This is a genomic window from Acinetobacter sp. YH01025 (assembly GCF_013420185.1).
Lineage (GTDB): Bacteria > Pseudomonadota > Gammaproteobacteria > Pseudomonadales > Moraxellaceae > Acinetobacter > Acinetobacter indicus.
In genome coordinates, this window is sequence record NZ_VOYR01000011.1 from 57672 (window position 1) to 113154 (window position 55483).

At 46.5% G+C, this 55483-nt stretch carries 49 protein-coding genes (1 of these 49 running past the window's edge); 21 read left to right on the forward strand and 28 right to left on the reverse strand.

Annotated elements, in window-relative coordinates; all coding sequences use genetic code 11:
- The 5 genes from FTT89_RS11570 to FTT89_RS11590 all read right to left on the reverse strand — a co-directional run.
- On the reverse strand, window positions 1-354 hold the 5' portion of the coding sequence (locus FTT89_RS11570) for a DUF3426 domain-containing protein (RefSeq protein ID WP_104491618.1). Its footprint begins 516 nt before the window's first position; the window shows 354 of its 870 coding nt (coding positions 1-354); the start codon lies at window positions 352-354; the stop codon falls past the left edge of the window.
- Window positions 355-372: 18 nt separating this feature from the next.
- Complete coding sequence (prmA, locus tag FTT89_RS11575; RefSeq protein ID WP_180006363.1) at window positions 373-1275, reverse strand: 50S ribosomal protein L11 methyltransferase; 903 nt, start codon at window positions 1273-1275, stop codon at window positions 373-375.
- 117 nt (window positions 1276-1392) lie between these two features.
- The gene (locus FTT89_RS11580; RefSeq protein WP_016659105.1) at window positions 1393-2280 is read right to left on the reverse strand and encodes a bile acid:sodium symporter family protein; all 888 of its coding nucleotides are present in this window, start codon (window positions 2278-2280) and stop codon (window positions 1393-1395) included.
- 77 nt (window positions 2281-2357) lie between these two features.
- Window positions 2358-3242, reverse strand: coding sequence for a bile acid:sodium symporter family protein (locus FTT89_RS11585; RefSeq protein WP_168398731.1), 885 nt, complete (start codon window positions 3240-3242; stop codon window positions 2358-2360).
- A 162-nt stretch (window positions 3243-3404) separates the two neighbouring features.
- Entirely contained in the window at window positions 3405-3764 is a 360-nt protein-coding gene (locus tag FTT89_RS11590; RefSeq protein ID WP_045794918.1) for a hypothetical protein, read from the reverse strand.
- 261 nt (window positions 3765-4025) lie between these two features.
- Here FTT89_RS11590 and mnmG point away from each other — a divergent pair, with 261 nt between their 5' ends.
- The gene (gene mnmG / locus FTT89_RS11595) at window positions 4026-5906 is read left to right on the forward strand and encodes a tRNA uridine-5-carboxymethylaminomethyl(34) synthesis enzyme MnmG (protein ID WP_016659103.1); all 1881 of its coding nucleotides are present in this window, start codon (window positions 4026-4028) and stop codon (window positions 5904-5906) included.
- Window positions 5907-6231: 325 nt separating this feature from the next.
- On the opposite strand, the gene FTT89_RS11600 is transcribed toward mnmG, so the two are convergent.
- Window positions 6232-7230 carry a YafY family protein gene (locus FTT89_RS11600; protein ID WP_016659102.1) on the reverse strand — a complete coding sequence of 333 codons (999 nt, stop codon included), beginning with the start codon at window positions 7228-7230 and terminating at the stop codon, window positions 6232-6234.
- Window positions 7231-7475: 245 nt separating this feature from the next.
- On the opposite strand from FTT89_RS11600, the gene FTT89_RS11605 reads away from it, so the two are divergent.
- The 5 genes from FTT89_RS11605 (at window position 7476) to FTT89_RS11625 (ending at window position 11721) form a co-directional block, all read left to right on the forward strand.
- Window positions 7476-9026, forward strand: coding sequence for a circularly permuted type 2 ATP-grasp protein (locus FTT89_RS11605; RefSeq protein WP_016659101.1), 1551 nt, complete (start codon window positions 7476-7478; stop codon window positions 9024-9026).
- A gap of 20 nt (window positions 9027-9046) precedes the next feature.
- Window positions 9047-9649: an alpha-E domain-containing protein gene (locus tag FTT89_RS11610; protein ID WP_045794921.1), complete on the forward strand. Its 603-nt coding sequence runs from the start codon at window positions 9047-9049 to the stop codon at window positions 9647-9649.
- A complete protein-coding gene (locus tag FTT89_RS11615; RefSeq protein ID WP_005178754.1) occupies window positions 9646-10425 on the forward strand; it encodes a transglutaminase family protein in 780 nt (259 codons plus the stop codon). Before FTT89_RS11610 ends, FTT89_RS11615 begins: the two co-directional genes overlap by 4 nt.
- Window positions 10426-10455: 30 nt before the next feature.
- A complete protein-coding gene (locus tag FTT89_RS11620; protein WP_005178750.1) occupies window positions 10456-11190 on the forward strand; it encodes a proteasome-type protease in 735 nt (244 codons plus the stop codon).
- A gap of 96 nt (window positions 11191-11286) precedes the next feature.
- The gene (locus FTT89_RS11625; protein WP_016659098.1) at window positions 11287-11721 is read left to right on the forward strand and encodes a BLUF domain-containing protein; all 435 of its coding nucleotides are present in this window, start codon (window positions 11287-11289) and stop codon (window positions 11719-11721) included.
- A 68-nt stretch (window positions 11722-11789) separates the two neighbouring features.
- Here FTT89_RS11625 and alr read toward each other — a convergent pair whose 3' ends face one another.
- The 12 genes from alr to ppsA form a co-directional block, all read right to left on the reverse strand.
- Window positions 11790-12860, reverse strand: coding sequence for an alanine racemase (gene alr, locus FTT89_RS11630; protein WP_180061418.1), 1071 nt, complete (start codon window positions 12858-12860; stop codon window positions 11790-11792).
- 45 nt (window positions 12861-12905) lie between these two features.
- Complete coding sequence (gene dnaB, locus FTT89_RS11635; RefSeq protein ID WP_180061419.1) at window positions 12906-14351, reverse strand: replicative DNA helicase; 1446 nt, start codon at window positions 14349-14351, stop codon at window positions 12906-12908.
- Between the two features lie 209 nt (window positions 14352-14560).
- Entirely contained in the window at window positions 14561-15007 is a 447-nt protein-coding gene (gene rplI, locus FTT89_RS11640; RefSeq protein ID WP_005178742.1) for a 50S ribosomal protein L9, read from the reverse strand.
- Window positions 15008-15016: 9 nt separating this feature from the next.
- The gene (gene rpsR, locus FTT89_RS11645) at window positions 15017-15244 is read right to left on the reverse strand and encodes a 30S ribosomal protein S18 (protein ID WP_004719336.1); all 228 of its coding nucleotides are present in this window, start codon (window positions 15242-15244) and stop codon (window positions 15017-15019) included.
- 11 nt (window positions 15245-15255) lie between these two features.
- Window positions 15256-15645, reverse strand: coding sequence for a 30S ribosomal protein S6 (rpsF, locus tag FTT89_RS11650; RefSeq protein WP_005178734.1), 390 nt, complete (start codon window positions 15643-15645; stop codon window positions 15256-15258).
- 296 nt (window positions 15646-15941) lie between these two features.
- The gene (gene cyoE, locus FTT89_RS11655) at window positions 15942-16820 is read right to left on the reverse strand and encodes a heme o synthase (protein WP_180061420.1); all 879 of its coding nucleotides are present in this window, start codon (window positions 16818-16820) and stop codon (window positions 15942-15944) included.
- A 10-nt stretch (window positions 16821-16830) separates the two neighbouring features.
- Complete coding sequence (locus FTT89_RS11660) at window positions 16831-17160, reverse strand: cytochrome o ubiquinol oxidase subunit IV (protein ID WP_171065104.1); 330 nt, start codon at window positions 17158-17160, stop codon at window positions 16831-16833.
- Window positions 17157-17777 (reverse strand): cytochrome o ubiquinol oxidase subunit III, encoded by a 621-nt coding sequence (cyoC, locus tag FTT89_RS11665; RefSeq protein ID WP_005178726.1) that lies wholly within the window; start codon window positions 17775-17777, stop codon window positions 17157-17159. The genes FTT89_RS11660 and cyoC overlap by 4 nt, the downstream gene beginning before the upstream one ends.
- Before the next feature lie 4 nt (window positions 17778-17781).
- Window positions 17782-19764 (reverse strand): cytochrome o ubiquinol oxidase subunit I, encoded by a 1983-nt coding sequence (gene cyoB / locus FTT89_RS11670; RefSeq protein WP_180172861.1) that lies wholly within the window; start codon window positions 19762-19764, stop codon window positions 17782-17784.
- A gap of 3 nt (window positions 19765-19767) precedes the next feature.
- Complete coding sequence (cyoA, locus tag FTT89_RS11675) at window positions 19768-20844, reverse strand: ubiquinol oxidase subunit II (RefSeq protein ID WP_005178724.1); 1077 nt, start codon at window positions 20842-20844, stop codon at window positions 19768-19770.
- A 297-nt stretch (window positions 20845-21141) separates the two neighbouring features.
- Window positions 21142-21936 (reverse strand): RDD family protein, encoded by a 795-nt coding sequence (locus FTT89_RS11680; protein WP_075166879.1) that lies wholly within the window; start codon window positions 21934-21936, stop codon window positions 21142-21144.
- 66 nt (window positions 21937-22002) lie between these two features.
- The gene (ppsA, locus tag FTT89_RS11685; protein ID WP_005178721.1) at window positions 22003-24381 is read right to left on the reverse strand and encodes a phosphoenolpyruvate synthase; all 2379 of its coding nucleotides are present in this window, start codon (window positions 24379-24381) and stop codon (window positions 22003-22005) included.
- Between the two features lie 155 nt (window positions 24382-24536).
- Here ppsA and FTT89_RS11690 point away from each other — a divergent pair, with 155 nt between their 5' ends.
- Window positions 24537-25373: a pyruvate, water dikinase regulatory protein gene (locus tag FTT89_RS11690; RefSeq protein WP_180061421.1), complete on the forward strand. Its 837-nt coding sequence runs from the start codon at window positions 24537-24539 to the stop codon at window positions 25371-25373.
- Window positions 25374-25556: 183 nt separating this feature from the next.
- Here FTT89_RS11690 and FTT89_RS11695 read toward each other — a convergent pair whose 3' ends face one another.
- The 4 genes from FTT89_RS11695 to FTT89_RS11710 form a co-directional block, all read right to left on the reverse strand.
- Window positions 25557-26126 carry a flavoprotein gene (locus FTT89_RS11695; protein ID WP_180061422.1) on the reverse strand — a complete coding sequence of 190 codons (570 nt, stop codon included), beginning with the start codon at window positions 26124-26126 and terminating at the stop codon, window positions 25557-25559.
- 220 nt (window positions 26127-26346) lie between these two features.
- Window positions 26347-27342, reverse strand: a complete 996-nt coding sequence (locus FTT89_RS11700) for an LLM class flavin-dependent oxidoreductase (RefSeq protein WP_005178716.1) — start codon at window positions 27340-27342, stop codon at window positions 26347-26349.
- 150 nt (window positions 27343-27492) lie between these two features.
- The gene (locus tag FTT89_RS11705; protein WP_005178715.1) at window positions 27493-27996 is read right to left on the reverse strand and encodes a glycine zipper domain-containing protein; all 504 of its coding nucleotides are present in this window, start codon (window positions 27994-27996) and stop codon (window positions 27493-27495) included.
- 223 nt (window positions 27997-28219) lie between these two features.
- Window positions 28220-28642 carry a glycine zipper domain-containing protein gene (locus tag FTT89_RS11710; RefSeq protein ID WP_005178713.1) on the reverse strand — a complete coding sequence of 141 codons (423 nt, stop codon included), beginning with the start codon at window positions 28640-28642 and terminating at the stop codon, window positions 28220-28222.
- A gap of 358 nt (window positions 28643-29000) precedes the next feature.
- On the opposite strand from FTT89_RS11710, the gene prfA reads away from it, so the two are divergent.
- Window positions 29001-30089, forward strand: coding sequence for a peptide chain release factor 1 (gene prfA / locus FTT89_RS11715; RefSeq protein WP_005178710.1), 1089 nt, complete (start codon window positions 29001-29003; stop codon window positions 30087-30089).
- On the forward strand, window positions 30089-30916 hold the full coding sequence (prmC, locus tag FTT89_RS11720; protein ID WP_180061423.1) for a peptide chain release factor N(5)-glutamine methyltransferase: 828 nt from the start codon (window positions 30089-30091) through the stop codon (window positions 30914-30916). Before prfA ends, prmC begins: the two co-directional genes overlap by 1 nt.
- Here prmC and FTT89_RS11725 read toward each other — a convergent pair.
- The 3 genes from FTT89_RS11725 to FTT89_RS11735 all read right to left on the reverse strand — a co-directional run bounded on the left by FTT89_RS11725 (window position 30913) and on the right by FTT89_RS11735 (window position 33567).
- A complete protein-coding gene (locus tag FTT89_RS11725) occupies window positions 30913-31824 on the reverse strand; it encodes a bestrophin family protein (protein ID WP_005178708.1) in 912 nt (303 codons plus the stop codon). The genes prmC and FTT89_RS11725 overlap by 4 nt on opposite strands.
- A gap of 149 nt (window positions 31825-31973) precedes the next feature.
- The gene (locus FTT89_RS11730) at window positions 31974-32324 is read right to left on the reverse strand and encodes a hypothetical protein (protein WP_005178707.1); all 351 of its coding nucleotides are present in this window, start codon (window positions 32322-32324) and stop codon (window positions 31974-31976) included.
- Window positions 32325-32547: 223 nt separating this feature from the next.
- Window positions 32548-33567 carry an AraC family transcriptional regulator gene (locus tag FTT89_RS11735; protein ID WP_016659091.1) on the reverse strand — a complete coding sequence of 340 codons (1020 nt, stop codon included), beginning with the start codon at window positions 33565-33567 and terminating at the stop codon, window positions 32548-32550.
- Window positions 33568-33726: 159 nt separating this feature from the next.
- On the opposite strand from FTT89_RS11735, the gene FTT89_RS11740 reads away from it, so the two are divergent.
- From FTT89_RS11740 to FTT89_RS11750, 3 genes are all read left to right on the forward strand, one after another.
- Complete coding sequence (locus tag FTT89_RS11740) at window positions 33727-34497, forward strand: 3-hydroxyacyl-CoA dehydrogenase (RefSeq protein ID WP_005178702.1); 771 nt, start codon at window positions 33727-33729, stop codon at window positions 34495-34497.
- Between the two features lie 178 nt (window positions 34498-34675).
- Window positions 34676-35812, forward strand: coding sequence for an acyl-CoA dehydrogenase family protein (locus FTT89_RS11745; RefSeq protein WP_005178699.1), 1137 nt, complete (start codon window positions 34676-34678; stop codon window positions 35810-35812).
- 298 nt (window positions 35813-36110) lie between these two features.
- Complete coding sequence (locus FTT89_RS11750) at window positions 36111-37751, forward strand: AMP-binding protein (RefSeq protein WP_180061424.1); 1641 nt, start codon at window positions 36111-36113, stop codon at window positions 37749-37751.
- Window positions 37752-37932: 181 nt separating this feature from the next.
- Here FTT89_RS11750 and FTT89_RS11755 read toward each other — a convergent pair whose 3' ends face one another.
- Window positions 37933-38433 carry a pyridoxamine 5'-phosphate oxidase family protein gene (locus FTT89_RS11755; RefSeq protein ID WP_005178694.1) on the reverse strand — a complete coding sequence of 167 codons (501 nt, stop codon included), beginning with the start codon at window positions 38431-38433 and terminating at the stop codon, window positions 37933-37935.
- Between the two features lie 294 nt (window positions 38434-38727).
- On the opposite strand from FTT89_RS11755, the gene FTT89_RS11760 reads away from it, so the two are divergent.
- The 4 genes from FTT89_RS11760 to FTT89_RS11775 all read left to right on the forward strand — a co-directional run bounded on the left by FTT89_RS11760 (window position 38728) and on the right by FTT89_RS11775 (window position 41752).
- Window positions 38728-39501: a HesA/MoeB/ThiF family protein gene (locus FTT89_RS11760; RefSeq protein ID WP_180061425.1), complete on the forward strand. Its 774-nt coding sequence runs from the start codon at window positions 38728-38730 to the stop codon at window positions 39499-39501.
- Window positions 39502-39560: 59 nt separating this feature from the next.
- Entirely contained in the window at window positions 39561-40859 is a 1299-nt protein-coding gene (locus FTT89_RS11765; RefSeq protein ID WP_180061426.1) for an AarF/ABC1/UbiB kinase family protein, read from the forward strand.
- 118 nt (window positions 40860-40977) lie between these two features.
- Window positions 40978-41358, forward strand: a complete 381-nt coding sequence (gene folB, locus FTT89_RS11770; protein WP_016659086.1) for a dihydroneopterin aldolase — start codon at window positions 40978-40980, stop codon at window positions 41356-41358.
- The gene (locus FTT89_RS11775) at window positions 41315-41752 is read left to right on the forward strand and encodes a 2-amino-4-hydroxy-6-hydroxymethyldihydropteridine diphosphokinase (RefSeq protein WP_005178682.1); all 438 of its coding nucleotides are present in this window, start codon (window positions 41315-41317) and stop codon (window positions 41750-41752) included. Before folB ends, FTT89_RS11775 begins: the two co-directional genes overlap by 44 nt.
- 168 nt (window positions 41753-41920) lie before the next feature.
- Here the strand turns inward: FTT89_RS11775 and coq7 are convergent, their stop codons facing one another.
- Both coq7 and FTT89_RS11785 read right to left on the reverse strand, forming a co-directional pair.
- Window positions 41921-42556, reverse strand: coding sequence for a 2-polyprenyl-3-methyl-6-methoxy-1,4-benzoquinone monooxygenase (coq7, locus tag FTT89_RS11780; protein WP_005178679.1), 636 nt, complete (start codon window positions 42554-42556; stop codon window positions 41921-41923).
- Between the two features lie 4 nt (window positions 42557-42560).
- Window positions 42561-43880 carry an MFS transporter gene (locus tag FTT89_RS11785; protein ID WP_016659084.1) on the reverse strand — a complete coding sequence of 440 codons (1320 nt, stop codon included), beginning with the start codon at window positions 43878-43880 and terminating at the stop codon, window positions 42561-42563.
- A 177-nt stretch (window positions 43881-44057) separates the two neighbouring features.
- Between FTT89_RS11785 and FTT89_RS11790 the strand changes: the two genes are divergently transcribed.
- From FTT89_RS11790 to FTT89_RS11810, 5 genes are all read left to right on the forward strand, one after another.
- The gene (locus tag FTT89_RS11790) at window positions 44058-46808 is read left to right on the forward strand and encodes an autotransporter assembly complex family protein (RefSeq protein WP_104491595.1); all 2751 of its coding nucleotides are present in this window, start codon (window positions 44058-44060) and stop codon (window positions 46806-46808) included.
- A 21-nt stretch (window positions 46809-46829) separates the two neighbouring features.
- The gene (locus tag FTT89_RS11795) at window positions 46830-51341 is read left to right on the forward strand and encodes a translocation/assembly module TamB domain-containing protein (RefSeq protein ID WP_180061427.1); all 4512 of its coding nucleotides are present in this window, start codon (window positions 46830-46832) and stop codon (window positions 51339-51341) included.
- Window positions 51342-51448: 107 nt separating this feature from the next.
- A complete protein-coding gene (locus FTT89_RS11800) occupies window positions 51449-51808 on the forward strand; it encodes a hypothetical protein (RefSeq protein ID WP_005178666.1) in 360 nt (119 codons plus the stop codon).
- A gap of 271 nt (window positions 51809-52079) precedes the next feature.
- Window positions 52080-52349 carry a hypothetical protein gene (locus FTT89_RS11805; RefSeq protein ID WP_168383471.1) on the forward strand — a complete coding sequence of 90 codons (270 nt, stop codon included), beginning with the start codon at window positions 52080-52082 and terminating at the stop codon, window positions 52347-52349.
- A gap of 295 nt (window positions 52350-52644) precedes the next feature.
- A complete protein-coding gene (locus FTT89_RS11810) occupies window positions 52645-55284 on the forward strand; it encodes a bifunctional aconitate hydratase 2/2-methylisocitrate dehydratase (protein ID WP_005178661.1) in 2640 nt (879 codons plus the stop codon).
- The last annotated feature ends 199 nt before the right edge of the window (window positions 55285-55483 follow it).

Sequence of the window (55483 nt, forward strand, 5' to 3'; positions counted from 1 at the left end):
GGGAATACTGGCAATCGGTTCGGTGCTGAAATAATTCAGATTGTTTAAGTAGGTCTTTAAATCAATATTGGAATGTTCAACCTTACGGTCAAAAATATCCAGCAGATGGGTTTCATGTGTGTCGTCAAAAGCCAGACCATGATCGGCCAGAACCGGCGAACTGACCTGTCCACCAGTAAAACCGTTGTATTCGAGCTGGGTTGGCGCAGGCTTTGGCTGCACCAGATGCGAGAGTGCATTAAAGGTAGAGGCACATTTGGGACAGCAAACCATGCCCTGAGCCACTGTAAGCTGTGCAACAGAAACTTTATAGGTGGTTAAACACTCGGGGCACTTGGTCTGCTTTTCACTCATAAGATCTATAGAGGTTGATTAATGCGGCTGGCGCTTCCCGGAAATTCGGCACCAGTTTTCTTCACGTTTTTCGACCTCTAATATATCAAAAAATTCAGAATAAACACTAGAAACTTCAGCAACTTGCTCTTCGATTACACCTGCAAGTGCGAACTCTCCCTCAGATTTGGTTAAAGTTGCGAATTCAGGCGCAAGCATCATTAACGGGCCAGCCAGAATGTTGGCAACCAGTACATCGGCTTTCTGATCTTTTAAGGTTTCATTAAACTCTTCAGGCAGACCGACAAACAGACGATCCAGTACGCCATTCAATTCAGCATTTTGCTGGGTGGCTAAAACCGCTTGTGGGTCAATATCAGTGGCATAGACTTTTTTCGCACCTAAAAGTAGGGCAGCAACACCTAAAATGCCAGAACCGCAACCATAGTCGATGACGATTTTATCTTTAACATCGGTTTTACCTAACCATTGCAGGCACAGGAACGTTGAGGCATGGTTACCGGTACCAAAGGCCAGACCCGGATCCAGTTTAATATTCACCGCATCTGCTTCAGGGGGCTCTAGCCATTCCGGTACAATCCAGAATTTTTCAGCAATCTGGATTGGCTCGTAATAATCCATCCATGAGCGTTCCCAGACCTGATCTTCCAGGAATTCGCTACGCATTGGTGCATCTGGCAGTTGAGTGCGAATGAAAGTTTCCAGCGCAGCCACATCAATTTCTTCGTTTTCGTCCTGTGCATAAATACCGGTCACAATCACCTTGTTCCACAGCGGTGTTTCGCCTGGAAGTGGTTCAAGCAAGTCCTGATTTTCAGCATCATCCAGCGTTACACTCACGGAGCCAAGTGAGCTGAGTAATGTTTCAGTAAAGTCGACTTGAGCTTGATCAACAGTAATATGTATTTGTAACCACTTCACAGGAATAACCTAATTTGTTTTTTCAAAAGGATATTGTAGCGGAAGGCAATCGGTTTCGCCTACCAATGTACAAAATAAAAAGGATGCCAGCGCGACATCCTTGGGTGAAAAAAGTGCTTAACTGTTTGCCACCACAGGCTTGGGTTCAGCAATCGGTACAAAGCGGTTTAATAACATGCCGAAGATGGCAGCGAAGATATACATGAAAATAGAATAGACTGCCGCCGGCATGGCCACGGTTGAACTGGCCATAACGGTTAAGGCAATGGTCATGGCAAGCGTGCTGTTATGAATCCCGATTTCAAAGGCACTGGCGCGGGCCTGGGCGCTATTAATCCCAAACAGGCGTGGGACGAAGTAACCAATCACCAGACTGGAAATACAGAACAGTGCGGTAGCCAGGCCAATATCACCAATATAATTCAGGATATTGTGTCGCTCCTGCACAATGGCCCCAATGATAATTAAAATCAGAAAGATCACTGCAAAAATCCGTAAGGGCTTGTTCAGTTTCTCGGTCAGTCGCGGGGCATAATGACGAATTAGCATACCAATAATCACCGGCACAATAATAATCCCGAATACCTGCAAGATTTTACTGAATTGCAGGCCAATGCTTTGGTCAGCCTGTAAAAAGTGGGCAATTGCGAAATTGACGATAATGGGTAAGGTCAGTGCTGCAATCACCGAGTTAATTGCGGTTAAGGTAATGTTGAGCGCCAGATCACCCTTAAATAAATAACTGAACAGGTTGGCGGTACTGCCACCCGGCGAAGCAGCCAGTAGCATCATGCCGACGGCCAGTAACGGCGGTAGTGCCAGAATTTTACATAATAAAAAGGCTATCCCGACCAGCAGTACCAGCTGGCAAAATAGTGCGACCAGGACTGCTTTGGGGTGTTTGGTAACGCGTGCGAAATCTTTGGGCGTGAGTTCCAGCCCCAGCCCAACCATAATAATGGCCAGCGCCAAGGGCAGCATAACGGTAATAATGCCTGAATCCATATGACCTTCCTGTCAAATTTATCCTTGTGAGAAAAGACAGTTGCTTCATGCAAAATATCTTTTACTGTTTATTCAAATTACTCTATGACTTTCTGTTTTACCGAATTTAACGGCATTCGTCTAGCCAGTAAATGTCCAAAGATCAAGGCAAACATATACATGAAGATGGTGTAAATGGCGGCAGGAATGGCAATCTGGGTGCTTTGTAGTACCGACAGTGCCAGGGTTAAAGACAGCGCGGTGTTATGAATACTCATAAAGAAACCGCAGGAGCGCGCCTGCTGTTCGGAAATGTCCATCAGCTGTGGCAGCACATAACCGGCCACCAGACTGACAAAAGCATACAGGGCGGTGGCCAGTCCAACCTGTTCCATATACTGCGCCAGCTGATAGCGCTCCTGAAAGAGCGCGAAAAAGAACAGGGCAAAAATAAAATATACCGACATGCGCCGAATCGGTTTACTCAGCCGTTTGGCCAGCTCTGGAAAAGACGAGCGAATGGCCATTCCCAGACAGACTGGTACTAAAATTAGCAGGAAGGTATAGGCAATCCGTTCAATTGGCATGTTGATTTCGGTCTGATCGGCCATGAAATAGCGCATGGCAATGCTAATGATAAAAGGCAGGGTGAAAATGGCCATCACCGAATTGATGGCGACCACGACAATATTCAGGGCTACATCGCCTTTATAGACATAACTGAACAGGGCAGAGGTGGAACCACTAGGGGTAGCTGACAGCAGCATCAGGCCCACCGCCAGCAAAGGAGGCAGTTCTAAAAACAGGCAGAGAATAAATGCCAGTCCAACCAGCAAGACCTGCCGGGTAAACAAGGCAATAAAAATGACTTTCGGTTGCTGATTGACCCGAATAAAATCTTTAGGGCTGAGTAGCAAGCCCAAACCCATCATTAATACCGCCAAGGTTAGCGGTAGAAAGAAGGTAAAAATGCCGCTTTGCATGGCATCATCCTATTTAATTCTTATTTTCCCCAGTTTCAGTGTAATTGAGTTGAGTTTTAAATCAACCATAAAAATAATAAAAACAGCCATTTACTTGGTAATAAATGGCTGTTTTCTTGATAGAGTTCACATATTTTGGCTAGATGTGAATCGGGTTGGAGTTTACATTTGAGCAGGACGCGGCGGGGTAAATCCAAGGGCACATTTACCACGAACTTCTGCACCGGAAATGGTTGCCGTGGTTGCATTCATGTCTTGGCCACAGGTGGTATACAGTGCAGCTTCATCACCCTGAATATCGAGTTTTCTGTCTGCCGGGAAGAACTGTGGCTGGCAGGTACCGTTCCAGATAATGCCACGATAGGCAAAGCTGACCGCAGCACCTTGAGATTTGCCTTTACAGACATTCTGATAGCGCTGTGAATCGTACACTTTTTCAACTTTGTCATTTGCCTGTACAGCTGCAAATGGAGATAAACATAAACCGCAGAGGATGGATGAGAGGAGTATCTTCTTATTCATAATTCGTACCTGTGCTTGTTTGTAATGAGTACATGATTTAGGATAAAAAATAATCAAAATAAAACAACCTATATCTGGTTAATTTTTAATATGAAATGTTTTTATTTGCAGTATATCTGCAACGTTCATTTACATTGCCAGCCAATCAATCAGGTGAAAAACCACGAGAAAATCCAAATAAAATTGACTTAATCTGTCAACTTATACGCCGGCTTTTGCTATAATATTCTGTCATTTCTTTTTATCTCTCAATTTACCACTATGCATTATCCTAAAGTTTACGATGTCATTGTTATCGGCGGCGGTCACGCGGGTACGGAAGCGGCTTTGGCTGCGGCGCGGATGGGTCGACAAACCTTGCTCTTAACTCATAACATTGAGACTTTGGGGCAGATGAGCTGTAACCCGGCCATTGGTGGTATTGGTAAATCGCATCTGGTGCGTGAAATTGATGCCTTGGGCGGTGCGATGGCGCTGGCTGCCGATAAAGGCGGGATTCAATTCCGTATTCTGAACTCGCGTAAAGGTGCTGCAGTGCGTGCCACACGTGCGCAGGCTGATCGGGTTCGTTATAAAGCCGCGATTCGTGAAACGCTTGAGAACCAAGCAAACTTGGATATTTTCCAGCAAGCGGCGGATGACCTGATTGTAGAAGGCGATACCGTTAAAGGTGTGGTCACCCAAATGGGCATTCGCTTTGATGCCAAAACGGTAGTATTGACTGCCGGGACCTTCCTGGGTGGTGTGATTCACGTCGGTCTGGAAAAATCCAGCGGTGGTCGTGCCGGTGATCCACCCTCTATTTCTCTGGCACACCGTTTACGTGAATTGCAGCTGCCGGTGGGCCGTTTAAAAACCGGGACTCCACCGCGTATTGATGCACGTTCAGTCGATTTCTCGGTGATGACCCCGCAGCCGGGTGATTTCCCATCTCCAGTGATGTCATTTATGGGCGATGCCTCGATGCATCCTGAACAGGTCAACTGTTATATCACCCATACCAATGAAAAAACCCATGACATTATCCGTGGTGGTTTGGATCGTTCGCCAATGTATACCGGCGTGATTGAAGGGGTAGGTCCACGTTACTGTCCTTCGATTGAAGATAAAATTCACCGTTTTGCCGACAAGGATTCGCATCAAGTGTTCTTGGAGCCTGAAGGTTTAGATACCCATGAGTTGTATCCAAACGGGATTTCAACGTCACTGCCATTCGACGTGCAGTTTGAACTGGTGCGCTCAATCCGCGGTATGGAAAATGCGCATATTCTGCGTCCGGGTTATGCGATTGAATACGATTATTTCAACCCGCAAGCGTTGAAATTCACTTTGGAAACCAAAGCGATTAATAACCTGTACTTTGCCGGTCAAATCAACGGTACCACCGGTTATGAAGAAGCTGGTGCGCAAGGTCTGCTTGCAGGTTTGAACGCTGCACGCCGTGCCTGGGATCAGGAACAGTGGACGCCAAAACGTGATGAAGCGTATATGGGCGTACTGGTTGACGACCTGATTACCTTGGGAACCAAAGAACCGTACCGGATGTTCACCTCACGTGCCGAATACCGTTTAATGCTGCGTGAAGATAACGCAGATCAGCGTTTAACCGCGATTGGCCGTGAACTGGGTCTGGTGGATGATGCACGCTGGAATGCTTACTGTGAAAAAATGGATGCAGTTGAGCGTGAGAAAGGCCGTTTACAGCACTTGTGGGCTGCGCCAAATAACCCGATGGGTAAAAAATTCGTTGAAATGACGGGTGCAGACCTTTCTAAAGAGTGTTCTGCAATTGACCTGCTAAAACGTCCAAACATCACTTTTGCGCAAATTGCCGAACTGACTGGTTCAGAAGTATCGCAGCAAGTCGGTGACCAGATTGAAATTGCGGTGAAATACGAAGGGTATATCAACCGTCAGCATGAAGATGTAGCACAGATGAAACGTCTGGAAGAAACCAAAATCCCGGCTGATTTTGATTATGACGGCGTATCCGGTCTGTCGCGTGAAATCACCATGAAGCTGAAACAGGTATTGCCGGAAACTCTAGCGCAGGCCAGCCGTATTCCGGGCGTGACCCCTGCGGCGGTACAGCTGGTGATGATCACCATCCGTAAAAATGCCCAAGCCCGTAAATCTGCTTAAAAGATCCTAATTTGTGAGAAAGCCCGCGGTTGAGATCGCGGGCTTTTTTATGTGCTGAATAAATAAAGTGGAAATTGAGTTTAAGAAAAAAACAGATTTAAGCTGCAGATCTTATGATTTCACAGATGATGTTGGAAGCGTTACAGTCATCTTATCCAAACAGAGAGGAGTACACGATGACCTTAAAAACCATTCGTTATAATACGGCTGAATTGGCATGCTAACAGTAATCGCATCCTGTTCAACTTCCCTAAAAATCAGCAGCGATAACAAAAAAATTGAAAAAATGATAAGCAAATGTTAGGTCCCGGACTTGGGACCTTTTTTATTCATTGACTTGATGCACAGCGTCAGACACTTCTGCCGGTTCAATCTGTACCAGTTTTTTGCCAAAACTGCGCAGCCACCACACCAGTTGCGAGGTAAATGGTACATTGGAAATGACCTGATACAAGCCATTGTCCAGCTGGATAATCTGCTGGTCTTTGCTTAAACGGGTTTCTTCAAAATAATGCGCATCGGCTTCTGACATGGTCAGTTTCAACTCGATATTTTCAGTCGGCTTGCTGTAATCGACTCTAAAGCCCAGCGCGCCGGATTCAATATAGGCATCAATATCAAAATTAACCGGATGCAGGGCGCGGGAATTTAATACCTCCGCCGATTTAAAGCGATGCAGGGCAAAGGTCTGAATATCGGTTTTGTCGTGTCGGGTGCAAATCAGATAAATCACTGCACCTTTTTGTACCAGCGCCAGCGGATTCAGAATATAGGTCTTTTCTTCCGAAGCGGTGGTACGTGGATGGTAAACACATTCCAGCTGTTTATCCTGCAATAAGCCTTCATAAATGGCCTGTTGTGCGCTTTTATCGACCACTGGCGGAATCAGCGGCTGAATGGCCGGCACAATCCGCACCCGGTTAATCCACTGGCGGACATTGTTCTGGGTCGACAGGCTGCGCCGTGCCAGATCAAACCACGGAGTCATTTCCTCAATCAGGCTAGGTGGTAACAGATGTTTGAGATGTTCTTCCACCATCATAAAGGTGACTGCCTGTGAGCTGGTCATGTGCGGCAGGCTTTGTAGCGGTGCATCGGAGCGCCAGCGCCAGCCTTGCGGGACGGTGCCATTATTTTCAATCGGGAAGCGCTGCGAAATCTGGTTTAAATCACGCTGGATGGTACGTAGGCTGATATCAATGCCTTCACGTTGCAGAATTTCCTGTAATTCACGGGTGCCCATCCATTTTCCGGTAGAAAGGCGGGACAGGATTTGCCACTGGCGATAGAGGCTATTGGACGTTTCTTTTTCTTGTGTCGACATATTGGAATCAGCGCTGAGATAAATATTGGAGAGTACATGGCTATAGTCCACACAATAAGAAATGTCATGCTTTTTGGCAAGTGGCAGGCACGAGGTCTGGCGATAAATTGATACAAGATGAAGCAAAATAAGATTTGTTTTATCTGTACAGATCGGCGATAAAGAAAGAGTGAATGCTAAGTCACAATTATTGGCACTGGAATTGCTTATATAAAATTAGAAAGGATAACAATGATGAGGTTTGTATGCTGAAAGAAAATCAAGATACAAATTCAATAGATACAATAACATCAGACCATCTTTTAGAGCGGGTGCAGGTCTCGGTGACCGATATTTCGCTGCCGCAGCAAAAATCATCTGTATTATTCGAACAATTGAAATCTGAATTTTTTAATGAATTGTCGGGCGAACAGAGCCTTGCCGATAGTGCCGCGCAGAAAATCGAACAATGGCTGACCCAGCACAGTTTAGAAGAACTGACAGCACTGAATGATGCCGCCAAAGCACATTTTCTGTATCAGGGAATTACCTTTACCGTGTATGGCGATCAGGAAGGCACCGAGCGCACCATTCCTTTTGATATTATTCCGCGAGTTATGGCCCGGCAGCAATGGAATACAGTGGCCTTGGGCTGTGCCCAGCGTACCCGGGCGCTAAATCTGTTTTTACATGATATTTATCATCAACAGGATATTCTAAAAGCCGGTATCGTACCGGAACTGCAGGTGCTGACCCACGAAGCCTATCAGCCACATATGCTTGGTCATGGTCTGAAGGGTAAGGTCTATAGTCAGATTAGTGGCATTGACATTATTCGTGATCAGCACGGTGAATTTTTTGTGCTGGAAGACAATTTAAGAACGCCATCGGGTGTGTCTTATATGCTGGAAAGCCGTAAGATTAGCCAGAAACTGATTCCCCAGCTGTATCAGCAGAATAATATTCAGGGCATCGAGCATTATCCGCAGCTTTTAAAAGAAATTCTGGCCGAAAATGCCTATGTCGATCAGCCTTTTATTGTGGTGCTGACACCGGGGCGCTATAACAGTGCCTATTATGAACATGCATTTTTAGCCCGTGAGATGGGTGTACCTTTGGTAACATCGAGTGACCTGTTTGTATTAAATGACAAGGTTTATGTGAAAACGGTGCGGGGCAAACAGCAGGTTGATGTAATTTATCGCAGGGTAGATGATGCATTTTTAGACCCGCTCTGTTTCAGACCGGACAGCACCCTGGGTGTGCCGGGCCTGATGTCGGCCTATTTACAGCATCACGTCGTCATCGCCAATGCGCCGGGTACCGGGGTGGCCGATGACAAATCCATTTATCCTTATGTCGATAAAATGATTCATTTCTATTTGGGTGAACAACCAATCTTAAATAATGTCCCGACCTATCAATGCCGCGAAGCAGATGATCTGGCCTATGTGCTGGAACATCTGGAACAGTTGGTGGTGAAAGAAGCACAAGGTTCAGGTGGATATGGCATGCTGATTGGTCCTCAAGCCTCCGAGGAGCAACTGGCCGAGTTTAAAATGAAAATTCTGGCCGCACCGCAAGCCTACATTGCCCAGCCGACCCTGAATCTGTCGGTGAGTCCGACCTTAACCGAACAGGGCATTGCCGAACGGCATATTGATTTACGTCCTTTTGTGCTCAGCTCGCCTTATCGTACTGAAATTGTTCCCGGTGGCTTAACCCGTGTGGCCATGCAGGCCGGTTCGCTGGTGGTCAATTCATCTCAAGGTGGTGGCATTAAAGATACCTGGGTGGTTGATCCCTTACATTCATAACAACTCCCAAGGAGAATCATGTGATTTTACTGAGTCGTAATGCACAGCAGATTTTCTGGTTGGGTCGTTATTTGACCCGCATCCAGTATTTATGCAGTCAGTTTCCATTTAAATATAATGATGATGCCTTGCAGTATGCACACGCCTTCTGTTTGCCAGCCTTTGATGCGGCATCTTTAAATGAGCTGATTCTAAATCCGGAACAGCCCGCCTCTTTTCATCAGCAGTTTCAGTATGCCAAAGATAATATTCAGGATTTACGCGGGGTCTTGTCGGCACATGCCTATGCCGAATTAAACCAGTACATTAAAAATGCCAAAGAAAATCCAGCCTATATCTGTGATGTAGTTGGAGATTGTCATGAAGTCTTAGAAGCTGAAGCATCTGATATTTTCCTGTTCTTTAAACTGGGCCAGCATCTCGAGCAACTGGACCGGCAATTGCGCTTAAAGCAGGATATTCAGGGCACGGTCTATTATATTGAAGTGGTGGTGGGATTATTGACCCAAGCCGGCTGGGATTCTTTATCCGAAATCTGGATGAAGCTGAAGCAGCAGCCCGACAGCATGCATTTTTACCAGTTTAGTGACCATATCCAGCAACTGTTCGAGGCCGATGCATGAGGCTCATGATTAATCACCAGACCCATTATCATTATTCGGCACCGGCCTGTAACAGTATTCAATATATTAAAATGACCCCGCCGAACAATGCCCATCAACAGGTTCATCATTGGGCGATTAGTGTGCCAGGGGAATCCGAGATTAAACAGGATGCTTTTCAGAATATCTGGATGACCAGCACCCAGCGCTTTAGCTATCAAAGTCTGAGTATTATGGCGCAGGGCATTGTCGAGTTGCGTCCGCAGATGCGATGGGGCCTGCAAGATCAGCTGAATCCCTATCTATTTTTACAACCAACAGCCAGCACGCTGTGCAGCCCTGAAATGCAGTGTTTTGCACGGCAGTATGTGTTGCAGGTGAATCGTGACAACCTGATCCGTTTGTCAGAAGCGATTTTAAGCCATATGCCATACCGTCCGGCCCAAACTTCGGTGCAGACCACCGCCATTGAAGCCTTTCAGGCCAAACAGGGCGTCTGTCAGGACCATGCCCATGTGCTGATTGCCATGTGTAAATCTTTAGGCATCCCGGCACGTTATGTTTCCGGTTATTTATATAGCAGCAACAGTTCACATCTTGCCAGCCATGCCTGGGTAGAGGTATTTTTAGAACAGCACTGGTACTGTTTTGATGTCAGCAATCTGGCTTTTCAGCCAGACTCGCATGTCTATCTGGCCGTCGGGCGGGATTATTGGGATGTGGCGCCGGTCCGTGGCGTAAGAGAAAAAGGCGGCATCGAGCACATGCAGACCATGGTGCAGGTTCTGGCCTGCTAAGTAATGGATGACAATTAAAAGGATAAAGCTATGACGTATTGCTGTGCGCTGCGTTTAAAAGATGGTCTGGTGTTTATTAGTGATTCGCGTACCAATGCCGGGGTCGATCACATTTCGGTATTTCGCAAGCTGTATACCTTTGGCGTGGAAGGTGAGCGCCTGATTACCATTCAGACCTCGGGCAACCTGGCGACCACGCAGGCAGTCATCGGGCATTTAAAAAATCATCTGACTTTAAACCAGGAACCGCATTTATATAGTGTCAAAACCATGTTTGAAGTGGCAGAATTGGTGGGTTGTTTGCTGAAAAAAGTCATTCAGGATGTTACCGACGATAAAGACGAGCAGCATAATTATTATTGCAATTTGCTGGTGGGCGGGCAGATTAAAGGCGAGCCGATGCAGCTGTATCATATTTATCCGCAAGGCAATTTTATTTGCGCCACGCGTGATACGCCGTTTTTCCAGATTGGAGAAAGCAAATATGGCAAACCAATTCTTGACCGGGCCTTACGCTATGATATGTCGCTGGAAGATGCCTTACGCTGCGGCCTGATTTCTTTTGATTCCACTTTACGTTCCAATGTGTCCGTGGGTATGCCACTGGACTGTATGGTTTATCATAAAGACAGCCTGCATATTCCTTTGGGCAAACGTATTTGCGAAGAAGACCCGTACTTTGAATATATCAGCAAGCAGTGGTCCGATACCTTAAGACGCGGGTTGCAGGAATTGCCGGTGCCAACCGAAGATTATTTGACTTAAAAGCTCAGTCCCTTTATTTTAATCAAGTTTTCCTTGAATGATAAATCCTTAAGAAAATCAAAAAATATTCGTACAGATCATGATGAGGACTTGAATATGTTTCAGCTTTGCTATGCCAGCCAGAGTACCTCGACGGCTGAAAATTTACTGCAAGATTTACGCAATATTCTGATCGAAGCGCGCAATGCTAATACCCAGCATCAGGTATCGGGTGTGCTGTGCTATGCAGAGGGTTATTTTTTTCAATGTCTGCAAGGTGATGAACAGGCCGTTCAGGAAATTTTTGCCGGGATTGTTGGTGATCCGCGTCATCAGAATATCCAGATTTTTACCGAGAATCATGTTGCCCAGCAGCGTTTTCAGGATTGGGCCATGAAATATGTGATGCGTAATAGCGAGATCAAAGCCTATTTTCAGCAACTCGGTCATGCGCAATTTTTACCGCATCAATTAAATGCCACACAGGTTGATGGATTGCTTCAGGTGCTATATGAGGCGCTAAATCATTCGGTGGTAGATGAGGTGGCTTAAATCTGCTGCCTGCGTTATAAAAAGAATAAAAAAAGAACCTCCATTGAGATTCTCTTTTATTGAAAAGATTAAATAACTTTACGGTCCGGACGCTGGGTTAAACGGCACAACAGCTCATAACCAATGGTGCCATTGGCTGCTGCGACATCATCCACTAATCGTTGCTTACCCCAAAGCTCGACTTCCGTGCCTAACTGAACATCCAATCCAGTTACATCAATAGCAATCATATCCATGGCAACACGACCGACTACAGCTGCTTTTTGGCCTTTAATGGCGACAAAATTCTGCGCAAAGAAGGCACGTGGATAGCCATCACCGTAGCCAATGGACACAATAGCCAGTTGCATAGCTTTATCGGCAGTAAAGGTCGAGCCATAACCAACCTGTTCACCGGCCTGAATCTCATTTAAGGCAATAATTTCTGCGCTAAAGGTCATCACCGGTTTTAAATCTAGTGCATAAATATCTCGGTCTGCAAACGGAGTTGCGCCATAAAGCATGATGCCGGGACGGACAAAATCAAAATGCAGTTCCGGATATTTATAAATAGCAGCAGAATTACAGCACGAAGCTAAAATCGGTGCGCAGTCGTTTTTTACTTTCAGAAACTGACGGATCTGTTCATCATTCAGTGGATGATCAGCATCTGCATTGGCAAAGTGCATCGCCAGAACACAGGTAAAGCCGGCCGATTTTAATTGCTGAATGACCTCTTTAATCACCTCAAGTTTAAAGCCCAGACGGTTCATGCCGCTGTTGAGCTTAACCCAGACTTTCAGATTTTTAGAGATATAGGCATCTTTGTGCGCAATGAGCCATGCAACCTGTTCAGGCTGATGCACCACAATCTCGATATTCCGTTCAATGACAATTGGCATTTCATCTTTAGTGAACACGCCTTCAATCAGGGTGATGGGTTGCTGGAACCCCAGTTCACGAATTTCCAGTGCTTCTTGTAAACAGGCGACACCAAAGGCATCGCTGTCTTGTAAGGCTGCTAAGCAGTCTTTAACGCCATGTCCATAAGCATTGGCTTTGACCATACTGACAATTTTGGCAGTTGGGGCAAGTTGTCTGACACGGTTTAAATTATATTGAAGCGCAGCGCGATCAATATAAACTGTAGCTTGGCGCACCCTTATTTACTCCTACAGGGTCATGGAAAGGCAATGATGGCTGAATTATTCATCATCATCGTACTGAGCATAAAACTCAGGGGAAAGGTTACTAAAGCGGGTGTATTGGCCTTCAAACGCCAGACGCACGGTGCCAATCGGGCCGTTACGCTGTTTACCAATAATAATTTCGGCAGTACCGGCTTCTTTAGATTCCTTGTTATAGACCTCATCACGGTAAATGAACATGATCAAGTCGGCATCCTGCTCAATCGCACCCGATTCACGAAGGTCGGACATTACTGGGCGTTTGTTGGGACGGTTTTCCAGCGAGCGGTTGAGCTGGGAGAGGGCAATGACCGGACACTGCATTTCTTTGGCTAAGGCTTTCAAGCTACGCGAAATTTCTGAAATCTCGCCGACACGGTTATCGCCCATGCCCGGTACCTTCATCAGCTGCAAATAGTCGACCATGATACAGCCGAGTTTGCCGCCGTGCTGTTTGGCAATCCGGCGCGCACGCGAACGTACTTCGGTTGGAGGGAGCGCTGATGAGTCATCAATGTATAAATGCTTTTCTTGTAGCTGTAAAATGGTGCCGGTGACTTTGGACCATTCATCGCCGCTGAGTTTGCCGGAACGTAAATTCCCCTGATGCACTTTGCCATACGAGGAAATCAGACGCATGGCAATTGAATCGGCTGGCATTTCCATGGAGTAAACCAGCGCCGGCAGGTCGTTATTGAACAGTACACTTTCAACCAGGTTCATGGCAAAGGTGGTTTTACCCATTGACGGACGGGCCGCAACAATAATCAGGTCGCCAGCTTGCATCCCCGAAGTTTTATTGTCCAGCTCGACAAAGCCGGTGGTCAGACCGGTAATGTTGCCATCCATTTGCGACAGTTCATTTAACTTGTCGAAGACATCGGCCACGACGGTATTAATGGCTTTCGGACCGGCATTTTTCTTGTTGTTATTGTGCTGCTCGGCAATCTGGAAAATATTGGTTTCAGCGAGGTCTAGAATTTCACTGACAGTGCGGCCTTTGGTGTCATAGGCATTTTGCAGAATTTCCGAGCTGACTTTAATCATGTTTCTTAAGGTCGCAAACTCTTTAATTTTAGCCGCATAAGTTTCCAGGTTATAGAAACTCGATGGTGAATCGGCCATCAGCTGCATGAGATATTCTTCACCACCAATGGCATCAAGCAGATTGTGCTTGATCAGCCAGTCATTGACCAGAACGGCATCATAAGGGGAGTTTTCTTTGGCCAGGGTATCAATGGCACGGTAAATATATTTGTGTCGCGTGGCGTAGAAATCGGATTCCTGTAATACATCTCCGACCTGTTCCAGTGATTCGGCCACGGTCATGAGGGCAGCCAGAACGGCCTGCTCAATGGCCAGGTTATGCGGCGGGGTGCGAAACTCTTTGAGCGCACCGGAATCGTTGCTGGAACTCTCTGTTTTGACTGGAGTTGGTTTGGTGTTGGCCAGCGCCTGTGACATATAATTCCCTGATTTTAATACGATGAATACCAAATAAAACCGGTGGTCTTATAGCATGAATTCAATAAACGGTGTAACCACAAATCATACGCGCTCTGGCAAAAAAAGCGAGCAGATTTTAAGAACGGATAGCTTACAAAAAGGTGAGGAGATTTTTACAGAAATAAAAAAAGAGCATGCCAAGGCATGCCCTTTTTTCTTGCGAGAAATTACTCAGATACGATAGTAACGAGAACTTCAGCAACAACATCATGGTGCAATTGGATTGCGATGTTGAATTCACCAGTGTGACGAAGCGCACCGTTTGGTAAACGAACTTCTGAACGGTCTACTTCTAAACCAGCGTTCGTTAACGCGTCAGCGATGTCACGAGTACCGATTGAACCGAATAATTTACCTTCATCACCCGCTTTCGCAGTGATTACGATATTTACTTCGTTCAGTTGGTCAGCACGTGCTTGAGCAGCAGCCAATACTTCAGCTTCTTGCTTCTCAAGTTCAGCACGACGAGCTTCAAAAGCAGCAGTGTTTGCTTCAGTCGCAGCAACTGCTTTACCTTGAGGGATAAGGAAGTTACGGCCGTAACCAGCTTTAACTGATACTTTATCGCCTAATTTACCAAGGTTTTTAATGCGTTGTAATAAGATAATATCCACAGCTCAACCTCACTTATGATTGTCAGTGTAAGGGATCAACGCTAAGTAGCGAGCTTGTTTGATCGCAAGCGCTAATTGACGTTGGTAACGAGCTTTAGTACCTGTAATACGGCTAGGAACGATCTTGCCGTTTTCAGTGATGTACTGTTTTAAAGTATCGATATCTTTGTAGTCGATGTACGTAACGTTCTCAGCTGTAAAGCGGCAGAACTTGCGACGACGGTAAAAACGTGCCATTGATGTTCTCCTTATGCTTCAGCAGAGTCTTGGTTAACTTGTTGTGCTTCTTCACGTTGAGCTTTACGCGCACGTTTTTCTTCAGCACTCTTAGCCAGTAAAGACTCTTCAGTGATAGCGTTTTCACGACGGATGATTAAGCTACGAAGGATCGCGTCGTTATAACGGAACAATTCTTCAAGTTCATCAAGAGTCGTTTGACCACATTCAACGTTCATTAAAATGTAGTGCGCTTTGTGAATTTTGTTAATTGGGTAAGCCAATTGACGACGGCCCCAATCTTCTAAACGGTGAATTTGACCTTCAGCTTCTTTGATGTGAGTCAGGTAACGTTCTACCATACCCACAACTTGATCGCTTTGGTCTGGGTGTACCAAAAGTACGATTTCGTAGTGACGCATTGTCAGCTCCTTACGGTTTATGCAGCCCCTGACCAAATAGCCAGAAGCAAGGAGTCACAACCAGGGTTGTGTCGCAAAATTGCGAAGCGTGAATTTTAGTGCTTTTGCTAACGAAATACAAGCCATTGAACAAAGAGCTTGATCACTTATTTCAACAAAAGAGTGAGGTGGGGAATTATGGTAATAAGCTTACTAATAGAGAGTAAGTATCTATAAATCAGAAAAAGAGATCGAAGAAAAGAAAACTGGAATTAGAAGGGGAGTCCCATCTTAAAAGATAGAGAGGGCTCTATCTTTTAAAAGAGGATGATTGAATTTGCAGGAGCTTGCGCAGTAATGCTGAAGCTTAAACTGATCACGGTAATTAAAATTACAGAGAACAGGAACAAGCGTTTTGCCCACAGCTGATCATTTTCTGCTTTAAAGCCGAGGATGGCAATGTACAGCCAGTAAATACACAGGGCATTTAAAATCAGCAGATATAACCAGTTGGCATATCCAAATACAAATAAGGCATTCATGACCACTGTAAACAGAATCACATAAATTAGCGACTCTACTTTGGTGCGATACACAGAACGCGCCACAGGTAAAATTGGAATACCTGCATTTTTGTAGTCATCGAAGCGGTAAATGGCAATCGCCCAGGAATGCGGCATTTGCCACAGTGCATAGCCCAGAAAAATAAGCAGGGCAGCCAGGTCAAACTGGTTTGCAACCGCAGTATAACCAATAACCGGTGGGCTTGCGCCCGAAATACTACCAATAATGGTCTGATGAATGGTGGTGCGTTTGGTCCATAAGCTATAAAAGCCGACATAAACTACAAAACCAATCACGGCAAAAAGGAAAGCGTACGCATTTACCCCAAACCATAAAATGCTAAAACCCAGTACACCCAGCACTAAAGCAAACGCTAAAGCAACCGGAACTGAAATGGTTTTTTTTACCATCGCACGATTTTGTGTACGTTGCATTTTTTGGTCGATGTCTTGGTCAATTACGTTATTAACCACACATCCAGATGCCACTACCAGGGTAGTGCCCAGAAGGGTAAGAAGCAGGAGAAGGAAATCTACAGAACCTTGAGTGGCTACAAAGTAGCCACCCAAAGTGGTAACGAAGTTACCGAAGAGAATTCCTGGCTTAGTCAGGAATAAATACTTTTTCAGCATGACAACCAGTTTAGATCATCATGTTGTAGTGAAGGTAGTTCATAATCCATACTGAACCCACTAACAGAATAGCGATACAGAGGATTGTATAAATAAACGCAATCACGTTCCAGCGTTGTTCTGAAGACGAGTTCATGTGCAGGAAGTAAACTAACTGTACAAGAACCTGAGCAACCGCAGTAATCGCAATAACTGTGACCAGCAGACCGCGGCTAAAACCACCTGCCATAACCATACCAAAAGGAATAACGGTTAAAATAACAGACAGGATAAAGCCAACAGAGTACTGCTTGAAGTTACCGTGTGATGCGCCAGCAGCGTTGTGATCGTGACCCATTATAGAACTCCCATCAAGTAAACGACGCTGAATACACAGATCCATACGATGTCAAGGAAGTGCCAGAACAAGCTTAGGCAAGCAAGACGACGCATGTTAGGTAGAGTCAAACCATATTTCTTGATTTGAATCATTAACACGATCATCCATACCAGACCAGAAGTAACGTGAATACCGTGCGTACCAACTAAAGTAAAGAACGCAGATAAGAACGCACTAACGCTTGGGCCATGACCAGCGTGAACTAAATGATTGAACTCATATAGTTCCATGCCAATAAAGATCGCACCGAAGATCCATGTGATGCCTAACCAAGTTAAAACTTTAGCAACATCTTTTTTGTATGCAGCCAGAACTGCAAAACCAAAGGTTACTGAAGAGATCAGCAGGGCGAAGGTTTCAGTTAAAACGAAACCTAAAGACTCGCCAAAAAGATCTTTTGCACTTGGAGTACCAACTGGAACGTGGCTGCTTAATACAGCGAATGCAATGAAGAGTGTACCGAAAATGATCAAGTCACTCATCAAGTAAGTCCAGAAACCAAAGACAGTGATGTCAGTATCATCGTGATGATGATGCTCATCGTGTCCGTGGTTGTCGTGATGAAGTACCTCAGCCATTGTCTTAGTCCTTCTTCAAGTGTTTTTCAAGTAAGGCATAACGTTCGTTTTCAATGCGTTCTACTTCTGCTGCAGGAACATAGTAGTCCACTTTCTTCGTGAACGAGCTCACGATGAACGAAATGATAGACGCGATAAACGTTACAACTACTAACCACCAGATGTGCCAGATAAGTGCAAAGCCCATTACTGTGATAAACATAGCAATCACAAAGCCCGCAGCACGGTTGGTTGGCATGTGGATGTCTTCGTACTTCGCTGGTTTCGCGTAAGCTACGCCATTCTCTTTGTCAGTCCAGAAAGTATCAATACCATTGATCTTTGGAAGATGCGCAAAGTTATAGAACGGAGCAGGAGATGAAGTCGCCCATTCAAGGGTACGGCCATCCCAAGGGTCGCCAGTGTGGTCAAGACGCTGGTTACGTTGCAAGAAGCCAACAATGATTTGCATTAAGAAGCATGCAATACCAATGGCAATCATTACCGAACCCACCATCGCGATCATGACATATGGGTCCCAATCTGGGTTGTCATATGTGTTCAGACGACGCGTCATACCCATGAAACCAAGGATATACAGCGGCATGAACGCAAAGTAGAAACCTAAGAACCAGAACCAGAATGCAGCTTTACCCCAAGTTTCATTCAGTCTCCAACCAAACATTTTTGGCCAGTAGAAAATGATACCTGCGAACATCGCGAATACTACACCACCAATAATTACGTTATGGAAGTGAGCGATCAGGAATAAAGAGTTGTGTACCAGGAAGTCCGCTGGTGGAACTGCCATTAATACACCTGTTAAACCACCGATACCGAAAGTCACTAGGAAGCCAAGTGTCCACAGCATTGGAGTTGTGTAGGTGATGCGGCCCTTGTACATGGTGAATAACCAAGAGAAGATTTTCACACCCGTCGGGATCGCAATAATCATGGTCATGATACCGAAGAACGCGTTAACGTTGGCACCTGCACCCATGGTAAAGAAGTGGTGAACCCATACAACGAAAGACAATACAGTAATTGCTACAGTTGCATACACCATTGATTTGTAGCCGAACAACGTTTTACGAGAGAACGTCGCAACAACTTCTGAGTAAATACCAAATGCTGGTAATACCAAGATATAAACTTCAGGGTGACCCCAAGTCCAGATCAGGTTTACATACAACATTGGGCTACCACCCATGTCGTTTGTAAAGAAGTGGAAACCGAAGTAACGGTCAAGCGTTAACATTGCAATTGTTGCAGTTAACACTGGGAATGAAGCAATGATCAGTACCGCTGTACATAAAGATGTCCAGGTAAAGATCGGCATGTCCATTAATTTCATGCCAGGCGCACGCATCTTGATGATGGTAACGAAGAAGTTAACACCCGTTAGAAGCGTACCTAAACCGGAGATCTGTAATGCCCAGATGTAGTAGTCCATACCTACGCCTGGAGAGTATTCAATACCTGACAGTGGAGGATAAGCCATCCAGCCTGTTGCAGCGAACTCACCAAGTGCAAGTGAAACCATCATCAGACCCGCAGCACCAGCGAACAGCCAGAAGCTTAAAGAGTTTAATAATGGGAAGGCAACGTCACGAGCACCAATCTGTAAAGGTACAGAGATGTTCATCAAGCCTACTACAAGACCCATTGCCACGAAGAAGATCATGATCACACCGTGCGCGGTGAAGATCTGGTCGTAGTGCTCAGGGTGTAAATAACCTTCGCCACCACCTCGTGCAAGGAATTGCTGAAGACGCATCATGATCGCATCGGCGAAACCACGCAGTAGCATGACCACAGACACGATGATATACATGATACCAATTTTTTTATGGTCTACAGATGTGAACCATTCATTCCACAGGTAACCCCATTTCTTGAAGTAGGTAATACCCGCAACAAGAACGAGACCGCCCAGGATCATCATTACAACTGTAGCCTGTACGATTGGATCGTACGGAATTGCATCTAGTCCTAACTTACCAAACATGTCTTATTCCTCTACAGAAGCAGTCGCATGTTCAACGTTTACATGAGCTTCTGAAGCAGGCGCTTCAAGCGCAGTTTCAGCTTGAGCTGAATGGTCTGCACCATGATAGTTACTCATGTATTTATTGATCACAGATTCAAACAAGCCTTGCTCTACAGAAGAGTAATAAGTCACAGGATGTGGCTGAGTCTTATAAGGACCTTCTGCTTCAGCAGTTGCAGCAAGTTTTTTCTCTAGTTCTGTTTTCGCGTTACGAACCATTGCATCAATTTGTTTCTGTGAACGGTTACCGTCACGTAAAGATGCAAATTCAGCTTGATCTAGAACTGTTTTTTGAACAGCTTCAGGATTGATCGTTGTGCCTTGTCCGGCTTTAACCGCAGTTACCCATTGATCAAAATCGGCTTCAGTTACAGAGTGAGCAAGGAAGCGCATTTGAGAGAAACCGTAACCTGAGTAGTTAGACGAGAAGCCGCGGTATTGACCAGTGCTGTTCGCTAATAGGTTCAGGTGAGTCTGCATACCCGCCATTGCATAAATCTGACCAGACAATGCAGGGATAAAGAACGAGTTCATTGTAAAGTTAGATGTTAAACGAAGGCTTACCGGCGTTTGCTCTGGGAAGCGGATTTCGTTAACAGTCGCAATGTTCTGTTCTGGGTAGATGAAGATCCATTTGAATTGTTCGGCAATAACCTGAACAGTTAATGGAGCCTTATCTGACTCGATTGGACGGTATGGGTCATACTTGTGGGAACCCCACCAAGTTAACCAAGCTAAAATACCAATAATAATAACCGGGATACCCCAAACCACGATTTCAATCGCAGTAGAGTGTGCCCATGTTGGTTTATAGTCTGCATCTTTATTTGATGCGCGATATTTCCAACCAAACCATAATGCCATGATGATTGAAGGAATCACCACTAATAGCATCAAGTAGATCGCAGTCATCATCAGGTTCGATTGACCTTCAGCAACTGGACCTTGCGAGTTTAGAAGTACCATATCACCACCACACCCGGTTAAGAGTGCAGCCATCGTAGATAAAGACAATACAGCTAAAATCGTTTGTCTCATTTTACAACCTCGGTGAAGAGTCCCATTCCCTAATTTAATTATGGGATAGCGATTATAGTGTCGCATGATTGATAAGTATTTTTTTGACGCAAAAATCCTTGTCGATCATGATACACCGCTACGTTGTAGGGCATTATGCCTGATATCGACAAACTAAGCTACTCAAAAAGCGGCTTTAAATGACTGTAATAAAAACCGATTTTGTCACTCGGAATTAACTTTTTTACAAAATATTTTTATTTGTATATCAATGTAATGAATAAAAAAGGGATGAAATTTCATCCCTTTTTTGATCTTTTATTTTTCTTGCTTTACGACTTTGGTTTTGGCCAGTTTGTCATGCAAAGTCTGACGTTTTTCACCCAAAGCGAAGATATAATCGGCAATTGTAATAAACGGCATGAATAACAGATTCAAAATAATGAAAACCAGGGTACGCAGGGCAAATACGCGGGTCAGGCCTACTTTGCTGTGGTCTTCAGCATCGACAATCTTGATTTTGGTTAAACGTTTACCAATACTCTGTCCACTTTTGGCCAGCAGAAACGCCTGAATCCCGAGCATAATCAGCAGGTAAATAGCCATCATTTGCCAGGCATCGGCAGGAATCAGGCGAAACAGTTCTGACTGTAATTGCACGGCCTGATCAGAGCTGGTGGCTGACTGCATTTTCTGTTGCAGTTCAGACAGTTGACCAAACTGGTCCTGCGTTAAAAAGAAAGATGGAATGGCGGCAGCCGGTAACCACAGCAACAGGTCAATAATTTTCGCCAGTGCACGGGTGCCGATAGAGGCCAGTTCGGTTTGAGTGGCTTTTGCTTGCGGCTGGTTCAGGCTTGAATTGTTATAGCTGGCAGTATTCTGCGGCTGCTGAAACGGTGATGCTTCCGGTGCGGCCGGCGCAGGCTCGTAGCCTTCAGGTTGATATACAAGTTTACCTTGGGTGAGCTCACCTAAAGCTTTCCATTCTGTCATCCCTTGATGCCATGCAAGATCTGTCAGTAACACTTGCTGGCTGGCAAGCATCTGGTTTACTTGCTCCAAGGTATATGGACCGGCTTGTTGATTATTTCGTGCCAAGTAAATCTGCATAAAGTTTTAATCTCAAATCTATAAATAAAAAAGACCCAATGAATGGGTCTTTTTTAACATGTTTTATTAAGCTTGTTGAGCTTTTTCTTCAGCAAGGAAGAACCAGGTGTCTAATACTGAGTCTGGGTTCAGCGACACAGATTCAATCCCTTGTTCCATCAGCCATTTTGCCAGGTCAGGGTGGTCAGATGGACCTTGACCACAGATGCCGACATATTTGCCCGCTTTACGGCAAGCATGAATCGCCATCGACAGCAGGGCTTTTACCGCTGCATCACGTTCATCAAACAGGTGAGAAACAATACCTGAGTCACGGTCTAAACCAAGGGTTAACTGGGTCAAGTCGTTTGAACCGATTGAGAAACCGTCGAAGTGTTCAAGGAATTGCTCAGCCAACAGGGCGTTGGTTGGTAATTCACACATCATGATCACTTTCAGACCATTTTCACCACGTTTCAGGCCATTTTGTGCCAGCAGTTCCATCACACGTTTCGCTTCAGCCACAGTACGTACAAATGGAATCATGATTTGTACGTTGGTTAAGCCCATTTCATCACGGACTTTTTTCAGTGCGCGACATTCAAGCTCGAAGCAGTCACGGAAGTTGTCTGATACATAACGGCTTGCACCACGGAAGCCTAGCATCGGGTTTTCTTCTTCCGGCTCGTATAACTTACCGCCAATCAGGTTGGCATATTCGTTTGATTTGAAGTCAGACATACGCACGATGACTGGCTTGTCTGCAAACGCGGCTGCCAGCGTTGAAATACCTTCTACCAGTTTTTCAACATAGAATTCAACTGGAGAAGTATAACCCGCAGTACGTGCCATTACGGCTGCACGTGTTTCACGTGGCAAGCTGTCAATATTCAGTAATGCTTTTGGATGCACACCGATCATACGGTTAATGATGAACTCAAGACGTGCCAAACCAATGCCTTCGTTTGGAATTTGCGCGAAGTCAAACGCACGGTCCGGGTTACCCACGTTCATCATGATCTTGAATGGCAGCGCAGGCATCGACTCGATTGAGTTACGTTGTACTTCAAAATCTAAAGCACCTTCGTAAATGAAACCGGTATCACCTTCAGCACAAGATACTGTCACTTCCTGACCGTCAGTCAAGACTTCAGTGGCATTACCACAACCCACAATTGCAGGAACACCTAATTCACGCGCAATAATCGCAGCGTGACAGGTACGACCACCACGGTTCGTGACAATGGCAGCGGCACGTTTCATCACTGGTTCCCAATCCGGGTCGGTCATGTCAGAAACCAGTACATCACCGTCTTGGACTTTGTCCATTTCTTTAATCGAGGTTACGATGCGAACTTTACCAGACCCGATACGCTGACCAATTGAACGGCCTTCACACAATACCGTGCCGCGTTGTTTCAGCAGGTAACGCTCCATGGTGCCCACGTTTTGACGACTTTTCACTGTTTCCGGACGCGCCTGAACAATGTAAATTAAACCGTCATCACCATCTTTGGCCCATTCGATGTCCATTGGTGCACCGTAGTGCTCTTCAATGATTAACGCCTGTTTTGCCAGTTCTTGCAGTTCGTGATCGTTTAAGGCGAACTGTTGACGGTCGGCTTTTTCAACATCAACCACAACCACAGATTTACCAGCCGCACCTTCTTCACCATAAATCATTTTCTGGTGTTTAGAACCGAGGTTACGACGTAGAACTGCGTGTTTACCTGCTCTTAACAGTGGCTTAGAGATATAGAATTCGTCCGGGTTGACCGCACCTTGTACCACCATTTCACCCAGACCGTAAGAAGCCGTAATAAAGACTGCATCACGGAAACCAGATTCTGTATCCAGGGTGAACATTACACCTGCGGCACCTGTTTCTGAGCGCACCATGCGTTGTACGCCAGCAGACAGGGCAACAACATCATGGTCAAAGTTTTGGTGTACGCGGTAAGAAATTGCGCGGTCGTTGTACAAAGAGGCAAATACTTCTTTAATGGCAATCAGGACGTTGTCGATGCCACGGATGTTCAGGAAAGTTTCCTGTTGACCCGCGAAAGAAGCATCTGGCAAATCTTCTGCGGTAGCAGATGAACGAACGGCAACCGCGATGTCAGGGTTGCCGTTAGAAAGTTCTGCGAAAGCATCGCGGATTTCTTTTTCAAGTTCTGCCGTAAGCGGAGTGTCGACAATCCATTGACGGATTTTTGCGCCTGTCTCAGCAAGAGCATTGACGTCATCTACATTTAACGTTTTAAGCTCGGCTTGAATTTTAGCGTTTAGGCCACTTTGCTCGAGAAATTCACGATAAGCTTGAGCCGTTGTCGCAAAGCCACCTGGTACAGAGACGCCAGCATTAGACAAATGGCTGATCATTTCGCCCAGAGATGAGTTTTTCCCACCTACGAGCTCAACGTCGTGTTTCCCTAATTTTTCTAGACCAATTACGCGCGCTTCCAAAGTTATTACTCCACTTTTGCAGTATTAATCACTATCTTGGCATGAAATTATATTGAATATGCTTAGCTTTTTGATTTAACTAAGCGACAGTCATGTAAGATCAGTTTACTATAAAGATTATATAGCACTAAGACAAATGTTTAAGGAGAATTTTAATGTCCGAAGGTAAACAAATTAAGCGGAGTGTGTTCTTTATTTCCGATGGAACCGCAATTACAGCCGAAACCTTGGGACACTCCCTTTTAGCGCAGTTTCCGAATGTCGATTTTGACATTCATATTATTCCCTATATCAGCTCGGAAGAAGCAGCCACCGATGTGGTGTCAGAAATTAACCGACGTGCTAAATTAGACGGTCAGCCGCCACTGGTATTTGATACGTTGGTCGATCCGTATGTGCGCGATATTATCAATACCGCCAATGCCGTCAATCTGGACGTATTTGAGGGGTTGATCAGCAAACTGGCCGATGAGCTGGGCACACAGCCAACCACGCTGGTAGGGCAGACCCATGCTGTAACTGATTCAGAATCGTATAAAGCGCGAATTGATGCGGTACATTTTGCTTTGGACAATGATGATGGCGCACGTACCCGTCACTATGACAAAGCTGATCTGATTCTCATTGGCGTATCCCGTTCTGGTAAAACCCCAACCTCGATTTATTTGTCATTACAGTTTGGTATACGTGTGGCCAACTATCCACTGACCGAAGAAGATCTGGATGATAACCGTTTGCCAGCTGTGCTGCGTCCACACAAACATAAATTATTCGGTTTGATGATTGATGCCGAGCGTCTGGTGGCAATTCGTACCGAACGTAAAGCCAATAGCCGTTATGCCAGCTTTAACCAGTGCCAGATGGAATTACGTGCCATTGAAGGCATTTATATTTCTGAAGGTATTAAATACCTGAATGTGTCTGAAATGTCGATTGAAGAAATTTCGACCCGTGTCCTGCAAATGACCGGTCTGAAACGTCGTATTGGTTAAGTAATTGTTGTTAAAGCTGGAATACTACAGGCTGCAGTATTCCAGTGGATATTAGACTGAAAATAAATTAAAAAACTAAAAAATCGGCCTAAAATCCTGTTTCATCCATTGCTCTCATCGGCTTGAAAATTAATAACACTTTTCTCTTAATTTACCGCTCTTTTAATTTACTTGTACCTGTATTTACTTTTCCGGATTACGGTGAGTCGTAATAATCACATCGACCTTATATTCACTGCCATCAATGGTATAAATACTGTGTTCTGCAATTCGGGCAATGGGCCAGGTAATTAACTGACAGTTGTCACGTTGCAGCGCAGCATAATAACTGTCCGATTTAAAATAGGCGTGCTGGGTATCGGCAATATTCGGGGTCAGCTGACGTTTTAGCCAGGTATCTACCACCTGCGCATCTAAAAAGCGCAAGGCCAGAATATTCTTGACCCGGTTGTTAAACAGCCGGCGGTTTTTAAATACCAGCGGATGGCTGATTAAACGATGGATACCGCGTTCGGTACTCGGTAATACAAAATGCGGTTCAATCTGAAAGACTTTAACCTGACTGGCGACCTGGGCAATTTTGTCCAGCTGCGAGACACTGTCCTGATTGGCACCAATAATCGCCACGCTGCGTTGACTGAAGTCATGCTGTTTGCTGTCTTTGGCATTGATGCAAAGCCCCTGAAAGGCATGAAAGTCTGCTGCACAATTTTCAAAAAAGCTTTTGCCGGTATCCTGCTGTTTAACGACCATGAGGGCATCCTTTCATTCTTGGTTTTATCAATTTAGATGTTTTACTCTATTTTTAGTCAGCTCTTGCTGGAAGGTAAAGCGCTTTAACTATCTGGCCAGTCATTTCGGTCACGGTGACGAAAATATCAGTGCAGGATGGGGCGAGAATAGATTCACCGTCACAATAAAAAAAGCCTGTAAATCCACACGGTTTACAGGCTCCATTACAGCTCGATGAAACTTATTTGAGCTGCATCAGGTAGTCAAAGTTTTGCAGACGTTTTTCAGTGTCATAGACATCACAGGTAAAGATAAACTCATCGACCTCATAACGGCTCAACAACTGTTCTAAGCCGGCTTTAACAGTCGAAGGTGAGCCAATTTGACCCATGGCATAGAAGTTATCCACCGACATTTTTTCAGCCGGTGACCATAAACCGTCCATGCTGGCGACTGGCGCTTTCAGTTTCAGGCTCTGACCACGCATTAAACCTAAAACCCGCTGATAGGCACTGGTGGCCAAAAACTGCGCTTCTTCATCGGTGGCCGCCACGACCGTTGGCACGCCCATCGATACATAAGGCCGATCTAGATATTCAGACGGCTGGAAGTTATCCCGATACAGCTGAATGGCCTGACCGAGCATCCGCGGCGCAAAGTGTGAGGCAAACGAGTAGGGCAGACCCAATCGGGCTGCCAGCTGGGCACTAAACAGGCTGGAACCGAGTAACCAGACCGGAACATGGGTGCCTTGTCCCGGCGTCGCTACAATGCGTTGCTGCGGTTCAGGTTCTTTGAAATAGTGCAGAATTTCCAGCACATCTTGCGGGAACTGGTCTTCAGTTTCCTGACGGCCACGGCGCAAGGCACGCATGGTGGTCTGATCAGTGCCGGGCGCACGACCAAGACCCAGCTCAATCCGGTCCGGATAGAGTGTAGCCAGTGTACCGAACTGTTCTGCCACCACTAAAGGGGCGTGGTTGGGCAACATAATCCCGCCAGAGCCGACTTTTAAAGTCTGGGTGTTGGCCAGAATGTAGCCGAGCAGCACCGCTGTGGCCGAGCTGGCAATGCCGTCCATATTATGATGTTCAGCCAGCCAGAAGCGGGCATAGCCCAGTTTTTCTGCCCGTTGCGCCAGCTCTAGCGCATGATGCAGGGAAAATTGAATGGTTTTATCGTCACGAACCGGTGCCAGTTCCAGAATGGAAAATTGTGTGTCTTTTAAACTGCGCATTGGCGTTCTCTATTCACATATCTATGGCTCACAGCATACGTTGTGTCCCGATGTTTGTATATCGTTTTTTTTCGATATAAGGTTTCATCGTGTAAAACAACACAAGCACCCGAGGGTGCTTGTGATAGGTTTAGATTCTGAACTTTGAAATTAACGGCGTTTTCCGTTTTTATAATGACCCAGATGCAGGCCATTATCACTGCGGTAACGGTCATTATAACGATAGTCGTTGTAACGGTAGCCACGGCTGTCGTAGCGACGATCATAACGGTCATCATAACGGCGATCTTCGCTGACTTTGGTACCTAACACTGCACCGGCACCACCACCTAAGGCTGCGCCAATATAACCACCATTGCTGCCGGCCATGTTTTTACCGACACTATAACCACCAGCGCTACCTAAAGCGGCACCAATGGCTGCACCATTGCGGTCACGTTTATCGGCAGAGACTGCTGCACCACCGGCACCACCCAAGGCAGAACCAATTAACGCACCGGTTGAGCCGCCCATTTGCTGGCCAATGGCTGCACCGACCACACCACCTAAAGCGGAACCTACTGCGACACGGGTGTTGTTGTCGGCGTGTGCTGTACCCATCATAAGCGCTGAGCTGGCCAGTACTGTACTCAATAAAATTTTGTTGATCTTCATGGTTACACTCCAAAGAGCACATTCAATTTGTCTTGACTTTAATGTAGAAAAACTTTGAGAAAAGATCGTGGAGGGCACAGGTGTCAAAATGCTAATTTTGGTCAATGCTGTGTAATTTTTCTGTCGAATCTCTTCATAATTGCCTCCTCATCCATCTACTGAAAAAATGAAATCCCAGGCGTAAAAAAAGCATCCTGAAGATGCTTTTTTTACAAGGGGAGAATTAACGACGACGTTTTTTCTTCCATTTACGTTCCTGGTAACGGTCGTATTCTTTATCTTTGGAAATCTTGTTACCCAGCGCTGCACCACCGGCTGCACCGAGCGCTGCACCAATATAACCACCGTTAGTACCGCCCATGTTCTGACCCACGGTATAACCCGCACCGCCACCTAAGGCACCGCCAATGGCAGATTCAGTACGATGGCGTTTGTTACTGGCTACAGCTGCGCCACCTGCACCACCTAAAGCCGCACCAATGGTTGCACCCGTGGTACCGCCCATGTTTTTACCTAAGGCTGTACCTGCGACACTACCTAAGGCACTGGCTGCAGCTACACGGGTCGCATTGTCAGCATGTGCATTCACCGTCATGAAAGAAGTGGCAGCAAGCGTTGCACTTAATAAAACAGCATTGAGTTTCATATTCACTCCATGTCCAAGAGCGGACTTTTTAATGTCATTTGATGGCAGTAAATGTAACAAAAGGATTCCCTGCAAATATGGAGAGGCACCTTCATAATTCAGTGCTTTGGTTTCGGCTTTGTATAAGTTGTATTAAAACTGTCGATTTTATCGGCAGCCCAGACTTTAAATTGAAAGAGGCAGGATGCATCTCTTGCACGCTGTAGCGTATTTGCCGGATTTGGCCATCAACCACGCAGTTTCTGCTACGAATAAAGATGTTATTTGCTGGCCAGAATCGTTAAACTATGGCAATTTTTTGATTTCGCTGGCCTTATTGAATTAGGGCGACAGCCTGTATATTGAGATAATTTGCACAATGAAAGAATCGTTACGTTTACGATTAGATCAACTTTCTGACCGTCACGAAGAATTAACAGCACTCTTGGCCGATGCTGAAGTCATTTCCGATAACAAACGCTTTCGCCAGCTGTCGCGCGAACACAATGACCTGAGCGAAATTACCGAAGTCTGGGGCAAATATACCCAGGCCGAAGCCGATATTGAAACGGCTGAAGCAATGCTGTCCGATCCTGACTTTAAAGAGATGGCGCAGGAAGAGATCAAGGAAAACAAGGCACTGATTGAACAGCTGGAAGCGGATTTAAACATCCTGATGATTCCTAAAGATCCGAATGATGCCAACTCGGCCTATCTGGAAATTCGTGCCGGCACCGGTGGTGATGAAGCAGCAATTTTCTCCGGCGATTTATTCCGCATGTACAGCAAATATGCCGAATCTCAAGGCTGGCGTATTGAAGTGCTGTCAGAAAACGAAGGCGAACACGGCGGCTATAAAGAAGTGATTTGTCTGGTTAATGGTGACGGGGTCTATGGCCGCCTGAAATTTGAAAGTGGCGCACATCGTGTCCAGCGTGTTCCGGCAACTGAATCGCAAGGCCGTGTACATACGTCCGCCTGTACCGTGGCTATTTTGCCTGAAATTGATGTCGATACCACGGTGGATATTAACCCGGCAGATTTACGTATTGATACCTACCGCGCGTCGGGTGCTGGTGGTCAGCACGTCAACAAAACTGACTCTGCGGTGCGTATTACCCATATTCCAACCGGAACGGTAGTGGAATGTCAGGAAGAACGTTCGCAGCACAAGAACAAAGCCAAAGCCATGGCCTTATTGGCCTCACGTCTGGAAAATGCCAAACGTGCTGCAGCAGATGCTGCCACTTCGGAAATGCGTCGTGACTTGGTCGGTTCCGGTGACCGTTCCGAGCGTATTCGCACCTATAACTATCCGCAAGGGCGGATGACCGATCATCGTATTAACTTAACTTTATATAAGTTAGATGCAGTGATGGAAGGTGATTTAACCGAATTGCTGGACAGCCTGCACCGTGAATATCAGGCCGATCAGCTGGCTTTACTTGCCCAGCAAAATGGTGGCTAATGAAAATTGCCGATGCACTGGCCATTCGTGGCGTAGTAGACAGCTACGAACGTCAGGAAAATCTCTGGCTACTGGAGCATATTCTAGGTTTATCTGCCTTGGCGCTGAAATATCAGGCCGATCGTGAGCTAAGCCCAGAACAGGAACAGCAATATCTTGCGGGTATTGCCCGGATTGAAGCAGGGGAACCCTTGGCCTATGTCACCGGTTCACAGCCATTCTGGACACTGGATTTAAAAGTCACACCAGATACCCTGGTGCCAAGACCAGATACCGAAGTACTGGTAGAAAGCTGTTTGCAACTGGATTTACCGGCACAAGCGGCGATTATCGACTTGGGTACCGGCACCGGTGCGATTGCCTTGGCCTTGGCATCGGAACGTCCGGATTGGCAGGTGACTGCAACCGATATTTATCCGCCGACTCTGGCGGTTGCCAAAGAAAATGCGCAGACGCATAACTTGGAGCGGGTAGAGTTTAAGCTGGGCGCCTGGTTTGCTGCTTTAGGCGTTCCTGCCGAGCCGAGGTTTGATCTGATTGTGTCGAATCCACCGTATATTGCGGCTGATGATGTACATATGAAAGATTTGGCCACCGAACCTGAACGGGCCTTAGTGGCGGCCAAGCAGGGCTTATCTGATCTTGAGATTATTATTCAGCAAGGCAAGCACTGGTTAAAACCGCAAGGCTGGATTGCTGTAGAGCATGGTTATGATCAGGCAGTAGCTGTGCAAAATATCTTTAACGATGCCGGTTTTGTTGCGGTACGCACCATTCTGGATTATGGCGGTAATGATCGGGTGACTATCGGCCAACTCGGCGATTAAGTCAGGTTGCCTTTAATCGCCTGAATGGCCGGAGGTAATTCTTCACCCAAGGCACTCAGCATTTCCCGTTCGATTAGCCGGACCATGGCACTCAGTGGCAGGTCATTGTCTTGCAGGCCAAACGGTTCTTCCAGCTGTTCGCTTAAGGCATCCAAGCCCAAAAACAGATAGGCAATCAATCCCACCAGAATGGGGGTCCAGATACCTAAATTCGCCTCTAAACTAAAAGGCAGAATAAAGCAGAAACAGTACACGGTGCGGTGTAGCAATACCGAATACGAAAACGGCAAAGGTGTGGTCAGAATCCGGTCACAACCGGCCTGAATATCCCCTAAGCTGATAATGTGCTTGTTCAGGCCATGATAGACAATATCTGACAGTTCGCCGCTGTGCAGGGCCTTGACCAGATCTTTCTGAATCTGTTCCAGAATAAACTGGGCGGCATTAATATGCCCAAACAGCGCCTGATAATCGGCCGGGCTTAAATTGACCTTGTTATGATAAAAATCAATCGGCTCATTCTGGGTGCGCAGCCGGTTTTTCAGTAAATTGCTAAACAGCATTACCCGATACATCAGCACCTGACGTTCGGCGGGCGGCAACACATAGGAATCACGGGCAAGATGGCGTGAGGTGGCAATCAGCTGCCCCCATAATTTGCGGCCTTCCCACCAGCGTTCATAACTGGCAGTATTTCTGAAACTGAGGAAAATCGACAGGATAACCCCGAAAATGGTAAAGCCAATCGCGGGCACGGCCGGCGCCTGTACATAATGATGCGAGGACAGATAGACCAGCACGGTGGAAATGAACACCACCATCATTAAGGCCGGCATGACCTTGGGCAAGATGGTGCCTGACCATGCAAAAAGTAATGCGAAACTGTTGCTTTTATCCCGAATAATCATAGTGCTTCTGCGCGGATGCTCAGCCGTAGTGTTCCATAGCCGGACAAGGCAATGCAAGCCGTATACGTTGGGATGATTCAGTATAATCCAGTCAAAAAAAGTGACGCCGTAGCGTCACTTGAATAAGGCGTTGGGTAACTGCTCAAGATTTACATTGGATAATCTTGCAGACAGTCAGATACTTCCACCTGAGCCAGGCTATCGGTTTCTAAAGCCAGACACAGCGCTACAATTTTTGCCGTTTCGCTCAGGTTTTCATCTTTAAGTGCTAAGCCTGCTTGTAAGGCGTGCAGATCTTCCTGAGGAATATCTAAGGCTTGTGCCGCTTCTAGCGCATCTTCACGATCAAAAAATGCCGCCATCGCATTACGTAACTGATCTTCAGAGGTGTTGAGAATGCCTTGATTCAGCAATTCATCAAGTTGCTCTGAAGGAGTAGAAAGTGCGTGATTAAAATTTTGAACCAGATTTTGTGCAAGCACATCAATCATCTTAAGCATGGGAACCTCTAAAGATGGAGTACAACAAGGAGGAGGAGGGATTACAGCCAAAATTGCATAGAATCTATGCGATAAATTGAGCGAAAATTAATCTATTTTGGTGTGATTGGCAATGCTGTTACGATGAATGACCGGTTCAAATACTGCACTTGAAATGCCAAGTGCTTCATATTGCAACTTATATTTAAAAGTTCTGAGTTAAAAATATCAGCATAAATAACGGCTAGCTTTGATTCTGCCGGTAGGCCCCCGGATTTAAGCCAGTCCACTTTTTAAAGGCTCGGTGAAAGGCACTTGGATCATGAAAATTCAGCCGTTCACTAATATCTTGTAGCGATAGCTCGGTTTTCGAGAGTAGTTCAATCGCGGTATCGCGGCGGATTTCATTTTTCAGTTGCTGATAGCTGGTACCTTCCTGTTTTAAACGGCGCTGAAAAGTGGCGCCTGACATATTCAGTTGTCGGGTCAGTTCATGCAGTTCCAGCCATTCACTTGGCGGACGCTGCATCAGTTGTTTGCGAATCATCGTGCTTAACGCATGCGGATTTTTAAAACGCACCAGCAGGTTATACGGGGTTTGCTGTAAAAAGCGTTTCCAGCTGCGCTCATCTTGCTTGATTTTTAGACCCAAAGCCTGCGCATCAAAATAGATTCGGTTGTCGGGTTGTTCATAGCGAATGTTTTCACAAAAGCGCACCCGATAATCTGCATCATCGCTTGGAGCCGGGCATTTTAGTTCGATTTTTTGAATGGCAATGCGCTGTCCACTGAGCCAGCAGATCAGGCTATGCACCAGCATTAAATAAGTCGCATAACTGAACATGGCTTTGGGCTGCGCCCGATCATGAAGGGTCAGCACAGCAGCATCTTTGTTGAGCTGCAGTTCCCCGCGCAGATCATCCAGAATCAGGTTGAAAAACTTTAGAATCTCTTTCAGTGCGGTTTCAATGGTATCGGCAGAGTAGACCCATTTGGACAATAAACGATAACTGCCACGGCGCAGCGGATGGCTGTCCATACCAAAAAACTCATCATTCATGGCATCGGCCAGGGCAATCCACAGCTGCCCATATTGCAGCACCGACACCCGCGCTTTGGCCGAATGCATCAGCTCCAGCGGAATACCGGCCCGGGTCAGAATGGAGTGAATTTCCACCCCTTGCTGCTGGGCGGCTTGCAGTGCTTCATGCACCAGTGCAATAGAAATGGTGCCTTTACTATAATGCAAATGGGATGGCGTCATCGCGTGTCTATTCAATTTAGAATTATGTTAAAAATGCTATTGTTCAAAGGCATCATGCAGGATGCTGTATTTGGAAATTGTACTCAAGCTGGAGTCTGATTACTCTGCATCTTAAGTCGAGTATGTGTCATTGATAACAAAACTATTTGGGAAAATAAAATGAAGATTCAAGGAAAAGTATGTGTGGTTACCGGTGGTGCATCTGGTTTGGGCGCTGCTACTGCACAGTATCTGGTGGAGCAGGGGGCCAATGTCATTCTGGTCGATATGAATCAGGAGCTGGGTACGCAAATGGCACAGCAATTGGGTGAAAAAGCCCAGTTTAAGGCGCTGGATGTGACCGATGAAGCCGCGGTAGAGCAATTCTTTGCCGAGATTGAGCAGCACTATGGCCAGTTAAATGGTCTGGTCAACTGTGCCGGCATCGCACCTTCAGCCAAAGTGCTGGGCAAAGAAGGCTTACATAGCTTAAGCATGTTCCAGAAAGTGCTGGACATTAATGTCAGTGGCAGCTTTAACATGATTCGTTTTGCTGCGCAGCTGATGGCCAAATATCAACTGCAAGCTGGTGAAGAAGAGCGCGGTGTAATTGTCAATACGGCTTCAGTGGCGGCGTATGAAGGACAGATTGGTCAGGCGGCCTATTCTGCGTCCAAAGGTGCGATTGTGGCGATGACCTTGCCGCTAGCGCGTGAACTGGCCCGTGAATCGATCCGCGTGATGACCATTGCACCGGGGATTATGGAAACACCAATGCTGAAAGCCTTTCCACAGCATGTGCAGGATGCTTTGGGGCAGATGGTGCCATATCCACCGCGTCTGGCTAAGCCACATGAATTTGCCCAGTTGGTAGGACAGATTTTTGAAAATGGCTATTTGAATGGTGAGGTGATTCGTCTGGATGGTGCGATCCGGATGCAGCCTAAATAAGTACAATGCTTAAAAAAGCAGCCCTTTGCTGGGTTAAATAAATAGCCTAAGTAAATAAAAATAAGATAAACCCATCTGGTCTGGTTGTCGTGCTGATGCTGCAGCTAGACCATCCCCCAAGTTTTTAGATCAGCCAGCGTACTTCAGCCGAATCCAACGTAATGAGAACGAGAAAGCAATGATTTTAAATGAACAACAAAAAATGGTTCAGGACATGATGCGTAGCTATGCGCAGGAGAAATTGAAACCGACCGCGGCCGAACGCGATAAAACCGCACAGTTTCCGGCACAGGAACTGAAAGAGCTGGGCGCTTTAGGTGCACTGGGTATGACTGTATCGGAACAGTGGGGTGGTGCCGGTCTGGATTATATCTCGCTGGTGCTGGCTTTAGAGGAAATTGCCGCAGGAGATGGTGCGATTTCGACGATTGTGAGTGTGCAAAACTCTTTACCGTGCGGCATCATTCAGCGTTATGGCACTGAAGCGCAAAAACAGCATTATCTGACCAAACTGGCGACCGGTGAATGGTTAGGCTGTTTTTGCCTGACCGAACCGCAAGTCGGTTCCGATGCCAGTGCCATCGAATGCAAGGCTGAACGTGATGGTGACAGTTGGATATTAAATGGCACCAAGCAGTTTATTACCACCGGTAAACATGCGCAGCTGGCTTTGGTCTTTGCTGTGACCGATAAATCTGCTGGCAAAAAAGGCATTTCCTGCTTTTTGGTCCCGACCGAGAACCCCGGATATATCGTGTCGCGCTTAGAAGACAAAATGGGTCAGCATTGTTCCGATACGGCGACCATTGTATTGGATCAATGTCGTATTCCGGCTGATCATCTGCTGGGTCAGGAAGGCGAAGGCTACAAAATTGCCTTGTCCAATCTGGAATCAGGCCGGATCGGAATTGCCGCCCAATCGGTGGGGATGGCGCGTGCCGCTTTAGATGCCGCGGTGGAATATGCCAATGAACGTAAAGCCTTTGGGGTTGAGATCGTGCAACATCAGGCAGTGGCTTTTCGTCTGGCCGATATGGCCACGCAAATTGAAGCGGCGCGTCAGTTGATTTTGCATGCAGCCAGCTTAAAAGATGCCGGTTTACCGTGTTTAAAAGAGGCTTCGATGGCCAAACTGTTTGCTTCAACCATGGCAGAGCGCGTCTGCTCCGATGCCATCCAGATTCATGGCGGTTATGGTTATGTGTCCGACTTCCCGGTAGAACGGATTTACCGCGATGTTCGGGTTAGCCAGATTTATGAAGGCGCTTCGGATATTCAGCGTTTGGTGATTGCCCGGGCTGTGACCCAGTCTTAAACCGGCGTTGATACAGCAATATGTCCAAACACGGCATCACGATTGAGGCCAATGGAAATTGCAGTGGTGCCCTCCTTATGCTGAACTGAAGCATAAGATGTTATTCATCATCTAACCCATCTCCCATGTGAAGACCGCTTTGCATGGGTACAATCTAAAAATAGCCGTATAAGAAATAACCCTGCAGTCGGATGGACTGCAGACCATCAGCCCGATGGCATGAAAACAACAAGGAACACGTTCTGCAATACGGATGTTTTTGCAGATCAATCGCCCCGAAGGATAAGAGGTTGCCCCCATGAAAACGTTGCAAGACGCCTATCAAGATTTTAATTTGGAACAACTGATTGCTACCCAGTTACAGGGAACGGCACAGGCACTGAATGCCTATACCGAATGCTGTGGCCGATATTCTGGACAGCAGCACACCGCTTTGATCTGGGAAGGTAAGCAGGGTGAATCAGCTCGTTGGAGCTTTGATCAGCTGGCTGAGGCTTCAGGCAAGCTGGCCAATTATTTTCAGGCCATGGGTTTAAAAGCAGGCGACTGTATTGCCGGTCTGCTGCCAAGAACTCCGGAATTGCTGATTACCGTATTGGCCACCTGGCGGATGGGCGCGGTCTATCAGCCGCTATTTACAGCCTTTGAATCGAAAGCGATTGAACACCGGCTGGAGGCTGCCAATACCCGCTTTATTGTGACCCATACCGAGCAACGCGCCAAACTCAGTTCATTGCAGCAGATTGGTATATTAACCGTCGGTGCTGAAGCGGCTGGAACAGGTGATGCCGATTTCTGGCAGCAGCTGAATCAGCATTCTGCCAGTTTTGAGCCGGTACTGCGCAGCTTTGAAGATGACTTCCTGATGATGTTTACTTCCGGTACCACGGGTCTGGCAAAATCGGTGCCGGTGCCTTTAAAAGCCTTGCTGGCCTTTAAAGGTTATATGCAGTATGCGGTCGATTTACGTGCTGAAGATTCGTTCTGGAATCTGGCCGATCCGGGCTGGGCATATGGGTTGTATTATGGCATTACCGGGCCGCTCAGTCTGGGGCATAGTATTATCATGGATGAACGACCATTTAGTGTCGATCATGCACTGGAAGTCATTCAAAAATATCAGGTCAGCAATTTGGCCGGTTCGCCAACAGCCTTTCGTATGTTCTTTGGCTTTAAAGAAAAATTTGCCGGTGTACCTAAAACCTTGCGCGTGGTCAGCAGTGCCGGTGAGCCACTAACCCCAGAAGTTATTCACTGGTTTAAACAGGATTTCGAGGTCAATGTTTACGATCAGTACGGACAAACTGAACTGGGCATGGTGATTGCCAATCATCATGCGCTGGAACATCACAAAAAAGTGGGCTCGGCCGGTTATGCCATTCCGGGACATCGTTTTGCGGTGTTAAATGCACAGCATCAGGAAGTTGCCGCGGGTGAAATTGGCACGCTGGCGCTGGATGAATCACAATCTCCATTAATGTGGTTTAAAGGCTATGCCGGACATAACCGTAAATCCTTTGTGGGCCAGTACTATTTAACTGGTGATACGGTGCGTTTAAATGAGCTGGGCGGAATTGATTTTATTGGGCGTGCAGACGATGTCATTACAACTTCGGGCTATCGGGTCGGACCGTTTGATGTCGAAAGCACCTTGCTGGAATGCGAGGAAGTGCTGGAATCAGCCGTGGTGGGTAAACCGGACCCGGCGCGTACTGAAATCGTTAAAGCCTTTGTGGTGCTAAAAGCACAATTTGCTGCAAGTCCGGCACTGGAACAAAAACTACAGCATTATGTGCGTTCACGTTTATCCAAACATGCTTATCCGAAAGAGATTGAATTTGTCGAGGCTTTACCCAAAACCTCCAGCGGCAAGATTCAACGCAATATCCTTAAGCAGCAGGAAATTGATAAACAGATACTGTTGGAAAAAGTCAGTTAAGAGGAGATAGAAGACAATTAAAATTATTTAATTTATGTAATTTGTATGTCATTACATTTGGTTTCTTGATATTGATTTTTATCAGTTTTATTTTTATCTATAAAAAGTCACGCAAGAATCTGCAAAATACAGGTCAAAGCGTGACTTTTTTTATGGCTATTTCAAGGCGTATATGTGGCTGTTATAAATCCATTTTCTGGTGTTCAGAATTGGGTTCACCAGTTTTACCGGTCAGATTGCCTTTCAGTACTTTAAATAACTGGGTGACTTTATTGTCGGTGACATTCCAGTATTCGGCACTAATCGCTTCTGCCACCAGAACACGCACCGAAGGATCATCCTTGCCGTTAAACCAGTTTTCCGCCCATGGATTCCAGAGCTGATCAATCAGGGCACGATCTGTACTGATTTGCGCATGTGCACTCATCGACACATAAATCCCGTCTGAGGGTTTGGAGAACGCCAGACCAATCTGGTTACGGCCGCTGGTCACTGCTGTAACCAGATCATTGCTGTCACGCAAAATAAAATACAAATTCTGACGTTCATGCAGCTTTTCAGAATTGAGCATGGTCATTGGCTGTGCATGAATTTCTTGGGTTTCGGTGTGGTGACTGATCATGGTGAAGCGTACATCTTTAATCAGTTCCCATAATTTGTCGCGGTTATGTTGATCGTTCATGTGCTTTGCTCCTGATGTCAGTAAATGCGCTTTTACGCAAAAGAACTCATTCACAAGCAGAGTAAAACGATTTTTGTGCTTCGCGTAGCGGTCTCACCTAACTCATACAGATTCAGGGTAAAACAATATCTGCGCTCAACAAAAGCGCATCAGGCAAGACAGTTGTTTACATATCATCCAGACCAAGAGGTTATACATAAAACGAAGGGCGGCGAACACCGAAAAAACAGTGGGTAAGGCTGTTAAAAAAAATCAATCGAATTACACTATAGCCAGCAAAAAACAGGAAGATAAATGGTGACACTTGAGGATAACTGGCAGGAACTGAGCGATGCAGAAATGCATTTATATAGTCGCCAGATTTTGCTGGATGGCTGGGATATCGAAGCGCAGGAAAAATTAAAACTGGCCAATGTGCTGATTGTCGGCTGTGGCGGTATCGGCTGTAGCAGTGCTGAACTGTTGGCGCGCGCCGGGGTCGGAAAAATCACCCTCATTGATGCCGATACGATTGAAATCAGTAATTTGCAACGTCAAATTGCCTATAGCGCAGAAGATTTAGGCTTCTATAAGGCCGACATTCTGGCCAAGCGTCTGCAAAAGATTAATCCGTATATTCAGGTACATGCCATCACAGCCAAACTGGATGACAGCAATGCCGCCGAACTGATTGCCCAGCAGGATCTGGTTTTGGATGGCTGCGATAATTTCAGTACCCGCTATCTGGTCAACCGTGTTTGTGTGCAGCATCAGGTGGCGCTGATTAGTGCCTCGGCCATTGGTTTTCAGGGCCAGTTGTTTATGGTAGAAGGTGATTCGGCCTGCTATGAATGCCTGTTTCCAAAAGAAGATCAGGCCAATGAAAGCCTGCGCTGCGCCGATTCTGGTGTGCTGGCCACGACTCCGAATGTGATGGCCAGTTTACAGGCGCATCATACCTTGATCTATTTAGGTCTGGGAATTGCTGCGTTAAAACAGAAGCTGCTGCTCTGGGATGGGCTGAGTTTAAAACAGCGCCTGCTGGCGTTTGAAAAAGACCGAAATTGCCCATGCTGTCAGGCAAGATAAATCTATCTGACATCAATTTTTTGCTACACTGACTCAAATTTAATTTCATCGAAGACATTATGAAAAACAATATCTGGTTAGATGGCCTTCGTTCCGTGGCGCGTATGGGCGAAACGGCGGTCGTGGCGGCCAAAGCCGGCCTGAAATATGCGACTGAAAAACCCAGCAATGCCAAACTGATGCGTGAAACCTTTGAATCGCTCGGTTCAACCTATATCAAGCTGGGACAGTTTATTGCCAGCACGCCGTCCTTGTTTCCACGTGAGTATGTGGAAGAGTTTCAGGGCTGTTTAGATCAAACTCCATCATTGCCGTTTAGCTATGTACAGCAGGTGCTGGCTTCAGAATTCACCGGGCGTGATTTAGGCGAAATTTTTGCCTCGATTGATGAAACCCCGCTAGCTTCGGCTTCCATTGCCCAGGTGCATGCTGCCAAGCTGGTCTCGGGCGAAGATGTGGTGATTAAAGTCCAGAAACCGGGTGTGGAAACCATTTTATATACTGACCTGAATGTGCTGCACTGGGCCACAAAGCTGCTGGAAAAAGCCGTACCAAAAGTAAAATTCGCCTCTCTGGCCGATATTGTCGAAGAAATTAAAGTCCGTATGGTGCGCGAAGTCGACTTTATTGAAGAAGCCAAAAACCTGGATGATTTTGTCAATTATCTGAACCTGACCCAGAATCAGGCTGCAACAGCGCCGAAGGTTTATCATCAGTATTCCACTCGCCGGGTGTTGACCATGCAGCGTCTTTTCGGGGTGCCTTTAACCGATTTTGAAGTGGTAAAACAGTATGCCAAAGACCCGTCGCAGGTGTTAATTACCGCCATGAATACCTGGTTTGGCAGCCTGATGATGTGTAACAGTTTCCATGCCGACCTGCATGCCGGCAACCTGATGTTGCTGGAAGATGGCCGCGTCGGTTTTATTGATTTTGGGATTGTCGGGCAGCTGAAGCCGGAAGTCTGGACCGCTTGTATCGCCTTTATGGATGCCTTGCAGAATACCGACTACACGCTGATGGCGGAAAACATGCTGAAAATGGGCATGACCGATACCCAGATTAACACCCAAGTGCTGGCGCAAGATTTGGAACGTCTGTTTAGTGGTGTACTGCTGGCCGATCCACAGGAAATCCTCAGTTCAAATCCGGCCGATTTAAATGACATCATGATGGATATGGTGGCGGTTGGTGAACGTCATGGCATCCGTTTCCCGCGTGATTTCGCGCTGCTGTTCAAGCAAATGCTGTACTTTGACCGTTTCATGCGTATCCTGGCGCCGTATACAGACATTTATGCCGACCAGCGCTTGCAGATGGTACAAAGTATGGACCCAAATCTGCTGCTCAAACATTAATTTATAGACATCGCCCAGCTTTTATATAACAAGCTGTTGCTGCTACATCGCAAAGTGACACGTGATGCTAATGTAGCAGGCAGGCGATGATTCATGTTATACACGCCCGAGTAATCCGATGGACGCAATTATTATTGAAGGCTTAAAGGTCGAAACAGTGGTGGGCTGTTTTAACTGGGAGCGTCAGATTATCCAGCCTTTGCTGCTGGACTTAAGCATTCAGTGCAGTCTGGAGCAGGCTGCCTGTTCTGATGAACTGGAAGATACCCTGAACTATGCCGAAATTTGCGAAATTTCTGCGCAAGTGATTCAGGCCGCTCAGCCAAAATTGATTGAACATGCAGCAAAGCTGGTGCTGGATGCACTTTTTGCTCACTATCCTACAGTTGAATCGATTATGATTAGCATCCGCAAGCCTGCCATTATCCCGCAAGCCCAATCTGTAGGAATTCGTCTTGAACGCCACCGAAACGATTTTCGCCCTAGCACTGGCGAGTAATTCTCATCCTGAACAGCATTTTCAACAGGCATTTGCTGCGCTGTCGCGTTTGGGGCGTTTGCAGTGTTCCTCGATTTATCTGATTCCGTGCCGGGATGGGATTGGTGCGGATTACTGGAATGCCGCCTGTCTGCTCAAGAGTGAACACAGTGTCGAGCAGATTCTGGCCTTGCTAAAACAGTTAGAAGCAGATTCCGGGCGGGTACGACCTTCACATCAAATCAGTTTAGATGTGGATTTAATTGCTTGGGGGACAAGCCTGGAGCAAATGCAATTTAATCCGAAAAAATTACCGCTGGCTCTGGATGTAAAAATCCCGATGTTCGAGCTGTGGCACAATGCGGCATTTGCCCACCAGCCCCATCCATTTCCTGTAATTCAATGTTCAGCGTGAAGATGACATGACGCATCAGCAAGCCCGGTTTTATACCGGGCTTTTTAAATTAAGTAGATAAATTGGTCGTGTTGATTTTACTTAAGCTTGCACACGCATGATAAAACAGCCTGCGAGGATGCAGGCTGTTTTTGGAATCTTTCATCAAACATGATGAAGATAAAACGCTTAAATATAATAACTGGTCTTGGTCATCAGTTTTGAAATACCGGTCATAGCAATACGTACAGGCGCAGGGAGATCAACCCCGCCTGCATTTAGCGCCGTATCACGATGATGCAGCTCATCCTCGTTCATTTGTTCCAGAATTTTGCGCGAGCGTTCATCATGTGCTGGCAATTGACGAATATGATCTTCTAAATGCAGGCTGACCTGACGCTCAGTTTCAGCGACAAAACCTAAGCTATATTTGTCTCCGGCAATTCCGGCAATAGCGCCCATGCCAAAAGATAGTCCGTACCAGACCGGATTGAGCAGGCTGGTATGGCTATCCAGTTCTTTTAAACGGTCTTCACACCAGGCCAAATGATCCTGTTCTTCAATGGCGGCCTGTTCCATTTCGCGGCGTACATTCGGGAGCTTCGCTGTCAGTGCCTGACCATGATACAGCGCCTGCGCACAAACTTCACCACTATGATTGACCCGCATTAATCCCGCCACATGACGCGCTTCACTCACTGCTAATTGAGTTGGAGTATTTTGCCCAGGATTATCGCGCTGAGCCGAGGTGACACCCGGAACCAGGCTGCGTAAGGCCTGATCAAATGAATGAATAAACTTGTCGAGACCGGTGTAATGACGCATGAATTTAATCCTCCAGAGGGTCTGCTGCAGTATCAAGCATAGACTTGAGTTTAAACAAGAGCCAGATGGTGAATATGGCGCTTAAAACAGCAGTAATGCAAAACAGAATTTTAAGGTCAATTTGCAGCACGCTTAAAATAATAATCGAGAAGATGGCTGAAGAAACCATAAAAATCGCATTTAAAATGTTATTGGCTGCCACCACCCGGGCACGATGCGAGCGCGGTGAATAGGCCTGCATCATGGCATATAGGGGCACAATATAAAAACCGCCACTAATACCGAGCAAGGTCACGGCCAGCATCACATGATAATAACTCCAGCCTTGCTGAAAGACTTCGCTTAAGCCCAGTAGTTCACCAGTTTGTGGTGGTACAAAGGCCAGGGCGGCGGCCAGATAAAATGCAAATACGGTTAAACCGACTGCACCAATCGGCACCATCTTGATATTTACCTCGGTACCGCCAATTTTACGACAGAGTAATGAGCCGACACCAATCCCGACCGAGAAGAAAGTTAGCAATAAGCTGACCACATTTTCAGAAGCATGCAGATTTTGCTGGGTCAGCTGCGGAATTTGGGTCAGATACGTCGCGCCGTAAAACCAGTACCAGGAATTACCGAGTAAAATCAGAAAAATCAGCGGCAGGTTTTTGGCATATTTTAAGGTTTGAATACTGGTACGGAAAAAGTTCCAGTCCACCTGTAACTGCGGTGCAGCAATCGGCTGTTTTAAAATAAAACGGCTGGCAAGATAACCGACCACGGCAATAGCCAGCACGGTCAGGCTGATCCAGAGTAAATTACCAGCGGAGAGGGAAATCACCGCGCCGCCTAGAATCATCCCGACCAGAATGGCAATTGAGGTGCCGGACTGGAACAGCGCATTTCCCGACATCAACTCATTCGGTTTCAGGATTTCTGGCAAAATCGCATATTTGATGGGACCAAAAAAGGTCGATTGGGTACCCATTAAAAACAGGGCAAACATCAGCAACCATAAGTTGCCAATCAGGAAGCCGACCGTGGCCAGTAACATCACCGCAATTTCCAGCAGTTTTAAATAACGCACCAGCTGCGAGCGTTCATATTTATCGGCAATTTGTCCGGCTGTGGCCGAGAAAATAAAATAGGGCAAAATGAACAGCAGTGCTGCCAGATTATTCAGGGTGCTGATACTGCCAGATTGCTGACTGATCCAGCCATAGGTAATCACCAGCAGCAAAGCCTGCTTAAACACGTTGTCATTCAGCGCGCCCAGAAACTGGGTACAGAACATGGGCAAGAAGCGTCGTGTGGCTAGCAAATTTTCATTTTTTTCCATAAGAAGTGGACTTCATTAGTTTTATTAAGAAATGTGACCAATTGATATAATTGCCCGAAAATCATGTATGATATTTTGCAGTGTTTTCACTGTTGAAAAAATCCAATAAATTAGAGTCTGTTAGCGAACATTTCATTGCGGATTTTTCCATTAAAAAGATTAAATTTAGAGTTTTCTATGCTTGTGAACCGAACTTTTAAAAAGTCTGCGCTGTCTAACAGTATGCATGCCATAATTCAGTGGAGGCATTCCAGACAACTTTGTCTGAGCATCTTTTTAAGTTTAGTCGCACAGCAGGGCTTTAGTCAAAATCCTCCCGCAGTGACAGAACCTGCGAGCGATCCGGTCGCATCCGCCGACATGAAACAGGAAATTCGCGATCTGGCGCTTAGCCAGGGTAAAGATACCCCTGAAGAATTAGAAAAAATTGAAAATTTTCAGGCGTCCAGCACTGAGCCGGACAGTCTGGAGATGTTGCAACAGCAGCAAAATAGCAGTGAACCGATAGCCGCGTTTCAGCCAATTGAACTGGAAAATCTGGATGATTTACCGGTAATGCCGGTCGATGCCAATATGGCCGCAGAAATTTTCCAGATCGCTGAACAGGCCAAACAGGAAGCACGCCAGTATCGCGCCGAGCAGAATACTGAAGTACTAATTAATGATGCCACCCAGCAGGAACTGGCTGAAATTAACCAGTCTCCGGTCAATGTCGACCAGCTCATGGACAGTATTCGCGCCGACAGCCAGATTGTGGTGGAAGCGAATACCTCCGGCCGAACCCTGACTGAATTGGGCCTGAATACAGAAGTGGCCGATGCCGATAAACCGGGGTTTTTCCGGCGCTTGCTGTATAAGGTACGTCCACCGCGTGAGTTAAATACTGCACGGGTGCCCCGGATTAGTGCCGATGTGGTGATTACCGGCGCCGAAAATAGTGGTGAAGTTTCCGCAGAGGCCTATGCCACGGCACTGGAAAATCTGCGTGCCAATGTGCGCGGCAAACTGTCCAGTTTTACCCAGGAATCTTTTGCCGATTTTCCCTCGGCTTTACCACAGCTGCGTTCTTTATCTAATCAGGCGGCACAGGCCGTCGGCTTTTATCATGCCGAATTCAAGTTTGAAAAGCTGAATGACAGCCGGGTGCGGGTTCTGGTCACACCAAATACACCGGTGCGTGTGCAGGAGCAGAATATTGAATTTAGCGGCCCAGGTGAGAATCTGGCACAGTTCCAGGTAATTCGCGTCCTGCCCGATCAGGATGTGGGCGATGTGTTTCACCACGGTCTGTATGAAGAGACCAAAACCCGGATTAATGATGCTGCCTCCAATAACGGTTTCTTTGATGGCTATTGGCGCCTGCATGACGTGAAAGTGGCGCAGCCGCAAAATACTGCCGATATTAATCTGCGCTATGAAACCGGCGAGCGTTATACGTTGGGGCCGGCCCAGTTCCGGATGAGCGATCCGAGCAAAGAATTTCCTCTGGATATGGATATTCTGGAAAGCATGGTGCCGTGGGAAGATGGCGCCGATTATACTTTCTGGCGGGTCAACGGTCTGGCCAATAACCTGACCAACTCACGTTATTTTAACTATACGTTGGTCGATACCATGCGTCCCGATCCGCTGGAACGCCCAACAGAGTTGCCACCGGATATTCAGGCCCTGGTTGATCAGCGCAAACTTTCCGCTGAAGACTTCCAGCCGGTTCAGGACCAGAAAGATTTAAGCTCGACTGAAGAAGTGACCCAGTCAGTGGTGGATGAAGACCAGTTTGCCGGCACTCAGGAAGCCGAGCAGAATGAAAACATCCGTCAGCTGCGGGTCGAACAGGAAACCCAGCAGTCAGAAGAAGAACGGCTAAAAGAACAGGCACGTCTGGAAAAGAAAATTCCGGTGATTGTGACTTTGAACGCCGACAAGCTGAACAGTGCAGAAGTGGGTGCCGGTTATGGCACAGATACCGGAATGCGTGTACGTGGCCAGTATCGCCGGGCCATTGTTAACCGTCGTGGTCACTCCTTCGATGCCAACCTGGAACTATCTGAAATCCGCCAGTCTTTAGATGGCCGCTATAGCATTCCCTATAATCATCCACTGAATGACTATATTACTTTGGTGGCCGGTTATGAGCGTGAAGAGCGTAGCGATGTTTCTGCCGGCAATGACCTGTTAATTGAATCGGCAGTGGCCGGCGCCGACCGGATTATTAAAAATCCGCGTGGCAGCTGGCAACATGCTTATGGTCTGCGTTACCGTCTGGACCGTTTAACCCAGAACGGTGTGGTCGATATTGACAAGATTCCTGACGCCTTTATTGGCAATGGTTCCACCGAACAGCAGTCTTTACTGTTTGGTTATGAACTGTCGCGCACCGACAGTAGCCCGCGTGTGAATCCAACCCGTGGTTTCAAGCAGATTTATAAAGTTGAACTCGGCAGTGAAAGCCTGTTGTCCGATGCCGATATGGCAATTTTAAATGCCGGCTGGCGTTTTATTTATTCTCTGGGTGAAAATAACGATCATCAGTTTGTTGGTCGTGCCGATCTGGGTTATATCGTGACCGAAGATTTTAGCAAAGTGCCTTATAATCTACGTTACTTTGCCGGTGGGGATCAGACCATTCGCGGTTTTGACTTTAAGAGCCTGTCTCCGCAAATTGATGGCTTTAAAATTGGTGGACAAGCACTTGGGGTGGGCTCACTGGAATATAACTATCAATTCAGGGAAGGCTGGCGCGCAGCAATTTTTAGCGATTTTGGTAATGCCTATGATGCCGATTTTAGCAATCCGACCGAATACAGTGTCGGTTTAGGGGTACGCTGGGCATCACCAATTGGCCCGATTCGGGTCGATGTCGCTTCGGGCATTTCGGATGAGAATCATCCAATTCGTCTGCATTTCTTTATTGGCTCGCAATTATAAAATTAAGATTTAGAGAGAACTATGGCTGAAGTTGAACAGCAACCAAATACACCCGCGCCTGTACCCAAAAAGCGCAGAATAGTCAGAAGTGCCTTGTTGTCACTGCTGTTTATGGTGGTGTTGCTGGTATCGGCTTTGGCAATCATGTTCTCGACCGACCGTGGCAGTAAATTCCTGCTCGACCGGGTGCTGGAACGTCAGCAGATCATTCAGTATGAATATGAAGGCGGAAACTTATTACGCGGTATTATCCTGCGCAATATTCTGGTTACGCTAAAATCAGTCGATGTCAAAATTGACCGCGCTGATGTCATGCTGGGCTGGCGCGCCGTGCTGAATAAGGAAATCCATTTTACCCATGCCGATGTGCGTAATCTGCAAATTACCACCAAAGGACCGCCAAGTGATGGACCATTCAAGTTTAATGAAATCCGTCTGCCTTTTGTACTTCGGCTTGATCATGCCGATCTGGACCGTTTGCTGATTCAGACCTCGGGCGGCAGCAAAGTCAATTTTTATGATGTAATCCTGAACGATGCGCTGTGGTCGGGCACCAAACTGGAATTTGAAGATTCCAGTATGCGTATGGATTATCTGTCGGTCAAAAATGCCAGCGGCGATATGGATTTTTATGGCAAATATCCGCTGAATGCCATTGGTGATGTGAATTTACCTTCGTTAAACAACAGCCTGAATATTCATGATATTAAAGTCGTCGCCAAAGGGTCTTTAGATACCGTTCAGGCCGGGGTGGCGACCTATACGCCCGATTTGCTCACCGGTTGGGTGGTGCTGCATCCAATGCGTAAAAATGTGCCGATGTTTGGCGAGCTGCAGTTCAATCAATACCATTGGCCGCTGTTACAAGATTGGGAGCTGTATACAGAAGACGGCACAGCCAAGTTTAAGGGTGATATCAAGCGTCTGGATTTAGATGTCGCTACCGATCTGACGGGTAAAGATCTTCCAAAAGGACAATATACCGCGCTTATGCATACCGATCTGGTCAATCAGCTGAACATCAGCAACTTAAATGGCCAGCTGATGCAGGGCGCCGTGAATGTGGCTGGTGTGGTCGGCTGGAACGAGCGCGTCAGCTGGGATATTACCGGTCGTCTGGACAAGATTAATCCGAAAGACCCACTCATTCCGCAAGTGGTGCAGGATTTTCTGCCGCCAAGTCTGGATGCTCAAATTGCCTCTAAAGGCCATTTAGAAAATGGAACTCATCTGACGGCGCAGGTCGATTTCGACCGCTATGAAACCTGGAACCTGAAACTGGATCAGAATGCGCCGAAAAACCGCCAGCCAAACCCCATGGTACTGGATGTGCGCTGGAACAATATTGACCGCGCGATGCCTTATATTGGCTGGTTATCCAGTGAATCGGGTGATGTGCAGATGGCCCTGGTCGAAGGCCAGCAAAAGATTTTTGTCGCAACCCAGGTGGCGCAGCATGAGCAGGGTGCTTTACCAGCGGGCATGTATAAGGCTGAGCTGAATCTGAAGAACAATAATCTGGATGTACCAAGCTTTAGTTATAACGCCGGCGCCAGCACCTTGACGGGCCGTGCGCTGATTGAACTGCCAACCGACAAACGCCAGCTCAAATGGAATGCTACCTTAAACGCGGATAATTTTAATCCGAAAATCATTGCTGATGCTGCTCCGGTCAATCTGCTGAATGGCCGTTTGCAGGCCAATGGTTTTGCCCGTCCAAACCAGCAGATTATTCATTTAAACAATATTGATTTACGCGGTCGTCTGGCCGAGCAGGATGAAACAGTGCATTTGACCGGGAACAGTACCGTGGCCTTGCTGTTTCATGATGAGCGTGCGGGTGGCGGCTTCAAGAGCTTTGCGGTCAATTATGATGGCGCACTCAACAGCAGTCTGCTGCAAGCCAGTCAGGGCAGTTTAAAGCTGAAACTGTCCGGTACACCGGAGCTGATCAAGATTTCAGACCTGCGTCATGACGGTGTGGCCGGGCAGATTCTGGCCAATGGTATGCTGAACCTGAAAAATGGCATTGGCTGGAACCTGAACGCCTCTTTAATCCGCTTTAAACCGCATTATTTTGTCTCGAGTGTGCGCGGCGAGCTGTCGGGCAATGTACGTACCCAAGGGGTTTGGTCAGATCAGCTTAAACGCATCAATATTGAAAAGCTCAATTTGGCCGGCATGATCAACAATAAACCGGTACGTGGTACCGGTAATCTGGCCCTGTTGATGGATGCCAATCAGCAAGGTTTCCTGCCGCAGCAGTTTGAGGCCAATAATTTATATCTGGCCTATGCCAAGAACCAGATTCAGGCTACTGGTAATGCACAAAACCTGAGAATTAAACTGAATGCACCAGCACTGTATGAACTGTATGCCGGTTTGCGTGGCCGTGCTTATGGCTATTTAAATGTGCAGTCGCAACCACGTTTGCAGGCCACCGCCAATCTGGTGGTCGATGATTTTGGTTTAAATAACCTGTTTAGCGTGCGCAAAATGCGTTTACGCGGTGAATTGCCGACCTCGGAAAATACCCCAACCTTGCTTACGGCCAGTCTGGAAAATTTACGTAGCGGCAACCGTGAAATTCAAAAAGGCGAGATTTCACTGGCCGGTACCCGCCAGGCGCATCTGCTGAAAGTGAAAGCGGAAAACCGTTTAAGTAGCTTCTATGTGCAGCTGGCCGGCGGCTTTAATGCTGAAAATAACTGGCTGGGTCAAATCCAGAAAGGTGATTTTGACTCCTTAAGAACCCGTCTGGTGCAGCGTCAGAATGCCTCGGTCATCTTCCAGACCAAAACCAGTGATCTGTTTGTGGGTGCGCATTGCTGGATGAGCCAGCAAAGCCAGTTGTGTTTTGACCAGCCAATTCGGGTCAATAAAAACCGAGGCAATGTGTCCTTTGTAACGCGCAATGTCGACCTGAATGATTTTGCCGCCTTTATGCCGGAAGGTCTGGCGATTACCGGTAAAGTCAATGGACATGCCAAAGCCTCCTGGGCACAAGGCCAGCGGCCAAAAATTGATGCACGTCTGGTAACCCGTAATGGGGTCATTGGTCTGGCAGGTGATGACCCGCAAGAACTGGGTTCGACCTTAAGCTATGATCAGGTGGCTGTGGTGGCTAAAAGTATTGCCGAAGGTCTGCAAATTCGACTGGATGTGAAAACCCCGGAAATTGGTGCCGGTTATGCCAATGTTATTATTGATCCATATACCGAGCGTAAGCCGATGCGCGGTGAAATTGCCTTTAATGAAGTGCAGTTAAAAGTCTTTAAGCCGTTTATTGCCGATGTGCGTTCTATGGCTGGGGTATTGTCCTTTGCCGGTAAGGTCGGCGGTACGTTAACCCAGCCATTACTGACCGGTGAAATGCGTCTGAAAGATGGTGCCATCAGCATGATTTCCCTGCCGGTGAACCTGACCAATGTGCAGCTGTATTCCTCGATTAGACAGGATTCGGCCACAATTAATGGCGCATTTAACAGTGGTCAGGGCGTGGGACATTTAACCGGTCATGTTGACTGGAAAGGCGTACCGAAAATTCAGCTGAACTTAAAAGGGGATAATCTGCTGGTGCGTCAGGCGCCGCTAATTACTGCCATTGTGACGCCGGATTTATCCATGGAGGTTTTCCCGACTCAGAAACGTTTAAGCTTAAATGGCAAGGTCGATGTGCCGCGTGCGTTAATTTCCATGCCTGAGGCTTCCGATCCGGTGGTGAATCTGTCTTCGGATGTGCGTGTGGTGCATGAAGGGCAAGACCAGCTGGCGGTATTACGCTCTGCGCGTCCTTGGGATATTCGTGCCGATCTGGAACTGAATCTGGGCGATCAGGTCATCTTCCAGGGCTTTGACAGCCGTATTCCACTGGTGGGCCGTCTGTATCTGAGTCAGCGTGGTCTGGAAACCGCCATGCGCGCCAATGGTGCAATTGGGGTTAGCCAGCGCGTCAAGATTGAAGCCTATGGCCAAAGTCTGGATTTAAACCGTGCCATCGCCCGTTTTAATGGACCATTAGCCAACCCGAGTCTAGATATTGATGCCAACAAGAGCGTACAGGGCAGCGTAGTCGGGGTGCGGGTGACCGGAACGGCTTCTGGTCCGAATATTCAGGTCTATAACGATGCCGGCTTGTCCGAGCAGGAAGCACTAAATGCCCTGATTACCGGCCGGATTAACGAAGGTGCCAGCGGTTTAAGCCAGACCGACAGTTTCCGTTCCGATGTCAACAATACCATTGCGGCGGCAGGTATCAGTCTTGGTTTAGGCGGCACGCGTGCCCTGACCAACCAGATTGGGCGTACCTTTGGTTTAAGTGGGTTGGCTTTAGATGCACAGGGTACGGGGGATGATACCCAGGTCAGCCTGACCGGTTATATCACTCCGGATCTGTTTATCCGTTATGGCGTGGGCGTGTTTACCCCGGTGAACAAGCTGACTTTGCGTTATCAGATGAACAAACGTTTGTATCTGGAAGCCAGCCAGTCGCTGGAACGTGCCGTGGATATTTTCTATAACTGGCGTTTCTAAGCCGTCTATTCTGAACTTGAAAATGCGCTCAACACGGGCGCATTTTTTCTGGCCGATTTCTCATTCACGATAACTTTGATTATCATAGCGGAAATAGGAGAGTATGCATGAACAAACTATTCGCTTTGGCTGCCGTAATTGCATTGGCCGGCTGTGCAGAGAAAAAGCCCTTAACCCCGGAAGAGCAATGGAAAGGTTACTGTACCAGTGTTGGTAATGCAGCACGAACCATCATGCTGGATCGTCAAAATGCCATTGAAAAAGATCAGGCACTGGCTCATGCGGACAAAGTAGAAGATGAAACCACACGCAAATTTATTTTTGAGATTATTGAAACGGTCTATGCCATGCCTGAGCAGGAAGTGAAGGGTGATGTAGATGCCGCGCGTGAGAAAATTAAAGCGCAATATACAGAAAAATGTCTGGCTACGCCGTATGACGAAATGCCGGATTATCGACGTTTTTAAGTCATGAACCCAAAATGCCAGATGACATATCCGTAATCTGGCATTTTTTTATGCTCACTATTTCTGCATATAGATAAAAATAATCAAAATTCGCTGCGTTGATTTATATTTTAAGCGGATATTTAACCTAATTTTCCTTCCTCTACTTATTTCTAAATAGCCTAAGCAATATAAATATATATTGTGACACTTTTCTTTAGCACCAATATAGAAAAGCTTATCTTTTTAATGAATAATGGATTTAACAATAGCCAGAAGAAAGGAGCACATCATGGACGTGATTGGTTATCTGCATCATGCAGATTTGCTCTTGGAAGATGAACAGGGCGTGACCATTATTGGCAATAGCAACTATGTGCTCAGTATTGGAGATAAAGTCTATTTTCAACAACTTATTGATGCTGACAGCAAGCGTTATCAGGTCAATATCTCCTTTGCCAGTGCCGGGCATACTACCCTGCATGAAGATGAAATTCAGGTCAAATTTGAGGGCAGTCGCGAACATCTGCAGCAATATTTAAACAGTACAACGGTACACTAAGGTTGAATAGTAATTGGAACCCGGAAAAGGCAGCATAGTGTTGCCTTTTTTCTATTTAGAATTCGGTTAAAGTGGATTAAAAGCAGCAATGACGGGTCTAAACGTGCTCCGCTTGATTATTGTATAAACAATATGAACATCATTTAGTTATAAAATAATGAGCATCACAAAGAAACACCTTCCTTGCATTAACTTTTAACTGGAATTTTAGTAAAATTTTGCAGTCCATATTACTTGTGAAGCTTTGAACAAGCTGGAATTCACAGGTAATTTTTTAAAAAAGAGGAATAACACCGTGCTAGAAGCTTACCGCCAACACGTTGAAGAACGTGCCGCACTCGGAGTCCCACCGAAGCCACTTGATGATGCTCAAACCGCTGCATTAGTTGAATTATTAAAAAACCCGCCAGCTGGTGAAGAAGCTTTCTTGGTTGATTTGCTTGAAAACCGTGTTCCAGCGGGTGTAGACCAAGCTGCTTATGTAAAAGCTGCTTTCCTGTCTGCTGTTGCAAAAGGCGAAGCGACTTCTCCATTAGTTTCTAAAGAACGTGCGGTTTACTTACTAGGTACTATGCTTGGTGGTTATAACGTAGCGCCTTTAGTTGAACTTCTGGAAAATGCTGAACTTGGTGGTTTAGCGGCTGACGCTCTGAAGAAAACCCTGCTTGTATTTGATGCATTCCACGACGTTGCTGAAAAAGCAAAAGCGGGCAATGATAATGCGAAAGCAGTACTTCAATCATGGGCTGAAGCTGAATGGTTCACTAGCCGTCCAGACGTTCCAGAAGAAATCAAACTGACTGTTTTCAAAGTAACAGGCGAAACGAATACTGACGACTTGTCACCTGCACAAGACGCGTGGAGCCGTCCAGACATTCCATTGCACGCAAATGCAATGCTGAAAAACGTTCGTGATGGTATCAACCCAGAAGTTCCTGGTGAAGTTGGTCCATTAAACCAAATTAAAGAACTGATCGCGAAAGGCAACCAGGTTGCTTACGTTGGTGACGTTGTTGGTACCGGTTCTTCTCGTAAATCTGCAACGAACTCTGTGCTTTGGTTCTTCGGTGACGAACTTCCACACATTCCAAACAAAAAAGACGGCGGTTACTGCTTAGGCGGTAAGATTGCTCCGATTTTCTTCAACACCATGGAAGATGCGGGTGCATTACCAGTTGAGATCGATGTTTCTAACATGAACATGGGTGATGAAATCACACTGAAAATCGATCACGCTGCTGCAAAAGTAACTGCGTTCAAAAACGGCGAACAAATTGCTGAATCTGAACTGAAAACTCCAGTGCTTCTAGACGAAGTACGTGCTGGTGGCCGTATTAACCTGATCATTGGTCGTGGTTTAACTGGTAAAGCACGTGAAGCTTTAGGTCTTGAGCCATCTTCTTTATTCCGTACTCCAGTACAACCTGCTGACTCTGGCAAAGGCTTCACTTTAGCGCAGAAGATGGTTGGTCGTGCATGTGGTCTTCCAGAAGGTCAAGGCGTTCGCCCTGGTACTTACTGCGAACCGAAGATGACCACTGTTGGTTCTCAAGATACAACTGGTCCTATGACTCGTGACGAGTTAAAAGACCTGGCTTGCTTGGGCTTCTCTGCTGACCTGGTAATGCAATCTTTCTGTCACACAGCTGCGTATCCAAAACCAGTTGACGTGCAAATGCAACACACACTACCTGACTTCATCATGAACCGTGGTGGTGTATCTTTACGTCCAGGCGACGGTATTATCCACTCTTGGTTAAACCGTATGCTTCTTCCAGATACAGTAGGTACTGGTGGTGACTCGCATACTCGTTTCCCAATTGGTATTTCATTCCCGGCGGGTTCTGGTCTGGTAGCGTTCGCTGCTGCGACTGGTGTTATGCCACTGGATATGCCTGAATCTGTACTTGTGAAGTTCAAAGGTAAAATGCAGCCTGGTATCACTCTACGTGACCTGGTACACGCGATTCCTTACTACGCAATTAAAGAAGGTGACCTGACTGTAGAGAAGAAAGGTAAGAAAAATATCTTCTCTGGTCGTATCTTAGAGATCGACTTAACAGAAATGGAAACTGACTTAACTGTTGAGCAAGCATTCGAATTGTCTGATGCTTCTGCTGAACGTTCTGCTGCAGGCTGTGCGATCACGCTTTCTGAAGAGAAAGTTGCTGAATACCTACGTTCTAACATCACCATGCTGAAGTGGATGATTTCACAAGGTTATGGCGATGCTCGTACTATGGCGCGCCGTGTTGAGAACATGGAAAAATGGTTAGCGAACCCATCACTGCTGAAAGCTGATGCTGATGCTGAATACACTAAAGTGTATGAAATTGACCTTGCTGACATCAACGAACCTATCCTGTGCTGCCCGAACGATCCAGATGATGCGAAACTGCTTTCTGACGTTCAAGGCGACAAGATTGATGAAGTATTCATCGGTTCTTGTATGACGAACATCGGTCACTTCCGTGCAGCTGGTAAACTTCTAGATAAAGTTCCTGGTGGTTCTTTATCTACTCGTCTATGGTTGGCTCCTCCAACGCGTATGGACGAACACCAGTTAATGGAAGAAGGTTTCTTCAACATTTATGGTAAAGCTGGCGCGCGTACTGAAATGCCAGGTTGTTCATTATGTATGGGTAACCAAGCACGTGTTGCTCCGAACACGACTGTAGTGTCTACATCTACACGTAACTTCCCGAACCGTTTAGGTCAAGGCGCGAATGTATACTTGGCTTCTGCTGAGCTTGCATCTGTTGCTGCGGTTCTTGGTAAATTACCAACTCCAGAAGAGTATCAACAATACGCTTCTCAAATCGACAGCATGTCTGCTGACATTTACAAGTACTTGAACTTCGATCAAATGTCTGAATATACAGATGCTGCTGAAAATGTAGATACGAAGAAAATTGCTGCTGCTCAATTAACCTAATTTATTGAAAAATAAATTAAATTGAGTTAGAAATAAGGGCTGAGTAATCAGCCCTTATTTTTATACTAATTTTCTCTGTACACGACAAAAATAGATAACTCATTGAAATAATGTCACAATAATTGTTTTCTAACGACGAATACTATGACACATCTCAATGAGTTATATCTTATCTTAAACAAATCTCTAAAATGGAACA

What these genes read in the sequence shown, in the direction of transcription:
- FTT89_RS11580 (WP_016659105.1), bottom strand. Translation starts at nt 2,280, where the DNA reads ATGGATTCAGGCATTATTACCGTTATGCTGCCCTTGGCGCTGGCCATT.
- FTT89_RS11585 (WP_168398731.1), bottom strand. Translation starts at nt 3,242, where the DNA reads ATGCAAAGCGGCATTTTTACCTTCTTTCTACCGCTAACCTTGGCGGTA.
- FTT89_RS11590 (WP_045794918.1), bottom strand. Translation starts at nt 3,764, where the DNA reads ATGAATAAGAAGATACTCCTCTCATCCATCCTCTGCGGTTTATGTTTA.
- mnmG (WP_016659103.1), top strand. Translation starts at nt 4,026, where the DNA reads ATGCATTATCCTAAAGTTTACGATGTCATTGTTATCGGCGGCGGTCAC.
- FTT89_RS11600 (WP_016659102.1), bottom strand. Translation starts at nt 7,230, where the DNA reads ATGTCGACACAAGAAAAAGAAACGTCCAATAGCCTCTATCGCCAGTGG.
- FTT89_RS11605 (WP_016659101.1), top strand. Translation starts at nt 7,476, where the DNA reads ATGCTGAAAGAAAATCAAGATACAAATTCAATAGATACAATAACATCA.
- FTT89_RS11615 (WP_005178754.1), top strand. Translation starts at nt 9,646, where the DNA reads ATGAGGCTCATGATTAATCACCAGACCCATTATCATTATTCGGCACCG.
- FTT89_RS11620 (WP_005178750.1), top strand. Translation starts at nt 10,456, where the DNA reads ATGACGTATTGCTGTGCGCTGCGTTTAAAAGATGGTCTGGTGTTTATT.
- FTT89_RS11625 (WP_016659098.1), top strand. Translation starts at nt 11,287, where the DNA reads ATGTTTCAGCTTTGCTATGCCAGCCAGAGTACCTCGACGGCTGAAAAT.
- dnaB (WP_180061419.1), bottom strand. Translation starts at nt 14,351, where the DNA reads ATGTCACAGGCGCTGGCCAACACCAAACCAACTCCAGTCAAAACAGAG.
- rpsR (WP_004719336.1), bottom strand. Translation starts at nt 15,244, where the DNA reads ATGGCACGTTTTTACCGTCGTCGCAAGTTCTGCCGCTTTACAGCTGAG.
- rpsF (WP_005178734.1), bottom strand. Translation starts at nt 15,645, where the DNA reads ATGCGTCACTACGAAATCGTACTTTTGGTACACCCAGACCAAAGCGAT.
- cyoE (WP_180061420.1), bottom strand. Translation starts at nt 16,820, where the DNA reads ATGCTGAAAAAGTATTTATTCCTGACTAAGCCAGGAATTCTCTTCGGT.
- cyoC (WP_005178726.1), bottom strand. Translation starts at nt 17,777, where the DNA reads ATGGCTGAGGTACTTCATCACGACAACCACGGACACGATGAGCATCAT.
- cyoB (WP_180172861.1), bottom strand. Translation starts at nt 19,764, where the DNA reads ATGTTTGGTAAGTTAGGACTAGATGCAATTCCGTACGATCCAATCGTA.
- cyoA (WP_005178724.1), bottom strand. Translation starts at nt 20,844, where the DNA reads ATGAGACAAACGATTTTAGCTGTATTGTCTTTATCTACGATGGCTGCA.
- FTT89_RS11680 (WP_075166879.1), bottom strand. Translation starts at nt 21,936, where the DNA reads ATGCAGATTTACTTGGCACGAAATAATCAACAAGCCGGTCCATATACC.
- FTT89_RS11690 (WP_180061421.1), top strand. Translation starts at nt 24,537, where the DNA reads ATGTCCGAAGGTAAACAAATTAAGCGGAGTGTGTTCTTTATTTCCGAT.
- FTT89_RS11695 (WP_180061422.1), bottom strand. Translation starts at nt 26,126, where the DNA reads ATGGTCGTTAAACAGCAGGATACCGGCAAAAGCTTTTTTGAAAATTGT.
- FTT89_RS11700 (WP_005178716.1), bottom strand. Translation starts at nt 27,342, where the DNA reads ATGCGCAGTTTAAAAGACACACAATTTTCCATTCTGGAACTGGCACCG.
- FTT89_RS11705 (WP_005178715.1), bottom strand. Translation starts at nt 27,996, where the DNA reads ATGAAGATCAACAAAATTTTATTGAGTACAGTACTGGCCAGCTCAGCG.
- FTT89_RS11710 (WP_005178713.1), bottom strand. Translation starts at nt 28,642, where the DNA reads ATGAAACTCAATGCTGTTTTATTAAGTGCAACGCTTGCTGCCACTTCT.
- prfA (WP_005178710.1), top strand. Translation starts at nt 29,001, where the DNA reads ATGAAAGAATCGTTACGTTTACGATTAGATCAACTTTCTGACCGTCAC.
- prmC (WP_180061423.1), top strand. Translation starts at nt 30,089, where the DNA reads ATGAAAATTGCCGATGCACTGGCCATTCGTGGCGTAGTAGACAGCTAC.
- FTT89_RS11725 (WP_005178708.1), bottom strand. Translation starts at nt 31,824, where the DNA reads ATGATTATTCGGGATAAAAGCAACAGTTTCGCATTACTTTTTGCATGG.
- FTT89_RS11730 (WP_005178707.1), bottom strand. Translation starts at nt 32,324, where the DNA reads ATGCTTAAGATGATTGATGTGCTTGCACAAAATCTGGTTCAAAATTTT.
- FTT89_RS11735 (WP_016659091.1), bottom strand. Translation starts at nt 33,567, where the DNA reads ATGACGCCATCCCATTTGCATTATAGTAAAGGCACCATTTCTATTGCA.
- FTT89_RS11740 (WP_005178702.1), top strand. Translation starts at nt 33,727, where the DNA reads ATGAAGATTCAAGGAAAAGTATGTGTGGTTACCGGTGGTGCATCTGGT.
- FTT89_RS11745 (WP_005178699.1), top strand. Translation starts at nt 34,676, where the DNA reads ATGATTTTAAATGAACAACAAAAAATGGTTCAGGACATGATGCGTAGC.
- FTT89_RS11750 (WP_180061424.1), top strand. Translation starts at nt 36,111, where the DNA reads ATGAAAACGTTGCAAGACGCCTATCAAGATTTTAATTTGGAACAACTG.
- FTT89_RS11755 (WP_005178694.1), bottom strand. Translation starts at nt 38,433, where the DNA reads ATGAACGATCAACATAACCGCGACAAATTATGGGAACTGATTAAAGAT.
- FTT89_RS11760 (WP_180061425.1), top strand. Translation starts at nt 38,728, where the DNA reads ATGGTGACACTTGAGGATAACTGGCAGGAACTGAGCGATGCAGAAATG.
- FTT89_RS11765 (WP_180061426.1), top strand. Translation starts at nt 39,561, where the DNA reads ATGAAAAACAATATCTGGTTAGATGGCCTTCGTTCCGTGGCGCGTATG.
- folB (WP_016659086.1), top strand. Translation starts at nt 40,978, where the DNA reads ATGGACGCAATTATTATTGAAGGCTTAAAGGTCGAAACAGTGGTGGGC.
- coq7 (WP_005178679.1), bottom strand. Translation starts at nt 42,556, where the DNA reads ATGCGTCATTACACCGGTCTCGACAAGTTTATTCATTCATTTGATCAG.
- FTT89_RS11785 (WP_016659084.1), bottom strand. Translation starts at nt 43,880, where the DNA reads ATGGAAAAAAATGAAAATTTGCTAGCCACACGACGCTTCTTGCCCATG.
- FTT89_RS11790 (WP_104491595.1), top strand. Translation starts at nt 44,058, where the DNA reads ATGCTTGTGAACCGAACTTTTAAAAAGTCTGCGCTGTCTAACAGTATG.
- FTT89_RS11795 (WP_180061427.1), top strand. Translation starts at nt 46,830, where the DNA reads ATGGCTGAAGTTGAACAGCAACCAAATACACCCGCGCCTGTACCCAAA.
- FTT89_RS11800 (WP_005178666.1), top strand. Translation starts at nt 51,449, where the DNA reads ATGAACAAACTATTCGCTTTGGCTGCCGTAATTGCATTGGCCGGCTGT.
- FTT89_RS11805 (WP_168383471.1), top strand. Translation starts at nt 52,080, where the DNA reads ATGGACGTGATTGGTTATCTGCATCATGCAGATTTGCTCTTGGAAGAT.